The sequence below is a fragment of the Cupriavidus malaysiensis genome, assembly GCF_001854325.1.
Taxonomy (GTDB): Bacteria; Pseudomonadota; Gammaproteobacteria; order Burkholderiales; family Burkholderiaceae; genus Cupriavidus; species Cupriavidus malaysiensis.
The window spans coordinates 57,672-113,203 of record NZ_CP017755.1; the positions used below are offsets into that span (position 1 = coordinate 57,672).

49 protein-coding genes and 1 pseudogene (2 of these 50 cut by a window edge) are annotated in these 55,532 nt (G+C 70.4%); 24 read left to right on the plus strand and 26 right to left on the minus strand.

Translation table 11 applies throughout. The annotated features are described in order from the left end of the window. Positions 1-670, minus strand: partial view of a DUF1839 family protein gene (locus BKK80_RS20160; RefSeq protein ID WP_071039176.1) — the 5' portion only. It extends 371 nt beyond the left edge of the window; only the first 670 of its 1,041 coding nucleotides appear in the window; the start codon lies at positions 668-670; its stop codon lies off the left edge, out of view. A 356-nt stretch (positions 671-1,026) separates the two neighbouring features. Here BKK80_RS20160 and BKK80_RS20165 point away from each other — a divergent pair, with 356 nt between their 5' ends. The 5 genes from BKK80_RS20165 (at position 1,027) to BKK80_RS20185 (ending at position 8,888) form a co-directional block, all read left to right on the plus strand. Further along, positions 1,027-2,553 (plus strand): mannose-1-phosphate guanylyltransferase/mannose-6-phosphate isomerase, encoded by a 1,527-nt coding sequence (locus BKK80_RS20165; RefSeq protein WP_157128628.1) that lies wholly within the window; start codon positions 1,027-1,029, stop codon positions 2,551-2,553. A gap of 86 nt (positions 2,554-2,639) precedes the next feature. Further along, on the plus strand, positions 2,640-5,033 hold the full coding sequence (locus tag BKK80_RS20170; protein ID WP_071070970.1) for a polysaccharide biosynthesis tyrosine autokinase: 2,394 nt from the start codon (positions 2,640-2,642) through the stop codon (positions 5,031-5,033). Positions 5,034-5,131: 98 nt separating this feature from the next. Further along, entirely contained in the window at positions 5,132-7,003 is a 1,872-nt protein-coding gene (locus BKK80_RS20175; RefSeq protein ID WP_071017617.1) for a serine aminopeptidase domain-containing protein, read from the plus strand. Positions 7,004-7,171: 168 nt separating this feature from the next. Further along, entirely contained in the window at positions 7,172-7,990 is an 819-nt protein-coding gene (locus tag BKK80_RS20180; protein ID WP_071017615.1) for a class I SAM-dependent methyltransferase, read from the plus strand. 16 nt (positions 7,991-8,006) lie between these two features. Then, a complete protein-coding gene (locus tag BKK80_RS20185; RefSeq protein WP_071070972.1) occupies positions 8,007-8,888 on the plus strand; it encodes a glycosyltransferase family 2 protein in 882 nt (293 codons plus the stop codon). A 100-nt stretch (positions 8,889-8,988) separates the two neighbouring features. Here the strand turns inward: BKK80_RS20185 and BKK80_RS20190 are convergent, their stop codons facing one another. The 3 genes from BKK80_RS20190 to BKK80_RS20200 are packed head-to-tail and all read right to left on the minus strand — an operon-like array spanning position 8,989 to position 12,808. Further along, the gene (locus BKK80_RS20190) at positions 8,989-11,226 is read right to left on the minus strand and encodes a polysaccharide biosynthesis tyrosine autokinase (protein ID WP_071070974.1); all 2,238 of its coding nucleotides are present in this window, start codon (positions 11,224-11,226) and stop codon (positions 8,989-8,991) included. After that, a complete protein-coding gene (locus BKK80_RS20195; protein ID WP_071017609.1) occupies positions 11,223-11,687 on the minus strand; it encodes a low molecular weight protein-tyrosine-phosphatase in 465 nt (154 codons plus the stop codon). The genes BKK80_RS20190 and BKK80_RS20195 overlap by 4 nt, the downstream gene beginning before the upstream one ends. A gap of 11 nt (positions 11,688-11,698) precedes the next feature. Beyond that, complete coding sequence (locus tag BKK80_RS20200; protein ID WP_071040362.1) at positions 11,699-12,808, minus strand: polysaccharide biosynthesis/export family protein; 1,110 nt, start codon at positions 12,806-12,808, stop codon at positions 11,699-11,701. Between the two features lie 335 nt (positions 12,809-13,143). Here BKK80_RS20200 and BKK80_RS20205 point away from each other — a divergent pair, with 335 nt between their 5' ends. Beyond that, positions 13,144-14,334 carry a glycosyltransferase gene (locus tag BKK80_RS20205; protein ID WP_071070976.1) on the plus strand — a complete coding sequence of 397 codons (1,191 nt, stop codon included), beginning with the start codon at positions 13,144-13,146 and terminating at the stop codon, positions 14,332-14,334. Between the two features lie 105 nt (positions 14,335-14,439). On the opposite strand, the gene BKK80_RS20210 is transcribed toward BKK80_RS20205, so the two are convergent. Both BKK80_RS20210 and BKK80_RS20215 read right to left on the minus strand, forming a co-directional pair. Then, on the minus strand, positions 14,440-14,994 hold the full coding sequence (locus BKK80_RS20210) for an LbetaH domain-containing protein (RefSeq protein WP_071017605.1): 555 nt from the start codon (positions 14,992-14,994) through the stop codon (positions 14,440-14,442). Positions 14,995-15,133: 139 nt separating this feature from the next. Continuing rightward, positions 15,134-16,402: a glycosyltransferase WbuB gene (locus BKK80_RS20215; protein WP_071070978.1), complete on the minus strand. Its 1,269-nt coding sequence runs from the start codon at positions 16,400-16,402 to the stop codon at positions 15,134-15,136. A gap of 283 nt (positions 16,403-16,685) precedes the next feature. Between BKK80_RS20215 and BKK80_RS20220 the strand changes: the two genes are divergently transcribed. Further along, complete coding sequence (locus BKK80_RS20220; RefSeq protein ID WP_071039183.1) at positions 16,686-17,987, plus strand: lipopolysaccharide biosynthesis protein; 1,302 nt, start codon at positions 16,686-16,688, stop codon at positions 17,985-17,987. A gap of 78 nt (positions 17,988-18,065) precedes the next feature. On the opposite strand, the gene BKK80_RS20225 is transcribed toward BKK80_RS20220, so the two are convergent. From BKK80_RS20225 to BKK80_RS20255, 7 genes are all read right to left on the minus strand, one after another. Next, the gene (locus BKK80_RS20225) at positions 18,066-19,193 is read right to left on the minus strand and encodes a glycosyltransferase family 4 protein (protein ID WP_071039184.1); all 1,128 of its coding nucleotides are present in this window, start codon (positions 19,191-19,193) and stop codon (positions 18,066-18,068) included. A gap of 7 nt (positions 19,194-19,200) precedes the next feature. Continuing rightward, positions 19,201-19,971, minus strand: coding sequence for a glycosyltransferase family 2 protein (locus BKK80_RS20230; RefSeq protein ID WP_071017598.1), 771 nt, complete (start codon positions 19,969-19,971; stop codon positions 19,201-19,203). 4 nt (positions 19,972-19,975) lie between these two features. Continuing rightward, a complete protein-coding gene (locus BKK80_RS36535) occupies positions 19,976-21,292 on the minus strand; it encodes a hypothetical protein (protein ID WP_071070980.1) in 1,317 nt (438 codons plus the stop codon). 237 nt (positions 21,293-21,529) lie between these two features. Further along, positions 21,530-22,570, minus strand: a complete 1,041-nt coding sequence (locus BKK80_RS20240; protein WP_071073151.1) for a GDP-L-fucose synthase family protein — start codon at positions 22,568-22,570, stop codon at positions 21,530-21,532. Further along, on the minus strand, positions 22,563-23,765 hold the full coding sequence (gene gmd, locus BKK80_RS20245; protein ID WP_083384328.1) for a GDP-mannose 4,6-dehydratase: 1,203 nt from the start codon (positions 23,763-23,765) through the stop codon (positions 22,563-22,565). Before gmd ends, BKK80_RS20240 begins: the two co-directional genes overlap by 8 nt. Positions 23,766-24,007: 242 nt before the next feature. After that, on the minus strand, positions 24,008-24,883 hold the full coding sequence (locus tag BKK80_RS20250) for a response regulator transcription factor (protein ID WP_071017593.1): 876 nt from the start codon (positions 24,881-24,883) through the stop codon (positions 24,008-24,010). 729 nt (positions 24,884-25,612) lie between these two features. Further along, entirely contained in the window at positions 25,613-25,936 is a 324-nt protein-coding gene (locus BKK80_RS20255; RefSeq protein ID WP_071017591.1) for a YXWGXW repeat-containing protein, read from the minus strand. A gap of 599 nt (positions 25,937-26,535) precedes the next feature. Between BKK80_RS20255 and cynS the strand changes: the two are divergent. Next, positions 26,536-26,787: pseudogene (gene cynS, locus BKK80_RS37505) on the plus strand (cyanase); the annotation flags it as partial. 144 nt (positions 26,788-26,931) lie between these two features. After that, the gene (locus BKK80_RS20265) at positions 26,932-27,627 is read left to right on the plus strand and encodes a phosphoribosyltransferase (RefSeq protein ID WP_071070983.1); all 696 of its coding nucleotides are present in this window, start codon (positions 26,932-26,934) and stop codon (positions 27,625-27,627) included. 27 nt (positions 27,628-27,654) lie between these two features. Here the strand turns inward: BKK80_RS20265 and BKK80_RS20270 are convergent, their stop codons facing one another. The 4 genes from BKK80_RS20270 to BKK80_RS20285 all read right to left on the minus strand — a co-directional run bounded on the left by BKK80_RS20270 (position 27,655) and on the right by BKK80_RS20285 (position 31,402). Continuing rightward, positions 27,655-28,167, minus strand: a complete 513-nt coding sequence (locus BKK80_RS20270) for a LeuD/DmdB family oxidoreductase small subunit (protein ID WP_071017588.1) — start codon at positions 28,165-28,167, stop codon at positions 27,655-27,657. Beyond that, on the minus strand, positions 28,164-29,450 hold the full coding sequence (locus tag BKK80_RS20275) for a 3-isopropylmalate dehydratase large subunit (RefSeq protein ID WP_071039187.1): 1,287 nt from the start codon (positions 29,448-29,450) through the stop codon (positions 28,164-28,166). The genes BKK80_RS20270 and BKK80_RS20275 overlap by 4 nt, the downstream gene beginning before the upstream one ends. 28 nt (positions 29,451-29,478) lie before the next feature. After that, the gene (locus tag BKK80_RS20280) at positions 29,479-30,480 is read right to left on the minus strand and encodes a tripartite tricarboxylate transporter substrate binding protein (protein ID WP_156811533.1); all 1,002 of its coding nucleotides are present in this window, start codon (positions 30,478-30,480) and stop codon (positions 29,479-29,481) included. A 139-nt stretch (positions 30,481-30,619) separates the two neighbouring features. After that, complete coding sequence (locus BKK80_RS20285) at positions 30,620-31,402, minus strand: GntR family transcriptional regulator (RefSeq protein WP_071017582.1); 783 nt, start codon at positions 31,400-31,402, stop codon at positions 30,620-30,622. Between the two features lie 606 nt (positions 31,403-32,008). Between BKK80_RS20285 and BKK80_RS20290 the strand changes: the two genes are divergently transcribed. The 7 genes from BKK80_RS20290 to BKK80_RS20320 all read left to right on the plus strand — a co-directional run bounded on the left by BKK80_RS20290 (position 32,009) and on the right by BKK80_RS20320 (position 38,787). After that, positions 32,009-33,502, plus strand: coding sequence for a hypothetical protein (locus BKK80_RS20290; protein WP_071039188.1), 1,494 nt, complete (start codon positions 32,009-32,011; stop codon positions 33,500-33,502). 201 nt (positions 33,503-33,703) lie between these two features. Further along, positions 33,704-34,120 carry a hypothetical protein gene (locus BKK80_RS20295; RefSeq protein ID WP_071017579.1) on the plus strand — a complete coding sequence of 139 codons (417 nt, stop codon included), beginning with the start codon at positions 33,704-33,706 and terminating at the stop codon, positions 34,118-34,120. Beyond that, on the plus strand, positions 34,117-34,815 hold the full coding sequence (locus BKK80_RS20300; protein WP_071070985.1) for a C39 family peptidase: 699 nt from the start codon (positions 34,117-34,119) through the stop codon (positions 34,813-34,815). Before BKK80_RS20295 ends, BKK80_RS20300 begins: the two co-directional genes overlap by 4 nt. An 11-nt stretch (positions 34,816-34,826) precedes the next feature. Next, on the plus strand, positions 34,827-35,660 hold the full coding sequence (locus BKK80_RS20305) for a hypothetical protein (protein WP_071070987.1): 834 nt from the start codon (positions 34,827-34,829) through the stop codon (positions 35,658-35,660). An 85-nt stretch (positions 35,661-35,745) separates the two neighbouring features. Further along, on the plus strand, positions 35,746-37,170 hold the full coding sequence (locus BKK80_RS20310; RefSeq protein WP_071017573.1) for an acetate kinase: 1,425 nt from the start codon (positions 35,746-35,748) through the stop codon (positions 37,168-37,170). A 157-nt stretch (positions 37,171-37,327) separates the two neighbouring features. Further along, entirely contained in the window at positions 37,328-37,840 is a 513-nt protein-coding gene (locus tag BKK80_RS20315) for a DUF1269 domain-containing protein (RefSeq protein WP_071017571.1), read from the plus strand. 212 nt (positions 37,841-38,052) lie between these two features. Then, positions 38,053-38,787, plus strand: coding sequence for an SDR family oxidoreductase (locus BKK80_RS20320; RefSeq protein ID WP_236903901.1), 735 nt, complete (start codon positions 38,053-38,055; stop codon positions 38,785-38,787). A 2-nt stretch (positions 38,788-38,789) separates the two neighbouring features. Here BKK80_RS20320 and BKK80_RS20325 read toward each other — a convergent pair whose 3' ends face one another. Then, the gene (locus tag BKK80_RS20325; RefSeq protein ID WP_071017569.1) at positions 38,790-39,740 is read right to left on the minus strand and encodes a LysR family transcriptional regulator; all 951 of its coding nucleotides are present in this window, start codon (positions 39,738-39,740) and stop codon (positions 38,790-38,792) included. Positions 39,741-39,874: 134 nt separating this feature from the next. On the opposite strand from BKK80_RS20325, the gene BKK80_RS20330 reads away from it, so the two are divergent. From BKK80_RS20330 to BKK80_RS20345, 4 genes are all read left to right on the plus strand, one after another. Continuing rightward, positions 39,875-41,239, plus strand: coding sequence for an acyclic terpene utilization AtuA family protein (locus BKK80_RS20330; protein ID WP_071017567.1), 1,365 nt, complete (start codon positions 39,875-39,877; stop codon positions 41,237-41,239). Next, complete coding sequence (locus BKK80_RS20335) at positions 41,236-41,574, plus strand: AtuA-related protein (protein WP_071017565.1); 339 nt, start codon at positions 41,236-41,238, stop codon at positions 41,572-41,574. Before BKK80_RS20330 ends, BKK80_RS20335 begins: the two co-directional genes overlap by 4 nt. A gap of 58 nt (positions 41,575-41,632) precedes the next feature. Further along, positions 41,633-42,610, plus strand: a complete 978-nt coding sequence (locus BKK80_RS20340; RefSeq protein ID WP_071070989.1) for a Bug family tripartite tricarboxylate transporter substrate binding protein — start codon at positions 41,633-41,635, stop codon at positions 42,608-42,610. Positions 42,611-42,720: 110 nt separating this feature from the next. Then, complete coding sequence (locus BKK80_RS20345; protein ID WP_071017562.1) at positions 42,721-43,278, plus strand: hypothetical protein; 558 nt, start codon at positions 42,721-42,723, stop codon at positions 43,276-43,278. 32 nt (positions 43,279-43,310) lie between these two features. Here the strand turns inward: BKK80_RS20345 and BKK80_RS20350 are convergent, their stop codons facing one another. The 3 genes from BKK80_RS20350 to BKK80_RS20360 form a co-directional block, all read right to left on the minus strand. Next, positions 43,311-43,811, minus strand: a complete 501-nt coding sequence (locus tag BKK80_RS20350) for a cupin domain-containing protein (protein ID WP_071017560.1) — start codon at positions 43,809-43,811, stop codon at positions 43,311-43,313. Between the two features lie 123 nt (positions 43,812-43,934). Next, entirely contained in the window at positions 43,935-44,369 is a 435-nt protein-coding gene (locus BKK80_RS20355; RefSeq protein ID WP_071017558.1) for an EamA family transporter, read from the minus strand. Between the two features lie 17 nt (positions 44,370-44,386). Next, positions 44,387-44,776 (minus strand): GNAT family N-acetyltransferase, encoded by a 390-nt coding sequence (locus tag BKK80_RS20360; protein WP_071017557.1) that lies wholly within the window; start codon positions 44,774-44,776, stop codon positions 44,387-44,389. Between the two features lie 254 nt (positions 44,777-45,030). Here BKK80_RS20360 and BKK80_RS20365 point away from each other — a divergent pair, with 254 nt between their 5' ends. Next, entirely contained in the window at positions 45,031-46,515 is a 1,485-nt protein-coding gene (locus BKK80_RS20365) for an AMP nucleosidase (protein WP_071070991.1), read from the plus strand. A 113-nt stretch (positions 46,516-46,628) separates the two neighbouring features. Here the strand turns inward: BKK80_RS20365 and BKK80_RS20370 are convergent, their stop codons facing one another. The 5 genes from BKK80_RS20370 to BKK80_RS20390 all read right to left on the minus strand — a co-directional run bounded on the left by BKK80_RS20370 (position 46,629) and on the right by BKK80_RS20390 (position 52,168). Next, complete coding sequence (locus tag BKK80_RS20370) at positions 46,629-47,273, minus strand: OmpW/AlkL family protein (RefSeq protein ID WP_071017553.1); 645 nt, start codon at positions 47,271-47,273, stop codon at positions 46,629-46,631. 1,154 nt (positions 47,274-48,427) lie between these two features. Further along, a complete protein-coding gene (locus BKK80_RS20375) occupies positions 48,428-48,718 on the minus strand; it encodes a DUF6587 family protein (protein WP_071017551.1) in 291 nt (96 codons plus the stop codon). 38 nt (positions 48,719-48,756) lie between these two features. Further along, the gene (feoB, locus tag BKK80_RS20380; RefSeq protein ID WP_071070993.1) at positions 48,757-50,610 is read right to left on the minus strand and encodes a ferrous iron transport protein B; all 1,854 of its coding nucleotides are present in this window, start codon (positions 50,608-50,610) and stop codon (positions 48,757-48,759) included. Between the two features lie 16 nt (positions 50,611-50,626). After that, positions 50,627-50,935, minus strand: coding sequence for a FeoA family protein (locus BKK80_RS20385; RefSeq protein WP_071017547.1), 309 nt, complete (start codon positions 50,933-50,935; stop codon positions 50,627-50,629). Between the two features lie 306 nt (positions 50,936-51,241). Next, complete coding sequence (locus BKK80_RS20390) at positions 51,242-52,168, minus strand: LysR family transcriptional regulator (protein ID WP_083384325.1); 927 nt, start codon at positions 52,166-52,168, stop codon at positions 51,242-51,244. Positions 52,169-52,350: 182 nt separating this feature from the next. Between BKK80_RS20390 and BKK80_RS20395 the strand changes: the two genes are divergently transcribed. From BKK80_RS20395 to BKK80_RS20405, 3 genes are all read left to right on the plus strand, one after another. Beyond that, positions 52,351-54,177 carry an acyl-CoA dehydrogenase family protein gene (locus BKK80_RS20395; protein ID WP_071070995.1) on the plus strand — a complete coding sequence of 609 codons (1,827 nt, stop codon included), beginning with the start codon at positions 52,351-52,353 and terminating at the stop codon, positions 54,175-54,177. Between the two features lie 161 nt (positions 54,178-54,338). Then, positions 54,339-55,334, plus strand: a complete 996-nt coding sequence (locus BKK80_RS20400) for a Bug family tripartite tricarboxylate transporter substrate binding protein (protein WP_071017543.1) — start codon at positions 54,339-54,341, stop codon at positions 55,332-55,334. Between the two features lie 99 nt (positions 55,335-55,433). Next, positions 55,434-55,532: the 5' portion of a PaaI family thioesterase gene (locus BKK80_RS20405; RefSeq protein ID WP_071017542.1), read on the plus strand. It continues 342 nt past the right edge of the window; only the first 99 of its 441 coding nucleotides appear in the window; its start codon is at positions 55,434-55,436; the stop codon falls past the right edge of the window.

The following is a 55,532-nucleotide window of genomic DNA, read 5'->3' on the forward strand; positions in this document are numbered from 1 at the left end:
GTCGCGCCAGATGCAGCCGCAGCAGGTCGAGCGCGCCGTCGGCGAGCGCCTGGCCGCGCAGCGCCGGACGCACGCGCTTGACGCATTCGGCATAGGGAAAGAGCACGTCGCCGTTGCCGCTCAGCGCGGGCGTCAGGCGCAGCAGCCCCTGGTAGTCGTCGCCCTCGGCACGGTAGTGGCCCAGGCTGTGGTAGTAGTCGAGCCATTGCGCGCCGGTATCGATGGCGTCGACCGCCGCCGTGGTCTTGACGTGGGCGCTCCGGTAGGACGTGGCGCGCGTGTCGGGCAGGTAGAAGCTGTCGAACTCCACCAGCACCACATGCCCGCGGCCCACCTGTGCGGCGACGTGGGCCTCCAGCGTGTCATAGACCGCCATCTCCTGCACCACGGTGCCGTACAGCCGCTCCAGGTCCATCGGCGGATACTTGAAGAAGGTGAAATGGTCGCCTTCGAAGTCCTGGGTCACGGTGAAGGGCAGGGCCGCCCGCGGCTCCAGCCGCCAGCCCTGCAGCAGCTCGATCCACAGGTCCATGTAGCAGTTGGTCTCCTGCCAGACCGCGTCGGCGCCGTGCAGGCTGCCGGTGGCCTGCGCGTCCTGCGGACTCTCCGCGCGCGCAGGCTCCAGGCAGCCGGCGCCCCCGCCTTGCTCGATCACCGCGTTCCGCTCCATCTCGCGCCTCCGCACAGTTCGGCTCCGCCTGCACCCGCTCCGGGCGGGCGCGCGGCAGCCTCCATTGCAGCCCGCGGCGCGGCGTCCTTCGGTGCGCTGTCGAACACTGGCGCACGCCTGGATGCCGGCGTTGCCGGCCGCGCGCGGCGGCCGGCAGCGTGTGCGGAAGCGAACAGATTCCGGCGACGCCACTTTCTACACTGCCTTTCATCCGCCGAACGCGCCGCGCCCGCGCCGGACGGCCCTGCCGCCGCTCCCGCCCGCTTCCTGCCCACTGCTTCCCTCGCGCCGCCGCCGGCAAGCGTACCCAATTCTGCGAGTGATCGCGCGCTGCCGGGCACGGCCGAGGAGGCATGATGAAGGCAAGGATCGGAGACAACGCCGCAGGCCAGGCGCAAGCAGGCGCGGCCGAGACCGCCCGGCTGCCACCGGTGCGCCCGGTGATCCTGGCCGGCGGCTCGGGCACGCGCCTGTGGCCGCTGTCGCGTGAGCAGTACCCCAAGCAACTGCTCAACCTGGTGGCCGAGGACACGCTGCTGGAAGCCACCGCGCGGCGCCTGCAGGGCATCGCGGAACTGGCGGGGCGCGCGGCCGGCGCCGAGTCGCGCGCCATCGTGGTGTGCGGCGAAGAACACCGCTTCATGATCGCGCAGATGCTGGCGCATGCCGGCACGGGTGCCAGCATCCTGGCCGAGCCCTGCGGGCGCAATACCGCGCCCGCGCTGACCATGGCGGCGCTGCATGCCGTCGCCGAGGGCGGCGAAGGGGGCGATGCCGTGCTGGTGGCGGCCCCGGCCGACCACGCGGTGGCCGACACCGAGGCCTTCCGCCGCGCCGTCGCGCTGGCCGTGCGGCATGCCGACTGGGGTGCCATCGTCACACTGGGCGTGCGCCCGCTCGCTGCCGAGACCGGCTATGGCTACATCCGCACCGCCAGGCGTGAACGCATGGGTGCCTACCGCCTCGAGCGCTTCGTCGAGAAGCCCCACCTGGAGCTGGCCAAGCACTACGTCGAGGCCGGCGGCTACTGGTGGAACAGCGGCATCTTCGTGGTGCTGGCCTCGGTCTGGCTCAAGGCGATGCGCGAACTGCAGCCGGAGATCCTGCGCTGCTGCCAGGCCGCCTACGGCGCCGGCGCGAGCCAGGGCGATACCGTGCGCCTCGGCGCCGAAGCCTTCAGCGCCTGCCCGTCCGATTCGATCGACTATGCGGTGATGGAGAAGCTGCACGGCCAGCATGACCTGCACGCGATGCTGGTGCCGCTCGAGGCCGGCTGGTCGGACGTGGGCTCATGGGCCGCGATCTGGGACATCGCCGCCAAGGATGCGGCCGGCAACGTCGGGCGCGGGCGCGTGGTCTTCGACGGCGCCAGCGCCTGCCTGGCCCATTCCGAGGGCCGCCTGATCGCCTGCGTGGGCGTGCAGGACGTGGTGGTGGTGGAGACCGCCGACGCGGTGCTGGTGGTCGCCAAGTCGCGTGTGCAGGACGTCAAGAACGTGGTGCAGCGGCTGCGCGCCGAGCACGGCAGCGAAGTGGTCAACCATCGCAAGGTGCGCCGGCCGTGGGGCTGCTTCGACGCGATCGATCGGGGCGAGCGCTTCCAGGTCAAGCGCATCGTGGTGGATCCGGGCGCGAGCCTGTCGCTGCAGATGCATTACCACCGCGCCGAGCACTGGGTCGTGGTGCGCGGCACCGCGCGCGTGACCTGCGGCGACACCGTCAGCATCCTGTCGGAGAACCAGTCGACCTATATCCCGATCGGCACGCTGCACCGGCTCGAGAACCCGGGCCGGACGCCGCTGGAGATCATCGAGGTGCAGTCCGGCTCTTACCTCGGGGAGGATGACATCGTGCGCTTCGACGACAACTACGGACGACGTTGAGCGCGACGGCATAGCGCGTGCGGGAAGGAGAGGCCGGCGCCCCGGGGGGCGTCCGGCGCGGAGTACAGCAGGAGTGGGGATTTGCCGTGAGCAGACTATCGCATGCCGGCGTGGGGCCGGCCTCGGACAAGGCGGGCGGCGCGCAGTCGCATCCGGCGCGCCTCCTGGTCGATCATGCCGGCACCATCGCGGCGGCCGGCGTGTGCGGCATGCTGGCGGCCGCGCTGGTGGCCTTCTCGATGCCGTCGCAATACCGCGCGCAGGCACTGGTGCAGATGGAAGCGGCGGATGCCGGCCAGGGCGCCGGCCCTGCGCCGTTCGAGCCCGACATGCTCAGGAGCCGTACCGTGGTCGGGCCGGTGGTGGAGCGGCTGCGGCTGGACATCGTCGCCCTGCCCCAGCGCGCGCCCTTGCTGGGCGGACTCGCCGCGCGGCTGGCCGAGCCGGGCCACAGGTTCGGCCCGTGGCCGGAGAGCCTGGGCTATGCCTGGGGCGGCGAGCGCATCGCAGTGGACAGCCTGGCGGTGCCGGAGCGGCTGCTCAATGTGCCGATGCTGCTGGAGGTGCTGGCGGCCGGCGAGTACCGGGTATCGGCCGATGGCCACGAACTGCTGAACGGGCAGGTCGGCAAACCTGCCGCCGGCAACGGCGTGGAGATGCTGGTGGGCGCCATCGACGCGGCACCCGGCACCCGCTTCACGCTGGTGCGGCAGGACCTGCAGGGCGTGGTCGACCGCATCGCCCGCGAACTGCAGGTGGAAGCGTCGGCCGGCGCCGCCCGCACGGTGCGCATCGCCTGGGAAAGCGCCGACCGCCGCAATGCCGAGGCCCTCGTCAACGGCGTGGCGAACTCCTACATCCTCGGCCAGGCCACGCTGCGCCGCGACGACGTGGCCAGCACGCTGGCCTTCCTCAGCAGGGAATTGCCCCTCGCCAAGGCCGAGCTCGACCGCGCCGAGGAGGCACTGACGGACTACCGGTCGCGCTCCGGCACCTTGCAGCCGACCGCGGAGGCACAGTCCTTCCTCAACGGCAGCATGGATTACCAGCGCCAGATCGCTGCACTGCGGCTGCAGCGCACCCAGTTGCTGCAGCGCTTCACCACCGACTCCAACGAAGTGCGTACGGTGGACAGCCAGATCCAGCAGCTGGCCCAGGAACGCCGCGACATGGATGCGCGCCTGAAGAACGTATCGTTGTCGGAGCGGGAGGCGGTCGGCCTGACGCGGGACGTCAAGGTGGCCGAGGAAACCTATATGCAGCTGCGCAACAAGGTCCAGCAGCTGTCGCTGCGGGAGTCGGACAGCACCAGCGCGATGCGCCTGGTCGACAGCGCGGTGGCTTCGATGACGCCGGTCGGCGTCGGGCCGTGGCCGCTGACCGCCGGCGGCGGCCTGCTGGGCCTGGGCCTGGGGATGATCGGCGTGAGTGCGCGGCGGCGCTGGAAGCCGGCGGTGGCCGATGCGGGCGAGGTCGAGGACGAGTTCGGCGTGCCGATCCTGGGCGAGGTGGTGTTCAGCCGTGAGCAGGTCGAGCTCGAACGCCAGGTCGAAGCCAAGGCCAGCCTGGCCGGCGTGGCGGTGCTGGGCGGGCCCGATGCGCATGCGCTGGCACGCCTGGGCGATGCCGTGGCGCTGGCGCGCACGCGCGACGGCGTCGGCGAGGACGAGCCTCTCGCCGGACTGGAAGAGGACGGCAGCATGTCCCTCGCCGGCGACGAGCCGTGGCGGCTCGGCTTGCATGACCGCTTCCTGCTGGCCCGCTGCGCGCCGCACTCGCTGGCGGTGGAGGGGCTGCGCAATGTACGCGCCGCCTTGCACTTCGCTGTGCGTGGCGCGCCCGACAAGGTGGTGGCCGTGACCAGTCCGGCGTCCGGCGCCGGCAAGACCTTTGCCGCGGTCAACCTGGCCGTGCTGTTCGCCGAGGCCGGCCAGCGCGTGCTGCTGATCGATGCCGACCTGCGCCGGGGCAAGGTGGCGCGCTGGTTCGACCAGCCCGCCGAAACCGGCCTGGCCGAAGTGCTGGCGGGGCACACGCCGTTCATGCACGCGGTGCGCCCGACCGCGGTCGGCAACCTGTCGCTGCTGACCGCCGGCGCAATACCGCTCAATCCCTCCGAGCTGCTGATGCTGCCGCTGCTGGGCGATTGCCTGCGCGCGGCCAGCGCCTGCTTCGACCTGGTGCTGGTGGACACGCCCCCGGTGATGGCGGTGGCCGATGCCACGCTGGTCGCCAACCTCGCCGGCTCGACGTTGCTGGTGGTGCGCGCCGATGTGACGCCCCCCGAGCAGGTGCAGGAGACCCTGAAGCGGCTCGCGCGAGCCGATGCGCGCCTCGGTGGCGGCATCCTCAACGGCGTCACGCCCCGGCGCAGCAACCGCACCGACTTCGACGCCATGAATCCCTACCTGAGCCTGCCCCTGCCCCCTGCCGCGCAGCAGCGGCTGACGCAGACCCGGGCGATCGAGCGCAAGCCCTGAGCGCGCGGCCCGCGGCGGCGGGTCGGCGTACCCATTTCTGCGGGCACGTCCCGCCGGTGTGCGGCCCGCCAGCGCGCACCGTCCGCCAAGGAGCCGGCATGAAGCACATCGTCTTCGAGGGCTGCACCGGATGGCTGCATGGCGCGGCCGGCGACACCGGCGTCGTGCTGTGCGCGCCGCCCGGCCATGAGGGCATGTGGTCGCACCGGGCCTTGCGCCACCTGGCCGACGATCTTGCCGCCGCTGGCGTGCCGGTGCTGCGCTTCGACTACCACGGCACCGGCGATGCGGCGGGCAGCGACGAGGCGCCCGAGCGCCTGGCCTGCTGGATCGGCAATATCGTGGCCGCGGCCGCGCAGTTGCGCGCGCGCGCAGGCGTGCGGCAGGTGGTGCTGTGCGGCCTGCGCCTGGGCGGCAGCCTGGCCGCGCTGGCGGCCGAGGCGCTGGCCGGGCGCAACGAGGCGCCGGCCGCACTGGTGCTGCTGGCGCCGGTCGTCAGCGGTCGCGCCTTCCTGCGCGAGATGCGCGCCCTGCACGTCAACTGGCTCAACAGCATGGCGCCGGACCTGGCCTCGCGCGCCCCGCGGGAAGGCACGCTCGAGGTACTGGCGTATCGCCTGGGCGCCGACACGGTGCGCGCGCTGGAAGGGCTGCGCCTGGACCGCCGCGCCGGCTGTCCGGCACCGCGCGTGCTGGTGCTGGACCCATGGCCGGGTGCCGCCTCGACGGTGCAGGCCTTGTGTGCGCACTACCGCGCGGCCGGCGCCGAAGTGGAGGAGGAGGGGTTCGCCGAGTATGCCGCGCTGATGCAGTCGACCGAGAATGCCGCGGTGCCGGAACAGGCGTGGCGGCGGGTGGCGGCGTGGATCCGGCAAGCTGCGGCCACGGCCGCCGAAGCTGCCGCCGGCCAGGCGATCGCCGACGCGCCGGGGCCTGATCGGGCCGACGACACGGAGTTCGCCGTGGAGGGCGTGCGCGAGCGCGCCGTGTGGCTGGACGCGGGCCGGCAGTTCGGCATCCTGTGCATGCCGGCCGGAGCCCGCCGCGCTCCGCTCGGGGTGATCTTTCCCAATACCGGCGGCAACCATCACGTCGGCGACGGCCGGCTCTTCGTCTCGCTGTCGCGCCGCCTCGCGCGCAGCGGCGTGGCGGCGCTGCGGCTCGACCTGGCCGCGCTGGGCGACAGCCCGCAGGCGCGGCGGCGCATGAGCATTCCGGAGATCTACGCGGTCGCACCGCGCGAGCAGCTTGCCGCAGCGGTGGAGTGGATGCACGGGCAGGGCTTCGAGCACATCGTGCTGGCCGGTGTCTGCTCCGGCGCCTTTCTCAGCCTGCATGCCGGGCTGGCCAGCGACAAGGTCTGCGGGCTCGTGCTGGCCAACCTGCTGAAGTACACCTGGGGCGAGCAGGACGTGGCCACGCTCGGCCAGGCCGAACAGCCGCTGAGCCTGCTGTGGTATGCCGCGCGCCGGCCCGGCAACTGGCTGCGGCTGCTGCGCGGCGATATCCGCCTGCTGCCCTTGCTGATGGGCTGCGCGCGCCGGGTACGCGCGCTGGTCGCCTACCGCCTGGAGCGCGTGCAGGCGGCGTTGCGCGGCGGAGCATCGCGCAAGGCGGCCGGGGAGGACGATGGCGAGGCACGCACGGCGCGCGAATTCGCCTGGGCCGCGGTGCGCAAGCTGGACCGGCGCGGCGTGCGCACGGAGTTCCTGTACGGTGCCACCGACATCGGCCTCGAAGAGACCGCGCAATGCCTGGGCCGCAACCTGGAAGCGCTGCAGGGACTGTCCCACGTCGCCGTGCAGCGCCTCGATTGCCTGGATCATGCGCTGTTCCTGCGCGAAAGCCAGGACAACTTCGGCGACCACGTGGTGCGGCACGTCGAGGCGCTGCTGGCGCGCCAGGCCGACCCCGGCCGCCCGGCCGAAGGCACCGCCACGCCGCCCTTGGCGGCGCGGGCGCAGTCATAGTCCGCGGAATCGCGGAACCACGGAATCATGGAACGCCCGCACGCCGCCCCGGCGCGCCGCGCGCGGACCCGGCGGGCGGGCGCAGCGTACGCTGTCGCACCGAATCCCGCGCGCCACGCCGGCACCATGAGGAAGGGCGCAGAGGCCGCGCGCCGCGAGGAGGGCGACATGATTGCCGACACCGTGCAGGACCGCATCAACAGGAAGGCATGGACCAGCTGGGGCGCGCGCCACTGGTTCGCCGTGGCGGCCGATGTCACCGATCCGGGCGAGGCGGCGGCGCTGGCGCTGGTGGCCGATGCCGCGCGCGGCGCGCCGCTGCTCGACGTCGGTGTCGGCGGCGGACGTACGGTGCCGATGCTGCGCGCGCTCAGCCAGGACTACGTGGCGATCGACTACACGCCGGAGATGGTCGAGATCTGCCGGCGCAACCATCCCGGCGTGGCCGTGCACCAGATGGACGCGCGCGACCTGTCGGCCTTTCCCGACGACCATTTCGGCCTGGTCATGTTCAGCTTCAACGGCATCGACGCGGTGGATCCCGCCGGACGCGCGGCGATCCTGCGCGAGTTCGCCCGCGTGCTGCGTCCGGGCGGCCTGCTGCTGTTCTCCACGCACAACCTGCGCGGCCCGAGCTACCGCGAGAACCTGACGCGCTTCCTGCGCCTGCCGCGCTGGTCGCCCAATCCCCTGCGGCTGGGCTTCGACACGGCGCGCATCGTCGTCAACCTGCCGCTGGCCACCATCAACTACCTGCGCCACTCGCGGCTGAACCGCGAGTTCGATGGCTATGCGCTGCGCGTATGCGCTGCCCACAAGTTCGGCATCGTCATCCACTACATCGAGCTGGCCGCGCAGCAGCGCGCCCTGCTCGAACTCGGCCTGCGTACCGAGGCCATCTTCGGCAACCTGGACGGCCATGCGCTGCGCGGGCAGGAGGATCTCAGCCAGGTCTACTGGTTCCACTTCGTCGCCAGGAAAGGTTGAGGGGCGGGCGTCGGCCATGAGCGGCATCTCGGTCCTGATCCTGACCAAGAACGAGCAGCAGGACCTGCCAGGCTGCCTGCAGTCCGTGGCCTGGTCGGACGATATCCATGTCTACGACTCGATGAGCACCGACCGGACCGTGGAGATCGCCCGCGCGCACGGTGCCAAGGTAGTGCAGCGTCCGTTCGACAACTGGTCCGCGCACCAGAACTGGGGGCTGCGCAATATCCCTTTCCGCCACGAGTGGGTCTACTACACGGATGCCGATGAGCGCGTGACGCCCCAGCTCGCCCACGCCATGCAGCTGGCCGTGACGGACCCGGGCGATGCGGTGGCCTTCCGCGTCTCCCGCCGCGACCACCTGCAGGGGCGCTGGCTGCGCCACGTCACGCCGACGTCGTTCTACATCCGCCTGTTCAAGCCGGCCAGCGTTCACTACGAGCGGCTGATCAACCCGGTCACCATTGTCGACGGCGAGGTGCGCGACCTGGCCGCGCACATGGACCACTTCCCGTTCAGCAAGGGGATGTCGCACTGGTTCGACAGGCACAATCAATACAGCTCGCTGGAAGCCCGCCAGATCGTGCAGAACCGGCAGCAAGGCACGTCGTTCAGCGTGCGCAGCGCCCTGCTCGAAAAGGACCCCGGCCGGCGCCGCTATCACCAGAAGGAACTCTACTACCGGCTGCCGATGCGCCCGCTGCTGATGTTCCTGCTTCTCTATGGCTTGCGGCGCGGCTTCCTCGACGGCTCGGCCGGCCTGACGTACGCGCTGCTGCGGGCCTACTACGAATACATGATCGTGCTGAAGGTACGAGAACTCGATCGCGCCGACGGCAGCCAGGACAGTCAACGCAGCCAAGGCAAGCAAGGCAGCCAGGGCAGCCAGGGCGGCTGACACCGGATGATACCTGAGCGCGGTCCGCCGCGCATGCGTGGCCGCGCCTTGTCTCGCCTCGGACGGCGCCGCATGCCGGCGGCGCCGGATTGCCGCGGCCTCAGGCCTGCCTGCTGCCGGTGCCTCCGTACTGGTTCAGGTAGCGGTACTTGCCGAAGCGGTAATGGGCCCGGTACCAGCGGCCATCGACATTGAGGCCGTTGAACAGCACGCCCTTCACTTCTCCGCCCGCCTGCTGGATGGCCCGCTGCGAAGCGATCAGCTCGTCGGGCGTGGTCTTGTCCGCGCGCGCGACGAGGAAGACGGCGCCCGCCCGTGCGGCCAGGATGCCGGCATCGGCGGCGGCGAGGACAGGCGGCGTGTCGAGCAGGACGATGTCATAGCTTGCCTGCAGCAGGTCGAACAGGCGGTCCATGTTCGGGCTCTGCAGGAGGTCCGCGGCCTGGGGCGGCTGGGCGCCGGTCGCGATGAAGTCGACGCCCGGCAGCACGTCGCGCTGCAGCACGGCATCCAGCGCGGTCCCGGCCAGGTACTCGCTGAGTCCGGGGCTGCGATGCGTGCTGAAGCGGTGGTTGAGCCCGCCGCGACGCAGGTCGGCGTCGACCAGGACCACCCGGCGTCCGCTGCTGGCCATCACGGCGGCGAAGTTCGAGCACACGAAGGACTTGCCGACGTCGGGGGCCGGGCCGGTGACCAGCACCACGCGGTTGCGGCTGTTCAGCAGGGCGAACTGCAGGGCCGTGCGGAAGCCGCGCAGGCTTTCCAGGGCGGGGTCGTCCGGGCTGTCGCGCGCCAGCAGGCCGCGCGACGGCGCGTCGCCCTGCCGCCTGCCCTGCTGGGGAGAGAACGGGATCGTGCAGTAGACCGTCATGCCGGTGAGCCGCTCGATCTCGTCCGCGTCGGTGATGCCGCCGTCGAGCGTGCGGCGCAGGACCACCGCCAGGACGCCGGCGACCAGGCCGAGCACGATGGCGGCACCGCCGATCATCAGGCGCTTCGGCCGCACCGGATAGAGCGGGACGTCGGCCATGTCCACCAGGCGCGAAGTGCCGATCTTGCTGGCCCGCACCAGCCGCAGTTGCTGCACGTCGTTGAGCAGGGACTGGTACAGGTCGGTGCTGACCTTGACGTCACGCATCAGGCGCAGCACGTCCTGCTCGACCTCGGGCAGCTTCTCGATCTTGCCGGTCACGCCATTGAGCTGGGAGCTCAGGCTGGCGATCTGGCCGTCCAGGATGGCGATGATGGGGTGGTTCGGCGTGAAGCGGGCGATCAGTTCCTGGCGCTTCTGGCGCAACTCCTGCAAGCGCGTCTGGATCTGCACCGATTGCGTCAGCACCAGCTTGGATTCCTCGCTCAGGTCGATCGTGCCGCGCTTGTTGCGCATGGCGTTGTAGCGGCTTTCGGCGTTCTCCACCTGCTGCTTGAGCAGCGGCAGCTGGGCCTCGAGGAACTCGAGCGATTTCTCTGCCTCGGCGGCCTTGCGCCGCACGTTCTGGTCGACATATTCGGTGCCGATCGCGTTCAGGATGGCCGCGGTGCGCTCGGCGGAGCTTCCCTCCAGCGAGATGCCGATCACGCCGCTCTGCTTGCCGCGCTCGAGGATCACGAGCTGGTTCTGCAGGTTGTCGATGGCCACGCTGCGGGCAATGTGGCGCACCACGAATTTCGCGCCCGGGCGTCCGTCCAGCTGGCTGATCAGGATCGTCACCGGGCCGCCCGGCGTCGGGATGACGAGCGGCGTTCCCACGGTGCCGGTGGCCGTCACGCCCTCGCTGTGCAATTCGGCACGGAATTGGTCCGAGGCCAGGGCGGTCACCATGATGGGACGCCCCTCCACCCGGACCGGCACGTCGAGCCTGGCGACGGAGATCGCTTCGGCACCCCACGCAAAGCCGCCCCAGCCGAGCAGGCCCGGCTCGGAGAGCACCGGGTTGTAGCGCGCGATCGCGGTCCCGAGCAAGGGGAAGTAGCGCGGCGCCGCCTCGATGTTCAGGTGCAGGGAGTCGACCGCCTTGCCGACCACCATGCGCGAGCGCAGCAGCTCGATTTCCGCGGCCGCCGCCGGCTTGACATCGAGCGCGGGGGAGACGCTGGCGACCAGCTTGGCGGTGCTGCTGGGCGTGGCGCCTTCCTCCACCTGGATCAGGATATCGGTGCGGTACACGGGCTTGGCCAGGAAGGCGTACGCCAGTCCGGAGCAGGCGATGACGCCGACCATCAGCAGGAAGGTCCAGCGGTAGCGGACCAGCACATCGAGGCACTCGGTGAGGTCGATCGGCCTGCTGTCCTGGCCGGTCGGCTCGTAGTCCCGGCCCGTCGCATTCTCTGTGCTCATGATGTCTCCCGGAAGCCAGCCGGAGACGCATCCCCGGCGATCTTGCCCGCCCACGAATCGACGCCCTGACGGATCAGGCTGAAGGCGAGGAGGAACAGGCCGTGCGTGCCGCCGTAGGGGTCGGGAACATCGAGGTCCAGCGACTCGCACAGGCGGAACGTCCTGCCGTGCGCGGCAGGAAAGCTCTGTTCGACCATTTCCATCTGCTGCGCCTCCATCACCAGGATCAGGTCGGCGAAGTCGACCATGGCCGCGTTCAAGCGCTGCGCCCGATGCTCGTCCATGGCGATGCCTTCGAGCGCCAGCAGCCGGCCGGCGCGGGGATCGACCAGGGCGCCCACCGCCGGCGCGATGCCCGCGGAGATGACCTGGCACGCGGGCAGGCTGCGCCGCAGCAGCGCTGCCGCCATCGGGCTGCGGCAGCGGTTGCCGAGGCAGACCACCAGGATGGATCGGATCATCTACCGTTCCTTCAAGGCTTGATGAAGCTGGAGGTGCCCACCACCGGCTGCACCAGCAGGCTCATCACGCGGCTCCAGCGGACCACGCCGCGCGCGTCCACGTAGACCACGTCCTTGGGCTGCAGCTCGAAGCCTTCGGCGATGGCCAGCGCGGCGGGCGACGTGCCGTCCAGGTGATAGACCTTGGGGGCGTCGCTCAGTCCCTTGCGGATGACGAAGATCTCTTCAGCGTTGGCGGTGGCCGGATTGACACCGCCGGCATCGCCCAGGGCCTCGTTCAGCGTCATGCGGCCGTTGCGCATCAGCAGCGAGGTCGGGCGCACCACCTCGCCGGTGACGAAGATCTTGCTGTCTTCGCGCTGCTCGACGCGGACGATGTCGCCGGACTTCAGCAGGATGCGCGCCGGATCGACGCCCTTGGCCAGCAGGGCCGGGATGTTGACGTACCAGCTGCGGTCGCCGCGCGTGACGCGGATGCGGCTGTTGTCGCCGGTCTGGTTGAGCACGCCGCCGGCGCGGTTCAGGGCCTCCACCAGGGTCATCGGCGCATCGTCGATCGCCAGCATGCCCGGCGTCTTCACTTCGCCGTCGACGTAGACGCGCTGGCTGCGGAAGCCCAGCACGCGCACCGTCATCTGCGGATCCCTGACGACGCGCGACAGCACGCGCGCCATCTGTGCGCGCACTTCGTTGGCGGTCTTGCCGGCGACCCGCATGACCCCGGCGTACGGGAACTGGATATCGCCCTGGGGACTGACCACGTACCCCGGCATGTTCGAGCCGCCGGTCGAGGTGGGGATCTCGAAGGCCGCGCCGATGCTGTAGGTCTGCGTCGGGAAGACCAGTTCCGGATGATCCCAGACCACCACGGAGATGATGTCGCCGGTGCCGATCCGGTACGGCTGGGGCTGGCCGAACAAGGCTTCGACGTCCTGGTTGGCGACGGGGGCCTTGTTGCGCAGTTCGCGCACCAGCTCCAGCGTGATCGGGGTGACCTCGGGAATCGCGTCCGGTCCCATGGCGCTCACCGGCGCGCCGGCGCTGAAGTGCATGCCCGGAGACGCCGCGCAGGCGCCCAGCAGGACGCAGGCGCCGAGCGCGAGGCAGCGCGCGCGCGCCATGGCCCGCGCCGTGCCGGCGGCATCTGTGCTGGAGAGCGAGCGGCTTGGATGCATGACGGTACCTCCCTGCTGAGGCAACGGCAGCATGGGCTGGGCGACCACGCTGGCCTATGGGAGCAGAGTAGGCGGCCGTTGGCGCCGTTTCGGTGCGCTTTCGCACAGTTTCGTGCGCGCGGAGCCGCACCGTACCGCGCGGCGCCTGCGCCGGCGCCGGCGCAGGGTGCCGGGCGCCTTGCGTGTGCCTGCGCACCGAAGGGGGCAGCGGGCCGGCCATAGTCTGGAGCAGCCTGGCCGGCGCACCGGCCGGTCGACCCCATCCGAGCGAGCCAGCGAACATGAAGATCCTCCATGTCATATCGTCGATCGACCCCGCCTCCGGAGGCCCGCCGGAAGGGCTGCGGCAGTTGCGGCAATCGCTGACGCTGCAGGGCGTGCAGTCCGACATCTGCTGCTGCGACCCGCCCGATGCCGGTTACCTGGCGGCGGGCAGGCCGGGCCTGGTCGCACTCGGGCCATCGCAACTGCGCTATGCCTTCAATCGGCGCCTGTTCGGCTGGCTGGCGCGCTACAGCGCCGGCTACGACGCCGTCATCGTCAACGGCATCTGGCAATTCCACGGACTGGCGGTCTGGCTCGCGCTGCGCGGCGGGAACGTACCGTACTTCGTCTTCACGCACGGCATGCTCGATCCCTGGTTCAGGCAGCGCTATCCGCTCAAGCATGCCAAGAAGCTGCTGTACTGGACGCTGTGCGAGCGGCACATCCTGCGCGATGCCCGCGCCGTGCTGTTCACCGCCGAGGAAGAGCGGGTGCGCGCGCGCCAGTCCTTCCCCTTCTATCAATGCCGGGAACTGGTGACCTCGTACGGGACCGCGCTGCCGCCGCAGGACGGCGAGCGCCTGCGCGCGGGCTTCCTCGCCGGACATCCCGGGCTGCGCGGGCGCCGGCTGCTGCTCTTCCTCGGCAGGATCCATGAGAAGAAGGGGGGCGACCTGCTGGTGCAGGCCTTCGCTGCCGTGGCGGGCAGCGACCCCGCGCTGCACCTGGTCATGGCCGGCCCCTGCGATGCCGAGATGCGCGCACGGCTCGAACGGATCGCCGGGCTGTGCGGGGTCGGCGCAAGGATCACCTGGACCGGCATGCTGGAGGGCGATGCCAAGTGGGGAGCCTTCTACGCGGCCGATGCGTTCTGCCTGCCGTCGCACCAGGAGAATTTCGGCGTCGCGGTGGCCGAGGCGCTCGGTTGCGGCCTGCCGGTGCTGATCTCGGACAAGGTGAATATCTGGCGCGAGACAGAACGGAGCGGAGCCGGCCTGGTTGCACCGGACTCGCTGGCCGGGACCATCGACGTCCTGCAGCGCTGGCTGGGCCTGGACGCGGCACGGCGGCGCGCGATGGGCGCCAACGCGCGCCGCGCCTTCGACGAGTCCTTTCACAGTGCCCGGGCCGCGGCCCGGCTGCGCGAACTGATCGAAGCGGAAACAGTGGCCGCGCGGGAAGAGCGGCTCATGCAGTACAGCCGGTAGTGGCAAGCCGGCAATGGCGGGGGGCAAAGGGAGCGTCTACGCCGCATGACGGTCCGCCGGTGGCCGCCGAGCCACGTCCCGGGCCCGACCGGTCTGTCGGCTTGGTCAGGCCTGCCGCCGCCGTTGCCCGATCGGCCTGGCCGGAACGCCCCCATATACCGTCCAGGCGTAGGGCAGCGACTTCGTCACCACCGCGCGGGGCGCGACCACGGCGCCTTCGGGTACCGTCACGCCGGGAGACAGGAAGGCCTCCGCGCAGATCCATGCGTGCCGCTGGACCACGATCGGCGCGGCGATCAGCTGGAACGTCGGATTGTTGTAGTCGTGCGAGCCGGTGCAGAGATGGGCGCCCTGGGACACGATGCCGAATTCGTGGATGGTGATGGGGCTGATGTTGTACAGGGTGGCGCCGTCGGCGACCGCGGCATGATCGCCCATGCGCAGGTTCCACGGAGCCCACACCTTGGCCGAGGGATAGACGTGCACCTGGCGCCCGAGCTGCGCGCCGAACAGCCGCAGCAGGCCGGCACGCCAGCGGTGCAGCGGGCGCGGGCTGGGACGGAACAGCAGCAGCCAGGCACAGTTCCAGAGCTGGCGCACGGCGCGGTTGCCGAGGGGGAATGACGGACCGGCGACCCGGTCCCGGCGTTCGATGATCATATGACGGCCCCGCTGTAGTCTCGAGGATGATGCCGGGCGTGCTGCCCCTTGCCTTGCCATCCTGCGCCGGCGCGCCGCGCGGCTCGGTGTGGAGGCCCACATTGGGCCCGGTGCCGGCGCCGGCCTGCTTCTCGCCGGCCTACTTCTCGCCCAGCCCCTCGAGCGTGGTGCCGCGCGTGCCGGCGCCGCCGCCCTCGGTCAGCCGGCGGAGTTCGCTTTCCAGCCGCGCCAGCACGGCGTGCCGGTCGAGATGGGAGGCGGCCCACGCTTTGCCGGCGGCGCCGAACAAGCCGCGCCGGGCCGGCCGCTCGGCCAGGGCCTGGAGTGCCCTGACCATGGCCTGTGCGTCGCCGGGAGGCGTGACGATGCCGAATTGCGAGACCAGGCTGGCCAGTTCGGTGCCGGCCTCCGCCGTGGCGATCACGGGCCGTCCGCTCGCCAGCATGCCGGCCAGCTTCGAGGGCAGGACCAGGTCCGCGGCGTCGGCGCGCTGCGGCAGCAGGTGGATATCGGCGGCACCGAGCAGTGCCGGGAACTGCTCGGCGGGCTGCAGCGCCAGGAAATGCACCTGGGGCAGGTCCTGGCAGCGCTGCTCGAGCAGCGCCCTGCCCGGCCCCGCGCCGCAGAAGATGAAGTGGATCCCGGTCTCGCCGGCGAGCAGGCGCGCGGCCTCCGCGAGGATCTCCAGGCCCTGCTTGTTGCCCATATTGCCCGAGTAGAGCGCGGCCACGGCATGCGCGGGGATGCCGAGCGCGCTGCGCAGGGCGACGCTGCTGGCCGAAGGGGCGATGGCAAGATCGGCCCAGTTGGGCAGGTAGACCAGCCGTTCATCCGGCACGGCCTTGCGGCGGGCCAGTGACAGCATGGACGAGGAGATCGTCGAGATGCGGTCGAAGTGCATCAGCGCGTGGCGTTCCAGCGCGCTCGCCGCCAGTTCGAGCCAGGGATGCTTGAGCAGTCCCAGGGCGAAGGCGGCCTCGACCTCGTAGTCCTGGATATGGAGCCAGGCCTTGCAATGGCGCAGGCGCGCGAAGGCGAGCGCGGCCGGGCTGCAGGCGAGCGGCGGCTCTACCAGGAAGATCACCTCGGGACGCCAGCGCCACTGCGCCGCGAGCAGGGGCAGGCTGCACAGCGCGAAGCTGGCCAGGTGGAGGAGCCGCTTGATGCTGGATGGCGTGTGCGGTACCCAGAGCGGTGCGCGGAACACCGTCACGCCAGCCCGCTGCTCGCGCTGGTAGCGCCAGCCGCAGTGGTCGTCTGCCACGCGCCATGCGGGATAGTAGGGGTGCGAGGTGATGACCCTGACATCGTGTCCGTGCATGGCCAGCCACTCGGCCTGCTCGGCGGCGTACTTGCCGATGCCGGTCAGTTCCGGGGCGTAGTTCAGGCAGTAGATGAGCAGTTTCATGACGGCGATGGACGTGGGGTTGGCTGACGGCCGGGCCGTGTCGTCGATGAGGCGCGCGGTGGCAAGGCGCGGCTCATGCCACCTTACGGCCGCGCGCCGCCCGCCACCGTTGGCTAACGCACGCACGCAGACTGGCGTGGCGCCGCGCCCGCGCCGGAACCGGCGCCGCGCCGATGTGCGCTAGCGAACCGAGGGGCCCGGGCGGCAGCCGCAAAGTGGCGTGGTCCGTGCCGTGCTGCCGGCAAGCGCGCGGCGGCCACGGCCGGGGGATCACGGGGGAGCCATGAATCGAATCGCCCGCAGCATCGGCGCCAACGTCTTCGCCCAGGCGTCGACGGTGGCGACCCAGTTGCTGACTGTTCCCCTGCTGCTGATGGCGTGGGGGCCGGAACGCTTCGGCGCCTGGATCATGATGGCGACCATCGCCGCCTATCTGTCGCTGGCCGACCTGGGCTTCACCGGCGTGGCACTGAACCGCATGATCATGTGCATTGCCGCGGACAATGCCAGGTCGGCGGCCGTCAGTTTCCAGTCGGCCCTGCTGCTGCTCGTCGTCGTCGGCACCGTGTTGACCGCCGCCGCCGTGCCGATCGGGCTGCTGCTCGGTGCGCCGGTGGCGGGCTGGTTCGGGCTGGCGCGTGCCGAAGTCGCGCCCGCCCTGGTGATGATCGCGCTGCAGTCGAGCCTGCAGATGCTGGCGGTGCTGCTGTGCGGCGTGTTCCAGAGCGAGCGGCGCTATGCCGAGTCCACCCTGTGGATGAATGTGGCCCGCCTGCTGGAGTTCGCCCTGGTGGTGATCGGGGCGCTCGTGTTCAAGGCGGGTTTCGCCGTGCTGCTCGGCGTGATCGCCGCGGTCCGCGTGCTGCTCGTGCTGGTGCTCTACCTGCGCTCGCGCACGTTCGCCGCCTGGTCCGTGGCGGGGTTCGCGCTGGCGTCGTGGCGGGAGCTGCGCGAGATGCTGGTGCCGGCGATCGCCTTGCTGGCGTTCTCGCTGGGCGGCGCGCTGAACCTGCAGGGCATCGTGCTGCTGACCGGCACGCTGTTCGGCCCGGTCGCGGTGGCGCACTTCAGCGCCATGCGCACGCTGGCGCGCGTGCCCTACCAGCTCTCCCAACTGGTCAATCTCGCCCTGGCACCGGAGATCGGCCGCCTCTACGGCGAGGGCAAGGCGCACGCGCTGCGTTCGCTGTACCGGCGCGCCACCGCGGGCTGCTTCCTGCTCGCGGCGACCTCGAGCCTGGCCCTGTATCTCGCCGCGGACGTGATCTGCCGCTACTGGACGCATGGCAAGCTGCAACCGGTGGAGCCGGACTTCGGCCTGCTGCTGGCCGCTGCCGTGGTCAACTCGCTCTGGTACACGGGTTCGTTGATGTTCACCTCGACCAATAATCACGTGCGCTACGCGGTGGTCTACCTGGCGGCCAATGCCAGCGGGCTCGCCATCGCGCTGATGGCGGGACCGCTGCTGGGAACTGCCGGCGCCGCGCTCGGCGTGCTGGGAACCGAGGTGCTGCTGCTGGTGGCCCTGCTGCCGCGCCTGCGGGGATTCTCGCGCGAAGGCATGGCGGCGCCGCGCTCCGCCTAGCGCGGGCGCGGCAGGACGCACGGGATACGCGAGGCGCGCAGGGGCACGAGGCGGGCGCGCCGCCGGCCGGCATCCCTGTCAGGATGCCGGCGCATCCTTCCAGGCGCCTTGCTCCGCTCCGGGCGGCGCGGCCGGACGGACGCCACGGCCCCGGGTGGGCGCAAGCGAGCGCATCAGGTTGTCGAACCACAGCGACGGGTGGAACTGCATCGCCAGGGACAGGCTGCCGCGCGACATCCGTAGCAGCGCCTCATCGTGCTGCGTGGCGACCGCCGTCATGGCGGCGAGCAGCTCGTCGACGCTGCCCTGCGGGAACTTGTAGCCGTTGAAGCCGTTCTTGACGAGATGGACCGAGGCGCCGCAGCGGGTCGTGCAGACGATAGGCAAGGCCAGGGCGGCGCCTTCCTGGATCGCCACGCACCACGGATCCCGATCGCTCGGCATGAGCAGGACCCGGTGGCGCGCCAGCGCCGCGGGCAGGTCCTCCGGCTGGACGAAGCCGTGCCGCACCACGCCCGGCAGGCGTTCGGCCTCGCCCAGGCTGCCCGCGCCGTAGACGTGCAGGTTCCAGGGCGCTTCCTGGTTCGCGCGATAGGCCTGATAGGCCGCCATCAGGGTAGCGAGCCCTTTCTCGGGGGACAGGCGGCCGACGAAGACGAAGCCTTCGCCGTCGAGCGGATCGCGCGCCGCGCCGGTCTCGTAGAAGCGCTTGTCGCAGGTGAACAAGCCGTCGATGATCTCGCCGTCGTCGAAGCCCAGCCTGCGCGCGAACTGGTACTGCCGCTCGCCGGGCACGAAGGCGCGGTCGAAGTAGGGCGCGATCAGGAAGCGGGACAGCAGGCAGCCGCCGATCTGCTTGAGGCGTGCTTCCCACGGGTTGTCCATGGCGAGCACGCGGACCGTGCGGCCCCGCATCGCCGTGCAGATCTTCAGGTAGGAGCGGAAGTTCCAGCCGGATACGATCATCACGTCCGGCGCGAAGCGCGACACCTCGTCGAGCAGACTGGCGTCGTCGATCTGTCCGCGCGTCCATTCCAGCAGCCGCACGCTTTCCCGCCGCCCGCGCGCCAGCGCCTGGTAGGGCGAGGCCGGATGCGGCGTGAAGCAGGACAGCAGGACGGCGGCACCGTGGTCACAGGCGGTGTTGATCGCAGCGTTCAGGTATCCGGAGCCTTGTGGCCAGAGGATGGCAAGACGGGTCGGCATGTCGGGGTCATCTCCAACGGGACGGCAGTCGGGTGAGCAGGTGCTTTTCCAGCAGGAACACGCCGGCGGGGATGCAGTCGTACAGGCGGCGCTCCCTGTGCATCGCTTTGCGGAACAGGCGCTCGCCATCCTGGCGGTAGGACTCGACCAGTCGTCCGGTCCCCGAGATGGAGGCATCGTGGATGCGGAACAGGGCCAGCGGCCTGCGGGTGCTGCGGAAATGCGCGCCTTGCAGGGCCATGTCGAGGATCAGCTCGCCGTCCCAGCAGGTCCGGTTGTCCACGTTGAAGCCGTTCACCTGGCGGAAGCTGCCGGCGCGGAAGAACATGCCTTGCTGGAAGAAGTTGACGGCCCCGTAGGCCAGGCGCAGCAGCGAGAGCGGCGAGGCGCGGATTTCCCGCAGCGTGCGGTCGTCGCCGTCCACCTTCATGCCGCTGCCGCACAGCACGTCGACACGCGGATTCGCCTCGAACACAGACGCCACGTACGCGAGCGAACCGGGCAGCAGCGCGTCGTCCGCGTTGAGGAAGTGGAAGATGTCGCCGGTGGCGCGCGCGAAGCCGCGGTTGAGCCCGTCGGCGGGACCGCGGTCCGGCTCGTAGATGCGTTCGACGCGGTCGCCGCAGGCATCGATCAGCGTCCTGCTGGCATCGCTGCTGCCCGGGTCGACGACGATGTACTGCAGGTCGGGATAGTCCTGCGACAGCACCGAGTCGAGACAACGCTTCAGGTAGTCTCCCTGGTTGTAGGAAATGGTCACCACGCTGATCTTGAGCACGTCGTCATTCCTGGGCGGGTCTACGGGAAAGAGCCGGCCGGCGCTTCGGCGTGCGTGGCTGCGCGGCCTGCCGGCCGCGCGGCCGGGGCCAGGTCCAGGCGAACAGCAGGCCGATGTAGAGCGCCGCCAGCCAGCGGTTGTCGGCACCGAAGGGGGAGAAGAAGGCATCCCAGAGCAGCTGCGGCATGCCGACGCAGAAGTAGACCGGCAAGCGCCGCAGGTGGAGCAGGAAGGTGCGCAGGCAGGAGCCCAGCAGCCCCGCCCAGAAGATCCCGCCGGTGATGCCGGCCCAGACCATCGCGCTCATGATGAACGAGTGCGTCGGGATCAAGGTGGAATCGAGCTCCGGGAACTTGTCGGTCAACGACATGCCGAGCTGGTGCGACAGCAGGTTCAGCTCATCCACGTAGCCGCCCGTGTCGAGCGCCCACGAGCCGTGGCCGAGCAGCGGCGCGTCGGCGAAGGCGCGCAGCGAGACCAGCAGCTCCGGCCTGCCGCCCAGCAGGATGCCGAGATCGCTGGTGGCCTGCACGGTGTACTTGTGCGCGGCATCCTGCGACAGGAAGCCGAAATCGGCGGAGTGAGCGAAGAGGAAGGAAAAGACCTCGTTGAGCAGGTAGATCCCCATCGCGAGCGTGAGCGCGATGACGATCATGCCGCCGCTGGCGCGCGCCGCGCGCGCGAGGTAGGCGGCGGGTCGCGAATCGCGGTACAGGTAGGCCATGGCGCCGAACAGCGGCAGCGCGGCATTGCTGCGGAAGTCGAACACGATGGAGACGGCGCTGAACATCAGCAGGCAGACGAGCACCTTCATATTGCTGGCGCGCCTCAGCGACAGGTACGCCAGCAGCAGGCTCAGCACCGGTATCGCGTAGCCCCACTTCCACGGATTCTCGATCGCCACGTCGATCGGGTTGAAGGTGGTGTCGTAGAGCCGGTAGAGGGTGGTGCCGGCGACGAAGAACCACAGTGACTTCTCGTGCCGGCTGTCGAAGCCGTTGCCGACCGCGTAGATGGTCGCGAAGAACACCAGGGGCGCCAGCACGCCCTTCATGGAGGTGGAGACATCGGTGCCGTTCTCGAGGTCGGAGAAGATCTGCGCGATCGACCACAGCAGCGTGAGCCCCAGGATGCCGGCGAACCTGCGCTCGACCTGCAGCGAGCAGAGCAGGTAGATCGTATAGACGGCCGCGATGAACTCACCCATGTAGATCTCGCCCAGCAGGTTGAGCTTGATCGAGGCGATGCCGCCGAGGATCAGGTAGGCGATGGGGTGTTCCGAATCCGCGGAGCGCTTTCGGATGGAGGTCTGTTGCAGCATCGCGTCGTCCACTTGCCATCCGTCGCGCCTTCCGCCGGAACGCCGCCGCGCGGGCGGCGCCGCCGGTGCGCCGGGGTGGCTGGCCACTGGGTCCGGCCGCGCCCGGCGTGCGGCCGGTACGCGTCCGCCTGCCGCGCCTGGCGGCCGGGCTCCTGCGAGGCCGGGCTGTGGCGGGCGGCTCGCCCTGGTTCGATGGGAGCAGCATTCCACGAACCGGGTCGATCCATCTGTGCGTCCTCACACATTGGCGTGCGGGGCGGCCGCATGGCCGGCGGCGCCGCATGCCGCATCCGGCGCCGCCTCGGCCGGGCAGGAGGCCAGGGCAGCCGAGCGTACCGCCTCGGCATAGGTGCTGCGCAGGCCCGCTTCCAGTCCGATGCGCGCTTGCCAGCCGAGGCGGCGGATGGCGCCGCTGTCGAGCAGCTTGCGCGGCGTGCCGTCCGGCATCGATGCGTCGAAGTCGATCGCGGCGCGGCAGCCGACCACCGCGGCGATCATGCCGGCCAGGTCGCGGATGCTGATGTCGTCGCCGCTGCCGACGTTCAGGTGGGTTCCGTCCGGTCCGGTGCAGTCGCGATAGGCCGAGACCGGCGCGCGCATCGTGAGCAGGCAGGCACGTGCCAGGTCATCCACGTGCAGGAACTCGCGCCGGGGCTGCCCGCTTCCCCAGATCGCGACGCGTTCCGCGCCGTGTTGCCGCGCTTCGTGGAAGCGCCGCAGCAGCGCCGGGATCACGTGGCTGTGCGTCGGGTGGTAGTTGTCGCCGGGACCGTACAGGTTGGTCGGCATCAGGCAGCGGAAGTCGGTGCCGTACTGCCGGTTGTAGCTGTCGCACAGCATCACCCCGGCGATCTTCGCCAGCGCGTAGGGCGCGTTGGTGGGCTCCAGCGCGCCGGTCATCAGTGCGCCTTCGGCGATTGGCTGGCTGGCGAACTTCGGGTAGATGCAGCTCGAGCCCAGGAACAGCAGCCGCGCGACGCCCGCGGCGCGGGCCTGGTGGATGACGTTGGCGGCGATCATCAGGTTCTGGTAAAGGAACTCCGCCGGGAAGCTCTGGTTGGCATGGATGCCACCGACGCGGGCGGCTGCCACGTAGACCTGATCGACGCGTTCGCGCGCGAAGAAGTCGCGCACGGCCTGCTGGTCGCAGAGGTCGAGGCCGGCATGCGGGCGGGTGACGCACTCCACATCGCCCTCGGCCTGCAGGGCGCGCACGATGGCCGATCCGACCATGCCCCGGTGGCCGGCGACGAAGACGCGCAGCGAGCGGCTACTCATGATGATCGTAGGCGCGGAAGCCTGCCATGCGTACCAGTGCGTCGCGCCGCGCGGCGGCATAGTCCGCCTCGGTCATCTCGCGCACCAGCTCCGCGAAACCGACGCGCGGGGTCCAGCCGAGCCGCTCGCGCGCGCGACTGGCGTCGCCCAGCAGCGTTTCCACCTCGGTGGGGCGGAAGTAGCGCGGGTCGACGCGTACGATCACGTCCCCCACCTTGCACGCGGGACGCGTGCGGCCGTCGCGCACGTCGATGGCCTCCACGATGCCGACCTCGTCGCTGCCGTTGCCGTGGAAGGCCACGGCAATGCCGAGGACGCGCGCAGCCTGCGTGACGAATTCGCGCACGCTGTGCTGCTGCCCGGTGGCGATGACGAAGTCCTCGGGCTGCGGCTGCTGCAGCATCAGCCACTGCATCTCGACGTAGTCGCGCGCATGGCCCCAGTCGCGCAGCGCCGACAGGTTGCCCAGGAAGAGCGTGTCCTGCAGCCCCAGCGCGATGCGCGCCAGGGCCCGCGTGATCTTGCGGGTGACGAAGGTCTCGCCGCGCACGGGGCTCTCGTGGTTGAACAGGATGCCGTTGCAGGCATACATGGCGTAGGCCTCGCGATAGTTGACGGTGATCCAGTAGGCGTAGAGCTTGGCCGTGGCGTAGGGGCTGCGCGGATAGAAGGGCGTGCTTTCCCTTTGCGGCGTCTCCCGTACCAGGCCGTAGAGTTCCGACGTCGATGCCTGGTAGAAGCGCGCATGGCGCTCCATGCCGAGGATGCGCAGCGTTTCGAGCATGCGCAGCGTACCCAGCGCATCGGTGTTGGCCGTGTACTCCGGCTCTTCGAACGAGACATGGACGTGGCTCTGCGCGGCGAGGTTGTAGACCTCGTCTGGCTGGGCCAGCTGGACCACGCGCAGCAGGCTGGCGGTGTCGGTCATGTCGCCGTGGTGGAGGATCAGGCGGCGCTCGGGTTCCTGCGGATCCTGGTAGAGGTGGTCGATGCGTTCGGTGTTGAACTGCGAGCTGCGCCGCTTGATGCCATGCACCTCGTAGCCCTTGGCCAGCAGCAGTTCGCACAGGTAGGAGCCGTCCTGGCCCGTGATGCCCGTGATCAGCGCGCGCCTGGGGCGTGATGGCTGGCGCGTGTCGGCGTCGCTGATCCCGGCAAGGGGTTGGAGGTCGTTGTGGAGGTCGTTGGCACCCATGTTTTCCGTCGCTCCCCGAGTGGCCCGCAGGCGTGTGCATGTCGGCGGCGTACCGCGCGTGTGTGAACCGACTGTAGGCCGGCGCGGAGCGCGTCTCTGTTGGCTAGCCCACAGTGGCGGAGAGGGGGGAAGCCGGCCTCGCAGGCGCGCATGGGCCGGCTGGAATGCCTACGCAGAAACAGGTACGCCGGGGGCGCGTCGGGCGCAGAAACGGGTACGCCCGGTCCGTTTGCGCCGGCGGACTAGACGACGGCGGCGTCGGCGCCGTGGCGCGCGGCCTCTTCGCGCCGGCCCGGCGCCAGGCGTGCCGCGTGCTCGTCGCCATTGACCCAGTCGAGCGTGGCGCCGCGCTGCAGGGCGGCGTACACGGCCTCGCCCTTGTTGCGTACCTTGAGCCGCTGGTAGAGCGTGCAGGCGTGGCTCTTCACGGTGGCCACCGAGATATTGAGCATGCGGCTGACGGTCTTGATCGGGTAGCCGCGCGCGAGCAGCACCAGCACCTCGTACTGGCGCGGCGTGATCTTGAGCATCTCCGCTTCGTCATAGCTCGGCTCGTCGTCCATCGACGCCGCCGGCGCGGCGTGCACCGGCAGCACGGCGTGGTGGCCGGTGCGTGCCGACGACAAGCGCGGGTCGCCGCCGGTGGCCGCCGGCAGCGGCAGGGGCACGGAAGAGGCGAGCGACGGCGTGGCTGGCAGCCCGAGCCGCGAGGCGGCTGGCGGGCTGGCGCTTTCGCTCGCCATCACCAGGGCCTGGCTGCCGGACACCGCCAGGCGGATGGCAGCCTCCAGCACCGCCAGCGAGGCGGTCTTGGGCAGGCAGCCGCAGATGCCGGCCGCGCTCTCGGCAGACGGGGCATGCAGCGGCAGCGCGTCGGCCAGCACCAGGATGCGCACCGGTGCGAACAGTTCGCGCGCCTGGTCGAGTTGCCGCCAGCCGTGCGCGGTGTCGCCGGTCATGCCGAAGATCATCAGGTCGATATTGCCGCGATAGCTTTCGTACGGGGCCATTTCCGCAGGCGAGAGTGCGAAGGCCTGGTCGCAGCACTGGATGCTCCCGAGCATCTGGTAGAGCCCGAGGCGGAGCAAGGGATGCTCCTCGATCAGCAAAGCGTTCATTTTGTTGTTGCTCCCCGTTCAACCGGTTGGAGGCGTTTGGTGCCTTGCTTGACGGAATATTGGATGACGTGGCAGACCTGCGCGCCACGACTGCGGCAACCCCGTTGCGTCCATGACCGCGTGCCGCCCACTATGGTTGGAGGCTGTCGCTCTGCCTGGAGGCCTGACCCGACCCTTACCCGGAAAACCTAGCTGATAAATCAGCGTAAAACCATCTTATGGGCTGATTGAAATGAATGCAAGCGAGCCTAAATCCCTCATTCGGGGGTCGCAGAAAAATATTCCTGATGTGGCGAAAAGCCTTTGCTGTCGCGGGTTTGCGGTGTCGGCTATGCGCCATCCGTGGTGCCTGGAAATCCGTTTCATCGCTGCAACAGATTGGCCAGGATTATGTTTCAGCCATGAAACTGATTATCGGGAATTCTGCTGGAGATGCCGTGATTAATGACCCGCATGGGGGAGCCAGGATTATCGGTGGCGGCAATCCTGCTGCATTTCTGAAACGAACCGGCCGGGTGGGGCGCGTGTGGCCCGGACTGGACCGTCAGGGCCCGGCGAGGAGGGCGGGGAGGGCGGGCCTCATGCAAAAGGACGATGCCCCCTCCGCCTTGTGGGGGAGAGGCTTGGAAGGGGTCCGCAGGGGTGGAAAAGGGCGCCAAGAGGTGGAAGGCGGGGTGGACGGCTGGCGGCGCCGACCCGCCTGCCCGGGGCGGGGCAGGCGCCGGGCGCTCAGCGGGTCCAGCGGCCGGGGCGCAGGACCCAGCCGTGCGGTCCCCTGACCCATTGTTCGGGCACATAACGGTAGCCGGGGCGGCCGTGCGCCCAGTAACCGCCGGCCCAGGTGTAGCGCGGACCGTCGGCGCGCCAGTGGCCCGGCACCCAGACCTGGCCGGGCCGGGCCGGCGGGCGGTGTTCATAGCGCGGCGGCGGCGGGCCGTCGCGCCGAGCATAGGGCGGGGGGCCGCCCACGGGTTGCGCCTGGGCGGGGGCGACCAGGCCGGACAGATTGCCGGCGGCCAGTACGGCGGCGGCGAGCATGAGTTGACGCTTCATCATTTTCTCCGGATCGGCTTTGTCATCGCTGCCGCGCCATGGCGGCAGGCTCTGCTTCCCTATGTCCTTCCGCTTGCCGCATCAGTAGCGGTAGTAGTGGTAAGGCGGCGGGCCGCCGCGCGGCGGTACCACGATGCAGGCGGAAAGCATGGCGGCTGCGCCGGTCAGCAGCACGACGAGGGCGAGGGCGCGTTTCATGTCTTGGCTCCGAGAAAGGCTCGCGTTGAACATGGCTCCAATCTAGCGGGGCACGCGCGGTGCCGGCGTTAGCACTTGTAAGCCGCGCCGGCCATGCCGCCGGGGCTGTGCGGCCCTGCTGCGCTCCCCGGCAACGCCCGCGGGGCCTTGCGGGCGCTGGGCTGGCGGGTGGCGCAGGGGGCCGGTTGGGGGCCGGCGGGGTCTCGCGCGCGGCGCCGCGTCTTAATCCGGCGTTACATCGGAAATGATTGCCGCAACGGTTGGCCGTCCGTGCCCGCCGTGCGCGGGCCGGAAGTCACCGTTTTGCGCACGCAGCAGGTACGCAGAAACGGGTACGCCCGGGGGTGTCCGGGCAGTGGCGCGCGGTGGTGTCGTTGTTCGGCCTGCCCGAGGAGGCGCTGCCGTGGCTGATGCGGGTGCCCTGCAAGGGGTCGCTGCCGGGCGCGGTGCCCACCGACCCGCTGATCTACCGTTTCTATGAACTGGTCAGCGTCTACGGCACCACCTTCAAGGAGTTGATCCACGAAGAGTTCGGCGACGGCATCATGAGCGCCATCGATTTCCGCATGGACCTGCGGCGCGAGGCCGATCCCGCCGGCGACCGCGTGCGCATCGAGATGTCGGGCAAGTTCCTGCCGTACAAGACCTACTGAGTCCGCGGAGCCCGCGGCGCTCGCTGAGCCTGCGAAGTGCCGGTGCCGCCGGCGCTGCTGCCGCGCACTATAGTGGTTAGCGCGGGCGCCCGCGCCGCAGCCGCGGCGGCGGATTGCGCCACGCAGCCATGCCGGAGTGTGCCGATGCCCGTGCCGCCCTGCTTTGCCGACCGTTGCGAGGCCGGCGCCTACCTGGCGCGGCGGCTGGCCGAACTCGGCCTGGCGGCGCCGGCAGGCGGCACGCCTCCCCTGGTGCTGGCGCTGCCGCGCGGCGGTGTCCCGGTGGCCTTCGAGGTCGCGCGCGCGCTGGCGGCGCCGCTGGACGTCCTGCTGGTGCGCAAGATCGGCGCGCCAGGCTATCCCGAGCTGGCGCTGGGTGCGGTGGTGGAAGGGGTTCCGCCGACCGCCGCGCCGCACACCGTGGCCAACGACGACCCGTGGGCGCGCCGGGCCATCGACAGCGGCGCCTTCGATGCCGAGCGCGGGCGGCAGCTCGATGAGATCCGGCTGCGGCAACGGCGCTACCGCGGCGGCGCACCGCTGCCGCCGCTGCAGGGCCGCACCGTGATCGTGGTCGACGACGGCGTGGCCACCGGCGCCACCATGCGCGCCGCGCTCGAAGCGGTGCGCGCGGCCGGCGCCGCGCGCGTGGTGGCGGCGGTGCCGGTGGGGGCACTGGACGGGCTGGCGGCCCTGCGCGCGGCGGCCGACCAGGTGGTCTGCCTCAATACGCCTGCGGTGTTCGGCGCGGTCGGCGCCTTCTACCTGGATTTCACGCAGACCGGCGACGAGGAGGTGCTGCGCCTGCTGCGCGCCGCCGCCGGTGGCGCCGCGCCATAGGGAGTCGGGAGTCGCGGACGGCGCGGCTCAGCCCGCGCCGGCCAGCCGGGCCTTGAGGTGTGGCATCAGGCCACCGGCGCGCAGCAGGTCGAGCAGGAAGGCGGGGATCGGCTCGCAAGCCAGGCGCCGTCCGTCCTCCAGGGCCAGGGTGGCGCTGTCGAGGTCGAGCCGGGCCATCGCGCCGTCGCGCAGGGGCGAGGTGTCGTGGCAGACCAGCACCGGCAGGCCCAGGTTGATGGCGTTGCGGTAGAACAGGCCGGCGAACGAGGGGGCGATCACCGCGGCCACGCCCAGGTGCTTGAGCGCCTGCGGTGCCTGCTCGCGCGAGGAGCCGAGGCCGAAGTTGCATCCCGCCACCAGCAGGTCGCCCCGCCGCACGGCGGCGGCGAAGCCGGGGCGCGGGCCTGCCAGGCAATGGCGCGAGAGCTCTTCGATGCCGGCCTTCATGTAGGCACCGGGTGCCATCGCGTCGGTGTCGACGTTGTCGCCGAAGCGCCAGATGCGGCCGCCAGGCTGGGGTTCGGGGAGGGCGGTGGTCATGCGAGCAGGGAGCGGGGATCGGTGATACGGCCGGTGACGGCACTGGCCGCCACGGTCATCGGCGAGCCCAGCCAGACCGCGCTGCCGGCGCCGCCCATGCGGCCGGCGAAATTGCGCGCCGTCGACGCGATGGCGCGGCTGCCGGCGGGGAAGCGCGAGGGCCCGTAGCCGGCGCAGGCATTGCAACTGTTGCCCAGCAGGGTCGCGCCGGCATCCAGCAGCACGCCCAGCGTACCCTCGGCCTCGGCCTGGCGCTGGTCGCGCAGCGATGCCGGCGCCACCTGCAGGCTGATGCCGGCGGCCACGCGGCGCCCGCGCAGCACGCGCGCCGCCATGCGCAGGTCTTCCAGCTTGGCGCCGGTACAGGCGCCCAGGTAGGCGATCTGCAGCGCTTCGCCCTCGGCCTGTGCCACCGGCACGCTGTTGGCCGGCGAGTGGGGGGCGGCCACGTGGGGCGCCAGTGCCGCGGCGTCGAAGACATGGCTGGCCAGCAACGGGGCCTCGTCATCGCTGCGCCAGTGCGCCAGGTCGATGCCGGCCAGCGCGCCGGCATCGACGCCGGCGGCGGCGAGCCAGTCCAGCGTGGTGCGGTCGGGGGCCACCAGGCCGGTCTGCGCGCCGAGCTCGGCGCTCATATTGGCCAGCGTCATGCGTTCCTGCATCGGCAGCGCCGCCACTGCCGGACCGGCATACTCGACGGCTTCGTAGCGGCCGCCGCCGAGGCCGAAGCGCGCGCACAGGAACAGCATCATGTCCTTGGCGCAGACGCCGTCGCCGAGGCGCCCGCTCCAGTGCACGCGGATGGTGTGCGGCACGCGCAGCCAGATCTCGCCGGTGGCCAGCACGCTCGCCATTTCGGTGGCGCCGATGCCGAACATGTAGGCACCGAAGGCGCCGCCGGTAGGACTGTGGCTGTCGCCGCCGACGATGAAGCGGCCCGGCAGCACGTGGCCGTGCTCGGGCAGCACCAGGTGGCAGATGCCCTCGCCGTCGATGAAGTGGGGCAGGCGCTGCTCGCGCACCCAGTCGCGCGTGAAGCGCACGATGGCCTGCGCCTCGGGGTCGACGGCGGGCAGGTAGTGGTCGGTCACCACCACGTAGCGCTGCGGGTCCCACACCTGCGCGCCCAGCTCGCGCAGCAGCGGCGCCACGCGGCGCGGGCCGCTCGAGTCGTGCGACATGGCCAGGTCGACCCGGCACATCACGATGCTGCCGGGCTCGACGTGCGTGCGGCCGGCAGCGCGTGCCACCAGTTTCTGGGCGAGGGTGGCGGGGACCGTCATGCCTTCATTCGTTCCTTCGGGTTCCGTCTCAATCAGGGCTCGCGCCCGAGTAGCGCACCACCTTGGCCCAGCGCTTGATGTCCTCGCGCACGAAGCCGGCGAAGGCCTCGGGCGTGCTGCCCACCGGCTGCGCGCCGTCGTTCTCCAGGCGCTTGCGCACGGCCGGCGAATCCAGCCCGTGCCGCACTGCCTGGTTGAGGGCCTGCGTCACCTCGCGCGGCAGCCCGGCCGGGCCGAACAGGCCGAACCAGGCATTCGACTCGAAGCCCTTGACCGTGTTGCCGATCGGCTCCGCGCCGGGGAACTGCGGCAGCGGGCCGGGACTGGTCACGCCGAGCACCTTGAGCTTGCCCGCCTTGACGTGCGGCATCACGTTGACCGTGCTGGCGAACATCAGGTCGACCTGGCCGGCCAGCAGGTCGGTGATCGCCGGCGCGGTGCCCTTGTAGGGGATGTTGACGATGTAGGTGCCCGTCATCATCTTGAACATGTCGCCGGCCATGTGCAGCGAGGAGCCGACCGAGCCGATGGCGAAGTTGTACTTGCCGGGATGGGCGCGCGCCAGCCGGATCAGCTCGGCCACATTGCTGGCCGGCAGGCCGGGCGTGGCCACCAGCACGCTGGGCACGGTGGCCACCAGCGAGATGGGGGTGAAGTCCTGCACCGGATCGAAGGGCAGCTTCTTGTACAGCGAGGCGTTGATGGTATGGCTGGTGAAACTCATCAGCAGCGTGGTGCCGTCGGGCGTGCTCTTGGCGACCTGGTCGGCGGCGATGTTGCCGCCGGCGCCGGGACGGTTCTCGACCACCACCGGCTGGCCGAGCTCGCGCGAGATCTCCAGGCCGATGGTGCGCGCCATCAGGTCGGTGGTGCCGCCGGCCGGGGCGCCCACCAGGATGCGGATCGGCTTGCCACCGGCGATCTCGGCGCGCGCGGCCGGGGCCGCGAGGGCCAGGCCGGCGAGCGCGGCGAGCGCGCCGAGGGCTGCGGAGACGGCGCGCCGGCGGCGTGCCGCCGGCAGCAAGAACATCGGACGGAAGCGGCGTGAATCACGCTGGCTGCGGATCGGCATGCGGATGGCTCCTTGTTCCGGGATGGTTGGAACCGTGCAGTATCGCCCATCCGCCGACCGGCAGGGCAGGGCCGGGCCGGCCCGTTCCCGGCGGTCCTCAGTCGTTCAGGCCCGCGCGCATCTCGCTTTCGACCCAGACATTGGCGCTGTCGCCGCCGGCCGGCGACAGCTCCATGCGGTATTCGTAGCGGTCGGGGCGGTACTGGCCCAGCAGGAACTGCACGGGACGTCCCTGGCTGTCCTTGACCACGCGGCGCACCGCCAGCAGCGCGCCGCCGACGGGCACGTCCAGCAGCGGCGCGACCACCACGTCGGCCAGGCGCGCGCTCAGCACCTGGGTGGCCCGCCCCAGTTCCACGCCGCCGGCTTCGAGCAGGCGCAGCATCGGCGTGGTCTCCAGGTCCTTGCGGGTCAGCGGCCGCCCCAGCGCCGCCGGCAGGTAGGCGGTGATGTGCGACAGGGGGCGGTTGCGGTAGTGGCGCACGCGCACCACCTTCAGCACCGGGTCGCCGGGCTGGAGTTCGAGCGCCTCGGCGACCTCGGGCGTGGCATGCACCTCGTCGATCGAGATCACCTTGACCGAGGTCTTCTCGCCCATGTCGATGATGTTGTCGAGCAGGCTGCTGGTGCGCTCCTCGGCCGTCACCGCGGGCTTGGGCGGTTGCGGGTTGACGAAGGTGCCCAGGCCGCGGTGGCGCCGCACCAGGCCTTCCTGGACCAGCCGGTCGAACACACGGCGCATGGTGACGCGCGATGCCTGGAACTGCTTGGCCAGGTCGATTTCGCCGGGCAGCGGGCCCTGGCCGAAGCGGCCCTCCACGATCTGTTGGCGGAGTACCACGTAAATCTGGTGATACAGGGGGACGACGGCTTCACTCATGGCTTACCTTGCAGACGCTGGCAGGGACGGAATGGTGTAATGTACGTTGCATCATACATGGAGCCGGGCGCCGTTGCACGAAGGCCGCACTCGGGCGCCTATGCTAGCGCGTATCCTGCTGTCGGCGAGGCGGGATGCGACCGAAAAACAACATCTACCGCGGTGCGCGCCCGTGTCTCCGCCATACCCGCGCCAGGGTCTCTCAACCGTGTTGCAGCCGCGAAACAGCCGCCATGAGCCTAGGCGGGCGCTCGCCCGCTTCTGCTAATGCGCTGAAAGTGAAGGGATTTTCCTCAACCGCCTGGCGGGAAAACCATGGCCCGAAATTCCCATCTGTCACGCTGATGTGACACGGGGCCAGCATTTTCCCGGCCGCGGGACCCGGCCACCTTGGCCGGGTCCGCGCCCTGCCATTCTGCCCCGGCGCAAGCTCTTGTATCTGTTGGGTTTGCGCCGGTATCGCGCACGGGCGGCGAGAGCTGGCATCGAATATGCGGAGTGTGTGGCCGGTCCGGCAATGCGCGGACCAGGACCGGTTGCCGCCAATCCCCGAAAACGGCGTCAACCGGTGATGTGGAAGTCTAAAGACGTTCCTGGGAGCACTTCATGAACAAGACTCTACTAGCGTCAGCCATCGCGCTCGCGTTGGGCGCGGGCGGCCAGGCTATGGCGAACCCAACGGCCACCAATACGGCAGGCAGCAACAACAGGGAGACCGCAACCGCAACGTCGGCACAGTCCGGTGCCGGCGCGTTGGCGAATGAAAATTCCAGCGCATCGCAGGACAACAGCCAGCACAACTCGGCCGCCATCAACGTGACGGCCAACCGGACCAAGACCACCACCACCACCACCACCAAGACGAAGGGCTGGAACACCTTCAGCGATGCCTATGGCAACGCCGGCGCCAACAACGGGAGCACGGCCGTTGCCAGCTTCAGCAACGCATTCAATACCAGCAAGGCGGTGGCGATCAGCAAGCTGCAGGGTTCGGTCAGCGGCCTGTCGATCAGCAACATCGGTAACTGGGCGCAGAACAACGGCAACGCCAACGGCGCGCGCGGCGGCATGGGCGGTACCGGCAACGGCGGCATGGGCGGCACCGGCAACGGCGCAGTCGGTGCGGTGGGCGGTGCTGGCGGAACGTCGACCAATCATGGCGCACAAGCCGGCAATTCGACCAACGGCGGCGCAAGTGCCGGCAATGGTGGTGCCGGTGGCGCGGCGTCCGGCAGTGGCGGCGACGGCGGTTCCGGCCGCGGCTCCGGCGGTGACGCGCTCAGTGCCAGCGTCGGCGTTGGCGGCAGAGGCGGGAGTGGCAGCGGCACCGGTGGCGATCCGCAGGCCGCGACTGGATCCGGCAGCGGTGGCGCCGGTGGCGGTGCGGGCAGCAGGGGCGGCGGTTCGCTTGGCGTAAGCGCTGGCGCAGGTGGCGATAGCGGCGCTAACGGTGGTGTTGCCCTCGGCGGCCTGCTCGGTGGTGCGAACCATCACTCCAGCAGCAGCGGCACGGGCGGTTCAGCCAACTCTGGCGCGACCGCTGGCAACGCCGGTAACGGCGGCGGCGGCGCGGTCAGCACCGCAGGCGGCAACTCGGCCGCAGGCGGCGGCGCAGGCGGTGGCGCCACCGGCGGTTCGTCGATGGCCAGCGGCGGCAACGCTGGTGGTACTGGTGGCACTGGCGGCAATGGCTCCGGCGGTATGTCCGTGGCCACTGGCGGTGCCGGCAGCGGCACCGGCGGCGCTGGTGGCGATCAAGCCAGTGTCGGCGGCAACGGCGGCGCGGGCGGCTCGGCCAGCAACGGCAGTTCGTCCACCATGGCCAGCAACGGCAGCGCGACGGCCGGCAATGGCGGCAATGGCGGCAGTGGCGGCTCCGGCGCGGGCGGTACCGGTGGCGTAGGCAATGGCGGTGTGGCAGGCGCCGGCGGCGCGGGCGGCTCGAACTCCGTCAACGCCGGTACCTTCAACATGTCCAGCACCATGTCCGCGGTCGGCAATGCGGCGGCCGGCATCATGGTGGTCAGCCAGAACAGCGGCCTGGCCTCGCTGGCGCAACAGGCTGTCACGGTGCAGTCGAACCTGACCGTGGGTCACTAAGCGGCAGGTGAGACAAGGCGGGATCCCGGAGGATGGCGGGATCCTGCCCATGCCCGATGTCATGCAGTGCGATGCACAGGCCGCGGTACGCGCGGGAAAGCGGCGCGTGCCGCGGCCTGTGCCGCCGCGGTCAAATGCCATTACCAGGGCGCGGTGCGGCGCGCGTGCCGGCGGGCGGTGGTGGCGGAAGGAGAGAACATCATGCGCATGTTCCGAATCGCCCTTGCGACGCTGAGCGGGGTTGCCTTGAGCTGGCCCGCGGCGTTCGCCTTGGCCGGACCCGCCGCGATGGACGCGGCGCAGGGCCAGGCGGCGGCCTTGCAGGCACCCGCGGCGGGATCGGCCGAGGGCGGCGCGGCGGCGAGTGCCGACCCGTTCGGCAAGCCCGTGGCCAGCGATCGGCTCGGCGATCTGCGCGGCGGCGCGCTGACGATCAGCGATATGGATGTGGCGGGCACGGTGGCGAACAATACCGCCAACCGGGTGATGACGGGATCGAACGCCATCAACGAAGGTTCGTTCGCCAATGCGAGCGGCCTGTCGACCGTGGTCCAGAACACCGGGGCGAACGTGCTGATCCAGAACGCGACGATCCTCAATATCCAGTTCAAGCCATGAGACTGGCACGCTCTCTGCTGATCGCCGCGCAGCTCTCGCTGGCGCTGCTGCCGGCCGGCGTGGCATATGCGGATATCGCCAACTTGCAGGGCAGCCAGGGCGAGAATTACCAGGTCCGGGTGGTCAGCCTCAAGCAGGCGCGTTTCAAGACGACCATCCAGCAGCAGTATGACTTCAGTTGCGGCTCGGCCGCAGTGGCCACCCTCCTCACTTACCAGTACGGCTACAAGATCAACGAGGAGACGGTGTTCCAGGAAATGTACCAGAGCGGCGATCAAGCGAAGATCCGCCGCGAAGGATTCTCGCTGCTCGACATGAAGCGCTTCCTCGAATCGCGCGGCTTCATGGCGGACGGCTACGAGCTGCCCCTGTCAAAGCTCGAGGAAACGCAGATACCGGCCATCGTGCTGGTGATCGAGAACGGCTACCACCACTTCGTTGTCGTCAAGGGCGTGCGCGGCTCCCGTGTGCTGATCGGCGATCCCGCCACCGGCACGCGCGCGATCTCGCGCGAACACTTCAACGCGATCTGGGACAGCCAGTTGCTGTTCGTGATCCACAACCACGAGGAGGCGGCGCGCTTCAACCTGGCCGCCGACTGGCGGGTCGCACCGAGCGGGCCGCTGGAGATGGGGGTGAACCGCGACAGCCTGTTCTTCACGGTCATGCCGAAGCATGGCCCTGGGGATTTCTAGGAATCGAGATCATGTTGCGAACCCCACTGCCCCGCCCGCGCTCCGGCGCCGGTGCGCGGGCCGCTGCGGCGCTGCTGGGCCTCGGGCTGGCCTGGTGCGGCGCCGCGCAAGCGATCAATCCGCTGCAGCGTGAAGACGGCACTGGCGATGCGATGGCTGGCGCGTCGGCCAGGACCGGGCAGGGCAGTGCGCTGTCGCGCGCTCGAGACGGCATGGCGGCCTGGGAACCGGTCGCGGCCGAGCGTCTGGAAGCGCTGCGTGGCGGCTTCGATGTCGGCGCGGGCTTGCAGGTGTCGTTCGGCATCGATCGCGCCGTGCTCATCAATGGCCAGCTCGTGGTGTCGACCAGCCTGAACATTCCCGATGTCAGCCAGATCACGGCGGCACAGGCCAATATGCTGGCCTCTCTGCTCGGCAATGTCAGCGCCGTGGTGGCGAATGCCAACAATGCCGCAGCCGCGGCGGGCAGCAATGGTCGCGGCGGTAATGGCGCCAATGGTGGCAACGGTGGCAGCGCAAGCGTGCCGGGTACGTCCGGCGCGGCCGCGGCGGCGGCACTGGTCGGAGGTGCCGGCCTGCCGACCAGCGTGTCCAGCAATGGCACCACCACCGTAGCCACCAACGGCCTGCTGACGCTGGTACAGAACGGCGGCGGCAACAGCATCGCGCCCGGAGCCATTCCCGCCTCGCTGGCTGCCACGGTGATCCAGAATTCACTGAACAACCAGGCCATCGCGAGCCTGACCAGCATCAATGCCGCCGTCAATACCCTGGGCGCCTTCCGTGCGATGCAGGCTGGTGCGTTACTGAACAGTACGCTGATCCAATCGGCGGTATCACGGTGATGGTTTGATGCAGTGAAGCCCGAACAGGCGAGCAGGTAGCGGACGCCTGCGCAATCAGTCCGCCGTCCTGGGGAGGAGAGACGTGATGAAGACTTGGTCGTTACGGGGGATCGGCCTGGCCGGATGTTCCACCTTGCTGCTTGGCTCGCTGGCGCATGCGCAGACGCAGCCTGCAGTGGAAGACGTCGACACATCGGCCACGAAGCTGGAGGCGCTCAAGCGCGAGGTGGCCGAGCAGGCCGCGGCGCTCGATGCGATGAAACAGTCGATGGCGCAGCAGGAAGCGACCATCCGGGAATTGCGCGGCGTGCTCGGGCTCGATGTGCTCGCGCGCAAGCGAGGCGGCCAGCGTGCCGGCAGCGGCACGCCGGTGACGCCGAGCGATGCCGCGACCGCGGCCACCGCCGGCGCGGCGGCGACCAGTGCGACGCAGTCCGTACCCAATTTGCCAGCCAATGTCGTGCAGGGCGCACAGCCCGGCAGCGCGCAGGGCGACGGCATGCCGCTGGCCGGCGATCCGGAGCCCGTCGGCGTGGCGCCGCAGCGCGACGCGCGGCCGCCGGAGGTGGCGCCGATCTTCGACCAGCCCGGCGTGCTGACGCCAGCGAAGAAGCTGGTGATCGAGCCCTCGTTCCAATATGGCTATTCCTCAAGCGATCGCGTGGCGCTGATCGGCTACACCATCATTCCCGCCATCCTGATCGGCCTGATCGACGTGCGCCAGGTCAAGACTTCGACCTATGTGTCGGCGCTGGCTTTCCGCTACGGACTGACCAACCGGCTCGAGATCGAGGCCAAGGTGCCCTATGTGCATGCGACCACCGACACGATCAGCCGCGAGATCTTCACGGGCTCGGCCAATGACAACGCCTTCGGTGCCTCGGGCTCGGGCCTCGGCGACGTCGAAGCGACCATCCGCTACCAGCTCAACCAGGGCACCGAGCGCCTGCCCTACTTCATCGGCTGGCTGCGCTACAAGTCGCGCACGGGGCGGGACCCCTTCGAGGTCACCACCGATTGCGTGACGCGCTGCGTGGCCAATACGACGGGCACGGGGCTGCCGCTGTCGATGCCGACCGGCACCGGCTTCCAGGCGATCCAGCCCGGCATCACCTGGCTGTTCCCGAGCGACCCTGCCGTGTTCTTCGGCACCTTCAGCTATCTGCACAATTTCACGCGCAGCAATGTGAGCCGCACCGTGCTGGGCGGGCAGCAGGAGTTCCTCGGCGACATCCGTGCAGGCGACATCTTCGAGTTCAGCTTCGGCGTCGGCCTGTCGCTCAACGAGAAGGCATCGTTCAGCATCGGCTATGACCAGAGCATCATCTGGCCGACCAAGCAGAACGGTGCGACGGTGCCGGGGTCGGTGCGCGTCACCCTGGGCACCTTGCTGGTGGGTTACTCGTACCGGTTCAGCAAGCGCTATACGCTGAACGTGTCGGTGGGCGCGGGCCTGACGCGCGACACGCCGGACCTGCAGGTCACGGTCCGGCTACCGATCACTTTCTGATGGCGCGTGCCGCACCGGGTGAAGCGTGCGAGTCTTTCCCCGGATGCCGCCTTGCGCCGGCCATGCCGCTGGCGTACAAAGAAGTCAGCCACTCTTCCCGAGCGGCGCAAGCCGGCGGGGTGCAGAGGAGGCAACGTCCTCAAAGGAGGAGACGACCATGCGCAAACGTATCTTCTGGTTGTTGCCGGACACGGCTTGCGCGCGTCGCGCAATGGACGACCTGCTGCTGGCCCGCATCGAGCACAGCCGCATCCATTTCGTGGCGCGCGAGGACACGGACATGACGGGCCTGCACGAGGCCAATCTGTTCCAGACTTCCGACATCGTCCACGCGGCCGAGATGGGCCTGATGGTGGGCGGCGGCGTGGGCATCGTGGCCGGGGTGGTGGTGGCGATGTTCCCGATCGTCAGCGATTCGCCGCAGTGGGGCCTGGTGGGGGTGCTGGCGGTCCTGGGCGCGATCATCGGAGCCTGGGCGTCCAGCATGATCGGCAGTTCGGTGCCCAACAGTCGTCTGCGCTCGTTCACGACCGACATCGAGGCCGGCAAGATCCTGCTGATGGTGGACGTGCCGCGCGGCCGCGTAGACGAGATCGAACAGCTGCTGCAGCGGACCCATCCGGAAGCCCGCTTCGCCGGCCTGGATCCGGCCATACCGGCCTTCCCCTGAACCGTTCCGGCCCGGCATGCCGGGCATGCTGACGCGGCCGGCCTGCGGGCCGGCCGCGTCGTTGCCGGCTGCGGTATAGTCTGCGCATGACTACCGCACCCGACATGCCCGCAGCCTCCGCGGCATCCGCTTCGTCAACTTCGTCAGCCTCGTCCGCAACTTCCGCCGCTTCATCTCCTGCGGCCGGCGCGCCATTCGCGCTGCACGGCCGCGTGGCTCTCGTCACCGGCGGTGCGCAGGGCCTGGGCGAGGCCATTGCCGCGGGCCTGGCCGCGGCGGGCGCCCACGTGCTGGTGGTGGCGCGCTCGGTGCCGCGCGTTGCCGCCGCCGTCGACCGCTTGCGCGCGCTAGGCGGCAGCGCCGAAGGACTGCCGCTGGACATCACCGACGATGCCGCCGTGGAGGCCGCCTTCGCGCACATCGATGCCGCGCACGGCCGTCTCGACATCCTGGTCAACAATGCCGGCGCGCGCCAGCGCAGTACCATGGCAGAGCTCGGCGCGGCCGAGCTGCGCAGCATGCTGGAGACCAACCTGGTGGCGCCGTATGCGCTGTGCCGCCACGCCGCGCAGCGCATGCGCGCGGGGGGCTACGGGCGCATCGTCAACGTCAGCTCGATCGCCGGCCAGGTAGCGCGCTATGGCGACGTGCTCTATCCGGCCACCAAGGGCGGGCTCGATGCGCTCACCCGTGCCATGGCCGCCGAACTCGGCCGCGAGGGCATCACCGTCAATGCCGTCGCGCCGGGTTATTTCGCCACCGAACCCAACCAGCCGATGGTGGCCGATGCCACCGTGGCGCAGTGGCTGCGCGACCGCACCTCGCTGGGCCGCTGGGGCAGGCCGGACGAAGTGGCCGGCGCGGTGGTGTTCCTGGCCTCGCCGGCCGCCTCCTATGTCACCGGCCACGTGCTGGCCGTCGACGGCGGCTACCTCGGCCACTTCTAACTCTAACGCGGCTGACGCGGCTGACGCGGTTTCAGGCGCGGACCCGGACCCGTCCCGGCGCCGGCCCGGCCGTCGCCGTAGTGCGCGCGCAGGTCCTCGATCAAGGCCGCCGCCGCGGCGGTGTCGCCACGCTCCTTCAGGCGTATCAGGCAGATATCGCGCGACAGTCCGGGGATCTGCAGCGGCCGCACCACGAGGCCCTCGCGGCGGAACTGGAACAGTGCCAGCGTCGGCACCGCGGTGATGCCGAGGCCGGCCGCCACCAGCCCCGCGACCGTGGCGAGCTGTTCCACCTCCATCACGCCTTCCAGGCGCTCCGGGTGCAGCGCGGCGTCCAGGTGCTGGCGCACGCTGCTGGTGCGCGAAAGATGGATGAAGGGATGGCCGGCCAATGCCTGCGGCGTGACGCTGCGCCGCGCGGCCAGTGCGTGGCCGGCCGGGCAGACCAGGTGGAAGCGCTCGCGCAGCAGCGGCTCGACGCGCAGGTCGGCGGCCTGGGCCGGCGCCGGCGCCAGCGCGAAGTCGGCGCGGGCGCGCCGCACGAGGTCGATGCAGCCGTCGGCCAGCAGGTCGAACAGTGCGATCTCGATGCCCGGATAGCGCGCGCGGAAGGCCGCCAGCAGCGGTGGCAGATCGCCCGCCGCCAGCGACGGCAGGGCGGCGATGGAGACGCGCCCCTTGCGCCGCAGCGCGTGGTCGCGCAGGTCGGCCAGCGCCGCCTCGAAGTCGGCCAGCAGGCGCCGCGCCACTTCCTCGAAGCGCCGTCCGTCCGCGCTGAGCTCGACATGGCGCGTGGTGCGCTCGAACAGGCGGCTGCCGGCCTGCTCTTCGAGCGTGTGGATCAAGGTGCTGAAGGCCGACTGCGACAGGTGGCAGGCCTGTGCCGCGCGGGTGAAGTTGCGTTGCTCGGCGAGCGCCACGAAGGCGCGCAGGTGCTTGACCGACAGGTTCATGCGGCGGCCCCGTTCTGTTCATCCAGGATTTCGATAGATTAATCCAAACTATCCATTTCTGAGATAACTGCGTCCAACCTAGAATGGCCTGGCCGGCGGGAATCGTCCCGCCGCGATCCAGGATGGTCCGTTCCATGACCGCATCATTGTTGATCGGCTCGGGCGCCGGTTTCTCCGGCGACCGTACCGATGCCGCCCTGCCGGTGGTCCGCACGCTGATCGCGTCCGGCCAGCCGGGCGTGCTGATCTTCGAGACGCTGGCCGAGCGCACCTTGGCGCTGGCCCAGCTCGCGCGCCGCCAGGACCCGGCAGGCGGCTACGAGCCGCTGCTCGACGCCCTGCTGAGCCCCGTGCTGGGGCCTTGCCTGGCGCACCGCATTCCCATCGTCGGCAATTTCGGCGCGGCCAATCCGCGTGCGGCGGCGCGGCGCGTGCTGGCGCTTGCCGCCAGCCTCGGCCTGCCGGCGCCGCGCGTGGCGGTGGTCGAGGGCGACGACCTCTCGCATCCTGCCGGCCGCACGCTGCTGCAAGGCATCGTCGGCGCGGACTTCGATGCGGCGCGCCTGGTCTGCGCCAATGCCTATATCGGCGCCCAAGGCATCGCCGACGCCCTGCGCGCCGGGGCCGACGTGGTGGTGTGCGGCCGCGTGGCCGACCCGGCATTGGCGGTAGGGCCGGCCATGGCGCACTTCGGCTGGTCCTGGCAGGATTGGGACCGCCTGGCATGCGCGACCATCGCCGGCCACCTGCTCGAATGCGGGGCGCAGGTGACCGGTGGCTACTTTGCCGATCCCGGTTTCAAGGACGTGCCCGACGTGCACGCGCTCGGCTACCCGATCGCGCAGCTCGGCGCGGACGGCGGCATCGAGATCTTCAAGGCCGCCGGCACCGGCGGCTGCGTAGACCTGCGCACGGTGAAGGAGCAACTGCTGTACGAAGTGCACGACCCCGCCGCCTACCTGACGCCCGACGTGGTGGCGGACATCAGTGCGGTCACGCTCGCACAGGCCGGCCCGGACCGCGTGGCGGTGCGGCAGGTGCGCGGCCACCCGCGTCCCGAGCAGCTCAAGGCCAACCTGTTCTACGAAGGGGGCTGGATCGCCGAAGGCGAGATCTCGTACGCCGGTCCCAATGCGGCCGCGCGCGCGCGTCTGGCGGCGCAGATCGTGCGGCGGCGCATGGAGGGGCTCGGCCACGCGGTGCCGATCCGCTTCGACCTGATCGGCGTGCTCAGCGTGTTCGCCGACGATGCCGGCGCCTTGCTCGGGCAGCCGCGGCCGGGCGAGGACGCGGCCGCCGACGTGCGCCTGCGTGCCGCGCTGGCGCACGACGAGCGCGAGGTGGCGCAGGCGCTGCTGCGCGAGGTGAACGCGCTCTATACCTGCGGTCCCGCCGGCGGCGGCGGCGTGCGCACGGCGCTGCGCCCGCGCCTGAACGCCACCTCATGCCTGGTGCCGCGCGGCGCCGTGTCCCCCAGCCATACCCTGATCGCATCATGACCGAGACCGTCGCGCTCCACCGCCTTGCCCACGGCCGCACCGGCGACAAGGGCAATCGCTGCAACATCAGCGTGATCGCCTACGAGGCGGAGGATTTCGCCCACCTCGCCGAGCACGTCACCGAGCAGGCTGTCGCCACCCTGTTCGAGCACCGCCGGCCGAGCGCCGTGCGCCGTTACCTGGTGCCCTCGCTGCAGGCGATGAACTTCGTCATCGACGGTGTGCTCGACGGCGGCGTCAACGACGCGCTCAACCTCGATACGCACGGCAAGGCCCTGGCCTTCCTGCTGCTGCAACTGGAGATCCCGTTGCCGCCGCGCCTGCGCGCCGCCTGACCTCTGCCGCGCGCGCGGCCCCCTGCAAGACCCTCAGCAAAACACAGGAGACAACCCCATGCCAGCCATTTCCCGCTCCGCGCGCGCCGCGGCGCTCGCCGCCGCCTTCGCCGCCCTTGCCCTGCCCGCCGGCGCGCACGCCGAGTTCCCCGACAAGCCGATCCGCTTCGTGGTGCCGTTCGCCGCCGGCAGCGCCACCGACCAGCTCGCCCGCGCCATCGGCCAGGCCATGAGCGTGGAGGCCAAGGTGAGCGTGGTGGTGGACGACAAGCCGGGCGCCAACGGCTTCATCGCGGCCGGCGACGTGGCCAAGGCCAGCCCGGACGGCTACACGGTGCTGATCACGACCAACACCACGCACGCCGCCAACGAGCACCTGTATAAGAAGCTGCCCTACGACCCGGTCAAGGATTTCGCGCCGCTGAGCGCGCTCGGCCGCGGCGGCCAGATCATGGTGGTCAATCCGCAGCTGCCGGTGAAGACGGTGGGCGAGTTCATCGCGCTGGCGAAGAAGCAGCCGGGCAAGCTCAGCTTCGGCAGCGGCAGCTCGTCCTCGCGCATCGCCGGCGAGCTGTTCCAGCAGATGGCGCATGTGGAACTGCTGCACGTGCCCTACAAGAGCAATCCGCTTGCCGTCACCGACCTGCTCGGCAACCAGATCCAGATGATGATCACCGACACCGCGACCGGCCTGCCGCAGGTCAAGAGCGGCAAGCTGCGCGCGCTGGGCGTGTCGGGCAAGGCGCGCTCGCCGCTGGCGCCGGACGTACCCACCATCGACGAGGCCGGCGTCAAGGGCTATGAGATGAGCTACTGGTTCGCCGCCTATGCCCCCGCCGGCACGCCGCCGGCCGTGGTGGGCCGGCTCAATGCGCTGCTGGTGAAGGCCGCGCACAGCGAGACCGCGGCCACCTTCTACCAGACCACCGGCACCGAGGTGTTCACCGGCAGTCCGGCGGAGCTGGCGAAGTTCCAGGCGCAGGAGTCGGCCAAGTGGGGCCGCATCATCAAGGCGGCCAACATCCAGCCGGAATGACGCGGCGGCGCCGGGCGGCGCCCGGAGCCCCTGCCGGCGGCAGGGGCTCGCCGCCGCGCGGGTCGGCGCGCGGCTAAGATGCGGCGGTCTCCCACCTTTTCCCGCTTGCCATGTCCCATCCCGCCAGCAGCGCGCAGGCGCTGATCGAAACCTATATCCGCGCCAAGGACGAGAACCGCCCGCACCGCATGGCTGCCGCCTTCGCCGCGGACGCACAACTGCGCATGACGGTGAAGACCGAGGCCATCGCCTTCCCCGCGGCCACCGAAGGCCTGGCGCAGATCAGCGACGTGCTGGTGCGCCGCTTCGGCCAGCGCTACGACAATGTCTACACCTTCTGCCTGGGCACGCCGCCGGCGCCCGACGCGGATGCGTTCACCTGCGCCTGGCTGGTCGGCATGAGCGACAAGGACAGCGGCGGCGTGCGCGTGGGCTGCGGCAGCTACGACTGGCGCTTCGCCATGGGCGAGCCTCGCCGCGTGCAGTCGCTGGAGATCGTCATCGAGGCGATGGAGATCCTGGCGCCCGAGGCCGCGCACGACGTGCTCGACGGCTGGCTGGCCCGGCTGCCTTATCCCTGGTGCGGGGCGGCGCAGGCGCGCGCCCGGGCGCCGGCCCTCGACGGCCTGGCGCCGGTGCTGCAGTTCCTCGCGGCCGTCGGCTCCTGAGTGTTGCCGGCGCCTCTCGCGGCGGGGCGGCGTCAGCGTGCCGTACCCGCGTCGGAGGCGGGCGACCCCGGCGGCGGGGTGCCGGGGCGATCGAAGACCTCCACCGTGTCGCCCGTGCGCACCGAACGCTTGCCCAGGCGCGGGAAATCCACGATCTCGGCCTCGCGGTGCTCACCGCCGCACAGGTAGACCAGGTCCTGGTCGCCGGCATTGACCAGGTGGTGGGCCACGCCCGTGGCCGGGAAGGCCATGAAGTCGCCCGCGCCGACCTCGAACACCTCACCGTCGATTTCCGCGACGCCGCGTCCCGAGAGGATGTAGATCCACTCTTCCTCGAGGTGATGCGCGTGATACACGAAGGATTCCTTGCCCGGCGGCACCGTGGTGAAGTTGACGCCGGTGCGGCGCAGGCCGAGCATGCGGCCGAGCCTGGCGCCGGTGATCTCGGAGTTGGGGTTCCAGGGGTGGCGGAAGGTGTGCAGGCCGGCCTGGACCTGGTCGGCACGCAGCAGCAGGGGATGACCGTCTTTCATGGCTGCGCTCTCCTCGACGGAAGCTCCAGCCTCCAGTCTAGAACCTGCGCAGGGCGTGCGCGGGATCTGCGCACGATGTGCGCACGGTGGGCGGATCTGCGCCGGACCCGGGCTCCGCCCCGGTCAGCGTTTGAAACCCAGCACCAGCACGCCAGCGCCGACCAGCAGGATGCCGGCCCACTCGCGCAGGCTGGGCCGCTCGCCGAGGAAGATCACGGCGAACACGGCCACCAGCAGCAGGCTGAGCTTGTCCACCGGCGCCACCTTGGAGGCATCGCCAATCTTGAGCGCGCGGAAGTAGCAGACCCAGGAAGCGCCCGTGGCCAGCCCGGACAGCACCAGGAAGGTCCAGGTCCTGGGCGAGAGCGCGAGCGGATTGCTCCACTTGCCGGTGTAGAACACGAACAGGCTCAGCACGACGATGATCACCCCGGTGCGGATCAGCGTGGCAAGGTCGGAATTGACGCCTTCCAGGCCGATCTTGGCGAAAATCGCGGTGAGCGCGGCGAAGGCCGCCGACAGCAGGGCCCAGTGGAACCAGGTGGTGGAAGCGCTCATCGGTGGCCGCGCCGCGTTCAGGAACGGCGGCGTTCCATGGCGACCATCGACGGGGTGAAGCCGAGCTGGCCGAAGAAGGCCGCTTCGGACGAGCGCGCCGCGCGCAGCACCCAGGTGATGTCGGGATCGTCGCCCATGACGTGGCGCATCAGCGCCCGGCCGACGCCCTGGCGGCGGTGGCTCGGGGCGACCGCCACCATGGACAGGTAGCCGTCCGAGATGCCGTCGCACAGCGCCCGCGCGAAGCCGACGATGCGGCCGCCGTCGACCGCGACCGCGACGCGCTGCGAGTTCGCCACGAGTTGCGCGAAGCGCTCGGGATTGTTGACCCGGTGGGCCCAGCCGTTCTCTGCAAGGAGTTGCCTGGCGGCCTCGATGTCTGCGGGCACCAGATTTCGGATTTCCATCAACGGCTCTCCTTGCCAAACGTGTACAGCACTCCGCCGTGCCGCCATGCCGTCGGTGGCGCGGTGAGTCCGGACGCCGTCCGCGCGGGGCGGGCGGCGTAATTGGCGCAGAGTTTAGCGAGCGGGTGCGCCAGCGTCAATTTTGCCGGTGCCGGGCCGGCCGGCGTTCCACCGGCGGCGGGCTCCGCGGCGGGTGCCTGGCGCACGCACCACCGGCATGCCCGCGCCGGCGGGCGGCACGGTATCATCGGTCCATGAACGCCGCCATCTATTCCCCCGCCCATCCCGCCGACCAACTGGCCGAATTCACCGACGCGGACGCCGCGCTGACGCGCATCACCGAGATCTACCGGCACTCGGTCAGTTCCATCAAGGCACGTTTCGATGCCTTCGCGCAGGGCCGGCCCCTGCCCTCGGCGGCCCATGCCTGCTATCCCTACCTGGGCATCTCGGTCAACCTGGAAACCATGGTGACCGACAGCCGGCCATCCTGGGGCACGGTGGCCTATCCGGGGGTCTATGGCACCACGCTGACGCGCCCGGACCTGTTCGCCGACTATTTCCGCGACCAGATCGAGCGCCTGATGCGCTATCACCGCGTGCCGGTGGTGGTCGGCACCAGCCGGCGCCCGATCCCGCTGCCCTTCGTCATCGAGGCGTCCACCACCGACATCAACCACACGCAGGCGCGCGAACTGGCGGCATCGTTCGTGCTGCCCGAACTGAGCCGCATCGACGATGCCATCGCCAACGGCACCTACGAATCGGTGCCGGGCGAGGCCGATCCGCTGTCGATGTTCCCGGCCGAGCGCGTCGATCTCGCGCTGCAGCGGCTGTACCACTACACCGGCACCGCGCCCGAGCACTTCCAGCGCTTCGTGCTGTTCACCAACTACCAGCGCTACGTCGACGAGTTCATCGAGCTGGGCCGCTCGCACATGGCGGCGGAGCACGACGACGGCAACGGCTACGTGCGCTTCGTCGAGCCGGGCGACGTGGTGCAGGAGCGCGGCGGCGCGGTGCCGGACGACGCCGCGCGGCCGCGCGCCTTGCCGCAGATGCCGGCCTACCACCTGGTGCGCGGCGACAAGCTGGGCGTGACGCTGGTCAACATCGGCGTCGGCCCGTCGAACGCCAAGACCATGACCGACCACCTGGCCGTGCTGCGTCCGCACTGCTGGCTGATGGTCGGCCACTGCGGCGGCCTGCGCCGCTCGCAGCAGCTCGGCGACTACGTGCTGGCGCACGCCTATGTGCGTGACGACCACGTGCTCGACCAGGACCTGCCGCCGTGGGTGCCGGTGCCGCCGATCGCCGAGATCCAGGTGGCGCTGCAGGAGGCGGTGGCACGCGTGACCGGCCTGTCGGGGACCGAGATGAAGACGCGCATGCGCACCGGCACGGTGGTGTCCACCGACGATCGTAACTGGGAGCTGAAATCGAAGGCGCTGTACGCGCGCTTCAACCAGTCGCGCGCGATCGCCATCGACATGGAAAGCGCCACCGTGGCAGCCAACGGCTTCCGCCTGCGCGTGCCCTATGGCACGCTGCTGTGCGTATCGGACAAGCCGCTGCACGGCGAGCTGAAGCTGCGCGGCATGGCCAACGCGTTCTACCGCCAGCGCGTCAGCCAGCACATGACCATCGGCCTGGAGGCGATCCGCATCCTGCGCGAGAACGGCGTCGAGCAACTGCATTCGCGCAAGCTGCGCAGCTTCGACGAACCGGCCTTCCGCTGAGGCGGCCTTCGTGCGGACGCCGCACGAAGGTCGGCATGAACGCCGGCGCGGCGGCAGGGAGCCCCTGCCGCCGCGCCGGGTAGGAAGAGGGAGGCGGGCCGGGCCCGCCGCCTTCAGAAGCGGTAGCCCACACCCATGCTGAACAGCCACGGGTCGAGGCTGACCGACGAGATCTTGGTGCCGTTGGACTTGATGTCGCTGGAGATCCAGGTCTTCTTGATGTCCGCGTTCAGGAACCAGTGCTTGGTCAGCCTGTAGTCCATGCCGATCTGCAGCGCGGGCCCCACGCTCCACTGGTCGAGCGCCAGGCCGCCGGCGATATCGGCACCCCAGATGCGCGTCACGTTCACGCCCACGCCCACGTAGGGGCGGAAGGTGCCTTCGGGCTGCAGGTGGTATTGCAGCATGAGGGAAGGCGGCAGGTGCTTGAACGAGCCGATCTTGGTGCCACCCAGGTAGACGTCCTGCTTCTGCGGCACGGTCAGCACCAGCTCGGTGGCGATGTGCGGCGTGATGAAGTACGTCACGTCCAGTTCGGGGATCCACTTGTTGTTGACCGTCACGAGGTCGCTGGGGCCGACGCCGCCGATCGGGGCGGACGTATTGTCCATGTTCAGGTAGGTGCCGCGCAGGCGCACCATCCAGTTGCCTTGCGGCTCCACATCGGCGGCGGAGGCCGGCACGGCGGCGAACAGGGACAGCGCGGCGATGGCGAGGCAGGCGGCGCGGGTGGGGAGGAGAGGTCTGGCTTGGCTCATGGTCTTCTTGCTCTGGTTGCTCAATCTGCGAGGCCGGTCAGGTCGGCCGTTTGACGAGACCAGTGTGACCGAGGCCACTTTCCGGGGCTTTGACGCAACGCAATAAGTCGGCCGCGGTGTCTCGCCGCTGCCACAGCCCGCCACGCGAGCGCGCAGCGGCATCGCTCATGCGCCGCGCATGCCTCGCGCGCACATCCCGCGCACATCCCTCACGCGCTGTCTATCCACATGCGGAATGATTCGTGGCGCCGCGCGGCGCCCGCCCTTACGCTATGCGCACGGTCTGATCGCCGCGTGCCAGGCGCGCGGCGGCGGGCCAAGGAGCATGTCGTGGGCGTCCGCAAGGACGTCTTTGCCGGCGCGTCCCGTGGGGGCGGGACGCACCGGCATTCTTTTTCCACGGCGTTTTCCTGTCCTGCCCACTGCGGCCACGTCGTGCCCTCGGGCCCTCGGGCCCCCGTGTTCCGCGTCCCGTTCGCTGCGTCCGTTCCATCCCATTCCCGATTCCCTTGATCGCTGCGGCCACGCCCGCTCGCCTCGGCCCGGGCTCGCGCAGGCGGCACGGCGATGCTGCCACGGGAACCTCGTCGTCGCTGGGCTGGGATGGGCGCGACATGGCGGGCGTACCCATTTCTGCGTGCATCACCCGAGGGGGTGGCAGGCCCCGAAAACGGGGCGCCGGTGCGGCCCGAAGGCTGCGCACGGCCCAGCCCAGCGGTATCCGCCGAGGGCATTGATGCCAGCGTGGGCATGACGGCAATGTGGTGGGCGTACCCGTTTCTGCGTGCGCCGGCTCCGGCCGGTCCGGGGGGCGGATGCTGCTGGAGCGAGGCCGGAATGACGGGCCGGAAGCGCGCCGAAAGAGTACCTCCGGCGGTGGCTCACCCCGGTGCTGACGTGGCGGCTCGGTTGTCGCGGCGCCGCTCCGGGAGCGAAAGCGTACCCGTTTCTGCGTGCCCGGGCGGAGGCAGGAAAGGCCTGTGGCTGCGCGGCGGATGAGCGTGCGTGTCCCGGGGCGCGGGTGTGTCCGTGGCCGGGATCGTGTGAGGGGAGCGGGTGGGACCGGGGAGGGTCGGGGAGGGTCGGCGAGGCGGGCCCGGCGCCGGAGGACAGGTGAGCAGTGCGGGCGCGGCGGCAGCCGCCGCCGGCGTGGCTCAGGGCTTGCGTACCAGCCGCACCGGCTGCTCGGCCGGCGGCGTGCTCGAGGCGCAGGTATTGCAGCCGCCGCTGTCGCAGCCGCTGGCGCAGCCGGCGGCCGCCTGCGGGGCCAGCCATGCGACCAGGCGTGCGCGCCAGCCGGTGGCGGCCGGGCCGCCCAGGCCGGCTGCCAGTGCGGCCTTGAAGCGCTCGCGCGTGCGCGGCGCATAGCGGGCCGCCACCGACAGCGCGCAGGCCAGCACGATCAGCGGCACCAGCAGGCTTTCGAAGGCGTGGTAGAGGCTCATGGCTTGGGCTCCCGGGTTCCTGGAATCGAGCGGGCCGCTCAACTGAACAGCAGCGCGATACGGTAGGTCAGGAAGGCGGCCAGGTAGGCCAGGCCTGCCTGGTAGGCCACCGAGAGGGCCATCACCTTCCATGAATTGGTCTCGCGGCGGATCACCGCCATGGTCGAGATGCATTGCGGCGCGAACACGTACCAGGCCAGCAGCGCCAGTGCGGTGGCCAGCGACCACTGCGCGGCGATGACCGGGGCGAGCTGCGCGGCCATGGCGTCGTCGCCGCCGCCGCCGGACAGTGCGTAGACCGTGGCCAGCGCGCCCACGGCGACTTCGCGTGCGGCCAGGCCGGGTACCAGCGCCACGCAGATCTGCCAGTTGAAGCCGATCGGGGCGAACACCTTCTCCAGCGCCTGGCCGATCATGCCGGCGAAGCTGTAGTCGATGGCGGGGCCGGTGGCGCCCGCCGGCGGCGCGGGAAAGCTGCCAAGGAACCACAGCAGCACGGTCAGCGCCAGGATCACCTTGCCCACGCGCGACAGGAAGATGCGGGCGCGCTCCCACAGGCCGAGCGCGAGGTCGCGCAGGTTGGGAATGCGGTAGGAGGGCAGCTCCATCATCAGCGGATGATCGGTGCGGTCGCGGCGGAAGTACTTGAGCACGTAGGCCACCACCATCGCGCTGAGGATGCCCGTCAGGTACAGGCCGAACAGCACCAGGCCCTGCAGGTTGAACAGTCCCAGCACCGTGCGTTGCGGAATGAAGGCGCCGATCAGCAGCGTGTAGACGGGCAGGCGGGCCGAGCAGGTCATCAGCGGCGCCACCAGGATGGTGGTGAGCCGGTCGCGCGGGTCCTGGATGGTACGCGTGGCCATGATGCCGGGGATCGCGCAGGCGAAGCTCGACAGCAGCGGGATGAAGGAGCGTCCGGACAGTCCCGCGTTCATCATCAGGCGGTCTAGCAGGAAGGCCGCGCGCGGCAGGTAGCCCGATTCCTCCAGGGTCAGGATGAAGAGGAACAGGATCAGGATCTGCGGCAGGAACACCACCACGCTGCCGGCGCCGGCGATCAGGCCGTCGGTCAGCAGGCTCTTGAGCATGCCGTCGGGAAGGTAGGTGCCGATCAGCTCGCCGAAGGCGTGCACGCCGCCCTCGATGCCGTCCATCAGCGGCGTGGCCCAGGAGAACACGGCCTGGAACATCAGGAACAGCAGTACCGCCAGGATCAGCAGACCGAACACCGGATGCAGCACGATGCGGTCGAGGCGGTCATCGAGCGCCGCCGTGCGCGCGGGCATGGAAATGGCCGCGTCCAGCAGGCGCTTGACCTCGCGGTGGACGTCGCCTTCCTCGGCCGGCACCGCCGGCACCGCCGGCAGGGTCTGGTCGAGCACCTGCAGCAGCGCCGCGGCGCCGTTGCGCTTGACTGCCACCGTCTCCACCACCGGCACGCCCAGCGCGGCCGACAGCTTGGCCACGTCGATGCGGATGCCGCGCCGTGCGGCGGCGTCGCTCATATTGAGCACCACCACCATGGGCAGGCCGAGGCGGCGCAGCTCGAGCACGAAGCGCAGGTGCAGGCGCAGGTTGGTGGCGTCCACCACCGAGACCAGCAGGTCGGGGCGCGGCTCGTCGGCGCGGTGGCCCAGGCAGATATCGCGCGTGATGGCCTCGTCGAGGCTGGCGGCGTGCAGGCTGTACGCGCCGGGCAGGTCGAGGATGCGCACCTGGCGGCCGGCCGGCGAGACGAAATGGCCTTCCTTGCGCTCGACCGTGACGCCGGCATAGTTGGCCACCTTCTGGCGGCTGCCGGTCAGGCGGTTGAACAGCGCGGTCTTGCCGCAATTGGGATTGCCGACGAGCGCGATGCGCAGGGCCGGATGGGTCGAAGCGACAGACATATGGGCTGGGGGAGGCTCAGGCGACCGAACGGCGTGCCGTCGAGGCATTCGCGTCCTGGGCGGCCGGTTCGAGGCGGGAGACGGAGGCGCTGGCCACTTCGATCGCGATGCGCTCGGCCTCGGCGCGGCGCAGCGCGAAGCGGGTGAAGCCGACCTGGGCCACCAGGGGGTCCTTGCCGAAAGGGCCATGGGCCACGATCTGCACCGTTTCTCCCGGTACGAAGCCCAGCTCGCGCAGGCGGCGCGAGACCGGATCGTTCGGCATGGCGTCTTCCACTGAGGTCACGACGGCGACGGTGCGCCGCGGCAGTTCAGGCAACCGCATGATGCTTCCAGTGCAGGGACCGGCTTCGCCATCGGGGGCGCCCGCGCAAGCAGGGAAACCGCGTCCAGGATACGTGAATGAAAATCGTTTTCATTGTATCGCATTCTGGACCCGCCGCGCCGCCGGCGCCGTCGCGGGCGTGCGCCGCCGCCCGCAGCGGCGGGTGGAAGTGGCCGCAAGCCGCACAATTAACGCAATTGCGTTATTGGTCGCGCATTGCGCCGGGGGTAAGCTGCAGGCACGCTGAACACCCCGTTCCACGCGTACTTCAAGGCCACCGGCCCCGCGCGGCCGGTGGCCTTTTTCTCATGGCAGGCCGGATACGCCCACGCCATCGCCCGGTCCGTCCGGCAGCCCCTGCCCCTGCCCCACCATCTCGACGAAGCGCTCGCGCGCCGGGTGATCGGGCGTCAGCTTCCAGGCGCAGTAGACTTCCGACGGCACGGTGGACTCGGCCAGCGGGCGGAATGCCGCGCCCGCCATGCCGGAGCGCTGCAGCGCCGCCGGCACCACCGCCACGCCCATGCCCTGCGACACCAGCGAGACCACCGACAGCCAGTGGCGCACCTCGTGGCGGATCTGCGGGTAGAAGCCCTGCGCGGCGCACATCTCGAAGATGCGGTTGTAGTAGTCGGGCGATGCCTTGCGCGAGAACAGCACGAAGGGTTCGCCGCGCAACTCTGCCAGCGCCACCGCCGCGCGCGTTGCCAGCGCGTGGTCCTGCGGCATGCAGCAGACGAAGGATTCGCTGTGCGCCAGGATCGCGCCGAGTTCGTCGGGCAGGTGGCGCGTATGCACGAAGCCGGCGTCGAGCTGGCCGTGCAGCAGGGCATCGATCTGCTCCTGCGAATTCAGCTCGGTCAGGGCCACCTCGATGCCCGGATAGCGGGCCTGGAACGCCCGCAGGTGCTCGGGCAGGCCACGGTACAGCATCGAGCCGACGAAGCCCACGCGCAGCCGCCCCACCGCGCCGGCTTCGATCTGGCGCGCCAGCAGGCGCGCCTCCTCGGCCTGGGCCAGCAAGGCCGTGGCCGACTCGCGGAAGGCGCGCCCGGCCGCCGTCAGGCGCACGCCGCGGCTGTCGCGCTCGAACAGGCGCGCGCCGACCGAAGCCTCCAGCTGCTGGATGTTGAGCGACAGCGGCGGCTGCGAGATGGCGAGCCGGCGCGCGGCGCGTCCGAAGTGCAGCTCCTCGGCCAGCACGAGGAAGTAGCGCAGGTGGCGGAATTCCATGGCAATACAGAAAACATATTGATCGAGCCAATTTTAGAATTAGACACGAATCGGCGGGGTTTGAATAATGGGGTTCAGCCAGTCCCCGCGCCTGGCGCCCCACCGGCCCGACCGGGATGCTTTCCCGGCACTTCCTGCCGGCGCGCGTGCCGGCAGCGGGGCCAAAGACCAGGAGACCCCTCATGCCGACCAGCGCCGCCCGCCAGGGCGTACCCGTTTCTGCGTCCCCCGATTCTGCCTCCCCGGTGCCCGTTGCCCAGGCCGCCGCCGCGCACCCCGTGCCCGACCGCCACGGCAGCAACCTGTTCAGCGACGACCCGGACCTGCGCGCGCTGCTGCCGCTCTACCTGCCGCAGGCGCTGGTCTCGCACCTGCTGCCCCATCTCGACCGCATGGGCGCCCTGGCCGGCGGCGTGCTCGACGAACTGGCCCGCACCGCCGACCACAATCCGCCCAAGCTGTCGCACCGCACCCGCAGCGGCGTCGACGCGCAGCGGGTCGACAAGCACCCCGCCTATGTGCAGATGGAACGTGTGGCTTTCGCCGAATTCGGCCTGGCCGCGCTGTCGCACCGCGCCGGCGTGCTGGGCTGGGATGCGCCGATGCCGCCCGCGGCCAAGTACGCGCTGACCTACCTGTTCGTGCAGGCCGAGTTCGGCCTGTGCTGCCCGCTGTCGATGACCGACTCGCTGACGCGCACGCTGCGCAAGTTCGGCGATCCGGCCCTGGTCGAGCGCTACCTGCCGAACCTGACCACCCAGGTCTTCGAGGACCTGTACCAGGGCGCCATGTTCATGACCGAGCAGGGCGCCGGCTCCGACGTGGCGGCCACCGCCACGCGCGCCGTGCGCGACGCGCAGGCCGAGGGCGGCTGGCGCCTGTCCGGCGACAAGTGGTTCTGCTCGAACCCGGACGCCGGCCTGGCCATGGTGCTGGCGCGCGCCGAGGACGAGGCGGGCAACGCCGCGCCGGGTATCAAGGGCGTGTCGCTGTTCCTGCTGCCGCGCACGCTGTCCGACGGCAGCGCCAACCACTTCCGCATCATCCGCCTGAAGGACAAGCTGGGCACCCGCTCGATGGCCAGCGGCGAGATCCGCCTCGAAGGCGCGCATGCCTACCTGGTCGGCGAACTCGGCCGCGGCTTCGTGCAGATGGCCGACATGATCAACAACTCGCGCCTGTCCAACGGCGTGCGCGCGGCCGGCCTGATGCGGCGCGCGCTGACCGAGGCCCGGTTCATCGCGCGCGAGCGCCAGGCCTTCGGCAAGCGGCTCGACGGCATGCCGCTGATGCGCCGCCAGTTGCTCAAGCTGACCCTGCCCACCGAGCAGGCGCGCACCATGGTGTTCCAGACCGCCGAGGCGCTGCGCCGCGCCGATGCCGGCGAAGCCGACGCCTACCCGCTGATGCGCATCCTGACGCCGCTGATCAAGTTCCGCGCCTGCCGCGACGCGCGCAAGGTCACCGGCGACGCCATGGAAGTGCGCGGCGGCTGCGGCTATATCGAGGAATGGAGCGACCCGCGCCTGGTGCGCGACGCCCACCTCGGCTCGATCTGGGAGGGCACCAGCAATATCGTCGCGCTGGACGTGCTGCGCGCCATCCGACGCGAAGGCGCGCTGCCGGTGCTGCAGGCGCACCTGGCCGGCCTGCTGGCCGACACCCCGCTGCATCCTGAGGCGCGTCTCGCCTTCGCCGCCGCGGTGGCGCGCGCCGCCGGGCTGGCGCAACAGGCGGCCGAGGCTGGCGCCGACGGCGACGTGCTGGCGCGCCAGGCCGCCTCCGCCCTGTACCACGTCACCACCGCCGTCGCCATGGCGTGGGAGGCCGGCCGCATCGGCTCGGTGCGCCGCATGCGGCTGGCCCAGCTGGTGCTGGTGCATCGCGTGCTGCCGCAGGATCCGCTGGCCGGCGCGGCCGAGCCGGAATGGCTGGCCGAGACCGTCGACGCACCCGAGGACGGCCCGCTGCGCGCAGCGGGCGCGGTCGACGCCGTCAACCTCTTCTAGCCGCTTCCTCGCCGATCCATCGCTGGTTCATCGCCGGCCCTGGACCGGCCGCGTGCCAGGCCCTCGTGCCATGGCGCGCCGGCGCCACCGCCGCGGCGCGGCGGCGGCGCCGGTCCCGGCATACCCGCCGGGCCCACATAAGACAGACCCTGGAGACAAGCATGACCACGTCCAACACGCCCCTGTGGCGGCGCTTCGCCGCGTTCGCCGGCTGCGCGCTCTGCCTCGCCGCCGCCCCCGCCTTCGCCCAGAAGGATTTCCCCAGCAAGCCCCTGATGCTGGTGGTGACCTACCCGCCGGGCGGGCCCACCGACGCCATGGCGCGCACGCTGGCGGCCGCGCTCAAGAGCAGCCTCGGCCAGCCCGTGGTGGTCGAGAACCGCGCGGGCGCCGGCGGCAACATCGGCGCCGAGGCGGTGGCGCGCGCCGAACCCGACGGCTACACGCTGATGTTCGGCACCTCGGCGCCGCTGGCCATCAACGTCAGCCTGTATCGCAAGATCAACTACGATCCGGTCAAGAGCTTCGCGCCGGTGATCCAGATCGGCCACCTGCCCAATGTGCTGGTGGTCAACCCCGGCGTCCCCGCCAGGAACGTGCAGGAACTGGTCGCCTACGGCAAGGCGCACCCGGGCAAGCTCAGCTACGCCTCGTCGGGCAACGGTGCCTCGTCGCACCTGGCTGGCGTGATGTTCAACAACCTCGCCGGCACGGACTTCCAGCACATCCCCTACAAGGGCACCGGCCCGGCGCTCAACGACCTGCTGGGCGGCCAGGTCAGCATGGCTTTCACCGACGTGCTGACGGCGCTACCCTTCATCAAGAGCGGCAAGCTGCGCGCGCTGGGCGTGACCACGCGCACACGCTCGCAGGCACTGCCCGACCTGCCCACCGTGGCCGAGCAGGGCGTGCCCGGCTTCGACGTCTCGGTCTTCTTCGGCGTGGTGGCGCCGGCCGGCACGCCGGCGGACGTGATCGCCAAGCTCAACCATGCCTTCGCCGACGCGCTGCAGCAGCCGTCCGTGCGCAAGACCCTGCAGGCGCAGGGGCTGGAGTTCGCCGGATCCACAGCGCCGCAGCAGCTGGAGGGCTTCATCAAGTCCGAGGTGGTCAAGTGGCGCGACGTGGTGAAGAAGTCGGGCGCGCAGCTCGACTGAACGGGAGCGGGCAGGCTGGCCGGGCGCGGGCGGCGCGCTGCGCGAGCGGTGCCGCCGCCGTATCATGGCGGCTTCGATAGTCACCGCTCTGGAAAACCCATGCAACAACCTTCCGAACTCCCTGCCAACGCATTCGCCGGCGAAGCCCCCGGTGTGCTGTTCGGCCTGCCGATGCCGATGGCCAGGGCCTTCGGCCTG

What these genes read in the sequence shown, in the direction of transcription:
- BKK80_RS20165 (WP_157128628.1), top strand. Translation starts at nt 1,027, where the DNA reads ATGAAGGCAAGGATCGGAGACAACGCCGCAGGCCAGGCGCAAGCAGGC.
- BKK80_RS20175 (WP_071017617.1), top strand. Translation starts at nt 5,132, where the DNA reads ATGAAGCACATCGTCTTCGAGGGCTGCACCGGATGGCTGCATGGCGCG.
- BKK80_RS20180 (WP_071017615.1), top strand. Translation starts at nt 7,172, where the DNA reads ATGATTGCCGACACCGTGCAGGACCGCATCAACAGGAAGGCATGGACC.
- BKK80_RS20185 (WP_071070972.1), top strand. Translation starts at nt 8,007, where the DNA reads ATGAGCGGCATCTCGGTCCTGATCCTGACCAAGAACGAGCAGCAGGAC.
- BKK80_RS20190 (WP_071070974.1), bottom strand. Translation starts at nt 11,226, where the DNA reads ATGAGCACAGAGAATGCGACGGGCCGGGACTACGAGCCGACCGGCCAG.
- BKK80_RS20195 (WP_071017609.1), bottom strand. Translation starts at nt 11,687, where the DNA reads ATGATCCGATCCATCCTGGTGGTCTGCCTCGGCAACCGCTGCCGCAGC.
- BKK80_RS20200 (WP_071040362.1), bottom strand. Translation starts at nt 12,808, where the DNA reads ATGGCGCGCGCGCGCTGCCTCGCGCTCGGCGCCTGCGTCCTGCTGGGC.
- BKK80_RS20205 (WP_071070976.1), top strand. Translation starts at nt 13,144, where the DNA reads ATGAAGATCCTCCATGTCATATCGTCGATCGACCCCGCCTCCGGAGGC.
- BKK80_RS20210 (WP_071017605.1), bottom strand. Translation starts at nt 14,994, where the DNA reads ATGATCATCGAACGCCGGGACCGGGTCGCCGGTCCGTCATTCCCCCTC.
- BKK80_RS20215 (WP_071070978.1), bottom strand. Translation starts at nt 16,402, where the DNA reads ATGAAACTGCTCATCTACTGCCTGAACTACGCCCCGGAACTGACCGGC.
- BKK80_RS20220 (WP_071039183.1), top strand. Translation starts at nt 16,686, where the DNA reads ATGAATCGAATCGCCCGCAGCATCGGCGCCAACGTCTTCGCCCAGGCG.
- BKK80_RS20225 (WP_071039184.1), bottom strand. Translation starts at nt 19,193, where the DNA reads ATGCCGACCCGTCTTGCCATCCTCTGGCCACAAGGCTCCGGATACCTG.
- BKK80_RS36535 (WP_071070980.1), bottom strand. Translation starts at nt 21,292, where the DNA reads ATGCTGCAACAGACCTCCATCCGAAAGCGCTCCGCGGATTCGGAACAC.
- BKK80_RS20240 (WP_071073151.1), bottom strand. Translation starts at nt 22,570, where the DNA reads ATGAGTAGCCGCTCGCTGCGCGTCTTCGTCGCCGGCCACCGGGGCATG.
- gmd (WP_083384328.1), bottom strand. Translation starts at nt 23,765, where the DNA reads ATGGGTGCCAACGACCTCCACAACGACCTCCAACCCCTTGCCGGGATC.
- BKK80_RS20250 (WP_071017593.1), bottom strand. Translation starts at nt 24,883, where the DNA reads ATGAACGCTTTGCTGATCGAGGAGCATCCCTTGCTCCGCCTCGGGCTC.
- BKK80_RS20255 (WP_071017591.1), bottom strand. Translation starts at nt 25,936, where the DNA reads ATGAAGCGTCAACTCATGCTCGCCGCCGCCGTACTGGCCGCCGGCAAT.
- BKK80_RS20265 (WP_071070983.1), top strand. Translation starts at nt 26,932, where the DNA reads ATGCCCGTGCCGCCCTGCTTTGCCGACCGTTGCGAGGCCGGCGCCTAC.
- BKK80_RS20270 (WP_071017588.1), bottom strand. Translation starts at nt 28,167, where the DNA reads ATGACCACCGCCCTCCCCGAACCCCAGCCTGGCGGCCGCATCTGGCGC.
- BKK80_RS20275 (WP_071039187.1), bottom strand. Translation starts at nt 29,450, where the DNA reads ATGACGGTCCCCGCCACCCTCGCCCAGAAACTGGTGGCACGCGCTGCC.
- BKK80_RS20280 (WP_156811533.1), bottom strand. Translation starts at nt 30,480, where the DNA reads ATGTTCTTGCTGCCGGCGGCACGCCGCCGGCGCGCCGTCTCCGCAGCC.
- BKK80_RS20285 (WP_071017582.1), bottom strand. Translation starts at nt 31,402, where the DNA reads ATGAGTGAAGCCGTCGTCCCCCTGTATCACCAGATTTACGTGGTACTC.
- BKK80_RS20290 (WP_071039188.1), top strand. Translation starts at nt 32,009, where the DNA reads ATGAACAAGACTCTACTAGCGTCAGCCATCGCGCTCGCGTTGGGCGCG.
- BKK80_RS20295 (WP_071017579.1), top strand. Translation starts at nt 33,704, where the DNA reads ATGCGCATGTTCCGAATCGCCCTTGCGACGCTGAGCGGGGTTGCCTTG.
- BKK80_RS20300 (WP_071070985.1), top strand. Translation starts at nt 34,117, where the DNA reads ATGAGACTGGCACGCTCTCTGCTGATCGCCGCGCAGCTCTCGCTGGCG.
- BKK80_RS20305 (WP_071070987.1), top strand. Translation starts at nt 34,827, where the DNA reads ATGTTGCGAACCCCACTGCCCCGCCCGCGCTCCGGCGCCGGTGCGCGG.
- BKK80_RS20310 (WP_071017573.1), top strand. Translation starts at nt 35,746, where the DNA reads ATGAAGACTTGGTCGTTACGGGGGATCGGCCTGGCCGGATGTTCCACC.
- BKK80_RS20315 (WP_071017571.1), top strand. Translation starts at nt 37,328, where the DNA reads ATGCGCAAACGTATCTTCTGGTTGTTGCCGGACACGGCTTGCGCGCGT.
- BKK80_RS20325 (WP_071017569.1), bottom strand. Translation starts at nt 39,740, where the DNA reads ATGAACCTGTCGGTCAAGCACCTGCGCGCCTTCGTGGCGCTCGCCGAG.
- BKK80_RS20330 (WP_071017567.1), top strand. Translation starts at nt 39,875, where the DNA reads ATGACCGCATCATTGTTGATCGGCTCGGGCGCCGGTTTCTCCGGCGAC.
- BKK80_RS20335 (WP_071017565.1), top strand. Translation starts at nt 41,236, where the DNA reads ATGACCGAGACCGTCGCGCTCCACCGCCTTGCCCACGGCCGCACCGGC.
- BKK80_RS20340 (WP_071070989.1), top strand. Translation starts at nt 41,633, where the DNA reads ATGCCAGCCATTTCCCGCTCCGCGCGCGCCGCGGCGCTCGCCGCCGCC.
- BKK80_RS20345 (WP_071017562.1), top strand. Translation starts at nt 42,721, where the DNA reads ATGTCCCATCCCGCCAGCAGCGCGCAGGCGCTGATCGAAACCTATATC.
- BKK80_RS20350 (WP_071017560.1), bottom strand. Translation starts at nt 43,811, where the DNA reads ATGAAAGACGGTCATCCCCTGCTGCTGCGTGCCGACCAGGTCCAGGCC.
- BKK80_RS20355 (WP_071017558.1), bottom strand. Translation starts at nt 44,369, where the DNA reads ATGAGCGCTTCCACCACCTGGTTCCACTGGGCCCTGCTGTCGGCGGCC.
- BKK80_RS20360 (WP_071017557.1), bottom strand. Translation starts at nt 44,776, where the DNA reads ATGGAAATCCGAAATCTGGTGCCCGCAGACATCGAGGCCGCCAGGCAA.
- BKK80_RS20365 (WP_071070991.1), top strand. Translation starts at nt 45,031, where the DNA reads ATGAACGCCGCCATCTATTCCCCCGCCCATCCCGCCGACCAACTGGCC.
- BKK80_RS20370 (WP_071017553.1), bottom strand. Translation starts at nt 47,273, where the DNA reads ATGAGCCAAGCCAGACCTCTCCTCCCCACCCGCGCCGCCTGCCTCGCC.
- BKK80_RS20375 (WP_071017551.1), bottom strand. Translation starts at nt 48,718, where the DNA reads ATGAGCCTCTACCACGCCTTCGAAAGCCTGCTGGTGCCGCTGATCGTG.
- feoB (WP_071070993.1), bottom strand. Translation starts at nt 50,610, where the DNA reads ATGTCTGTCGCTTCGACCCATCCGGCCCTGCGCATCGCGCTCGTCGGC.
- BKK80_RS20385 (WP_071017547.1), bottom strand. Translation starts at nt 50,935, where the DNA reads ATGCGGTTGCCTGAACTGCCGCGGCGCACCGTCGCCGTCGTGACCTCA.
- BKK80_RS20390 (WP_083384325.1), bottom strand. Translation starts at nt 52,168, where the DNA reads ATGGAATTCCGCCACCTGCGCTACTTCCTCGTGCTGGCCGAGGAGCTG.
- BKK80_RS20395 (WP_071070995.1), top strand. Translation starts at nt 52,351, where the DNA reads ATGCCGACCAGCGCCGCCCGCCAGGGCGTACCCGTTTCTGCGTCCCCC.
- BKK80_RS20400 (WP_071017543.1), top strand. Translation starts at nt 54,339, where the DNA reads ATGACCACGTCCAACACGCCCCTGTGGCGGCGCTTCGCCGCGTTCGCC.